Source organism: Novosphingobium gossypii (assembly GCF_050433305.1).
Classification (GTDB): Bacteria; Pseudomonadota; Alphaproteobacteria; order Sphingomonadales; family Sphingomonadaceae; genus Novosphingobium; species Novosphingobium gossypii.
On sequence record NZ_JBNPXM010000002.1, the window covers coordinates 402,230 to 459,900 of the forward strand.

General features: G+C 65.4%; 45 protein-coding genes and 1 riboswitch (2 of these 46 running past the window's edge). Of the genes, 30 read left to right on the forward strand and 15 right to left on the reverse strand.

What is annotated here, in order from left to right:
- From GGR40_RS07280 to pncB, 4 genes are all read left to right on the forward strand, one after another.
- Positions 1 to 224, forward strand: the final stretch of a protein-coding gene (locus GGR40_RS07280; RefSeq protein WP_429275545.1) for an OmpA family protein. Its footprint begins 484 nt before the window's first position; only the last 224 of its 708 coding nucleotides appear in the window; the start codon falls outside the window, past its left edge; its stop codon occupies positions 222 to 224.
- Between the two features lie 162 nt (positions 225 to 386).
- Positions 387 to 851 (forward strand): hypothetical protein, encoded by a 465-nt coding sequence (locus GGR40_RS07285; protein ID WP_429275546.1) that lies wholly within the window; start codon positions 387 to 389, stop codon positions 849 to 851.
- 35 nt (positions 852 to 886) lie between these two features.
- Positions 887 to 1,633 carry a TorF family putative porin gene (locus GGR40_RS07290; RefSeq protein WP_429275547.1) on the forward strand — a complete coding sequence of 249 codons (747 nt, stop codon included), beginning with the start codon at positions 887 to 889 and terminating at the stop codon, positions 1,631 to 1,633.
- A gap of 65 nt (positions 1,634 to 1,698) precedes the next feature.
- Positions 1,699 to 3,003 carry a nicotinate phosphoribosyltransferase gene (pncB, locus tag GGR40_RS07295; RefSeq protein WP_429275548.1) on the forward strand — a complete coding sequence of 435 codons (1,305 nt, stop codon included), beginning with the start codon at positions 1,699 to 1,701 and terminating at the stop codon, positions 3,001 to 3,003.
- A gap of 10 nt (positions 3,004 to 3,013) precedes the next feature.
- Here the strand turns inward: pncB and GGR40_RS07300 are convergent, their stop codons facing one another.
- On the reverse strand, positions 3,014 to 3,685 hold the full coding sequence (locus GGR40_RS07300) for a spermidine synthase (protein ID WP_429275549.1): 672 nt from the start codon (positions 3,683 to 3,685) through the stop codon (positions 3,014 to 3,016).
- Positions 3,686 to 4,012: 327 nt separating this feature from the next.
- Between GGR40_RS07300 and GGR40_RS07305 the strand changes: the two genes are divergently transcribed.
- The 4 genes from GGR40_RS07305 to GGR40_RS07320 all read left to right on the forward strand — a co-directional run bounded on the left by GGR40_RS07305 (position 4,013) and on the right by GGR40_RS07320 (position 11,221).
- Complete coding sequence (locus tag GGR40_RS07305) at positions 4,013 to 5,494, forward strand: ATPase domain-containing protein (protein WP_429275550.1); 1,482 nt, start codon at positions 4,013 to 4,015, stop codon at positions 5,492 to 5,494.
- The gene (locus GGR40_RS07310) at positions 5,484 to 8,108 is read left to right on the forward strand and encodes an ATP-binding protein (protein ID WP_429275551.1); all 2,625 of its coding nucleotides are present in this window, start codon (positions 5,484 to 5,486) and stop codon (positions 8,106 to 8,108) included. Before GGR40_RS07305 ends, GGR40_RS07310 begins: the two co-directional genes overlap by 11 nt.
- A 102-nt stretch (positions 8,109 to 8,210) precedes the next feature.
- Positions 8,211 to 10,490: an FdhF/YdeP family oxidoreductase gene (locus GGR40_RS07315; protein ID WP_429275552.1), complete on the forward strand. Its 2,280-nt coding sequence runs from the start codon at positions 8,211 to 8,213 to the stop codon at positions 10,488 to 10,490.
- A gap of 98 nt (positions 10,491 to 10,588) precedes the next feature.
- Positions 10,589 to 11,221 (forward strand): DUF4198 domain-containing protein, encoded by a 633-nt coding sequence (locus GGR40_RS07320; RefSeq protein ID WP_429275553.1) that lies wholly within the window; start codon positions 10,589 to 10,591, stop codon positions 11,219 to 11,221.
- A gap of 35 nt (positions 11,222 to 11,256) precedes the next feature.
- Here the strand turns inward: GGR40_RS07320 and GGR40_RS07325 are convergent, their stop codons facing one another.
- On the reverse strand, positions 11,257 to 11,589 hold the full coding sequence (locus GGR40_RS07325) for a DUF2322 family protein (RefSeq protein WP_429275554.1): 333 nt from the start codon (positions 11,587 to 11,589) through the stop codon (positions 11,257 to 11,259).
- 153 nt (positions 11,590 to 11,742) lie between these two features.
- Between GGR40_RS07325 and GGR40_RS07330 the strand changes: the two genes are divergently transcribed.
- Complete coding sequence (locus GGR40_RS07330; RefSeq protein ID WP_429275555.1) at positions 11,743 to 12,513, forward strand: DeoR/GlpR family DNA-binding transcription regulator; 771 nt, start codon at positions 11,743 to 11,745, stop codon at positions 12,511 to 12,513.
- Here the strand turns inward: GGR40_RS07330 and GGR40_RS07335 are convergent.
- From GGR40_RS07335 to GGR40_RS07350, 4 genes are all read right to left on the reverse strand, one after another.
- A complete protein-coding gene (locus GGR40_RS07335; RefSeq protein ID WP_429275556.1) occupies positions 12,510 to 13,904 on the reverse strand; it encodes a DUF1593 domain-containing protein in 1,395 nt (464 codons plus the stop codon). The genes GGR40_RS07330 and GGR40_RS07335 overlap by 4 nt on opposite strands.
- Positions 13,905 to 13,958: 54 nt before the next feature.
- On the reverse strand, positions 13,959 to 16,679 hold the full coding sequence (locus tag GGR40_RS07340) for a TonB-dependent receptor (protein WP_429275557.1): 2,721 nt from the start codon (positions 16,677 to 16,679) through the stop codon (positions 13,959 to 13,961).
- 144 nt (positions 16,680 to 16,823) lie between these two features.
- Entirely contained in the window at positions 16,824 to 18,110 is a 1,287-nt protein-coding gene (locus GGR40_RS07345) for an MFS transporter (protein ID WP_429275558.1), read from the reverse strand.
- Entirely contained in the window at positions 18,110 to 19,279 is a 1,170-nt protein-coding gene (locus GGR40_RS07350) for a mandelate racemase/muconate lactonizing enzyme family protein (protein WP_429275559.1), read from the reverse strand. Before GGR40_RS07350 ends, GGR40_RS07345 begins: the two co-directional genes overlap by 1 nt.
- A 149-nt stretch (positions 19,280 to 19,428) precedes the next feature.
- Here GGR40_RS07350 and GGR40_RS07355 point away from each other — a divergent pair, with 149 nt between their 5' ends.
- The gene (locus GGR40_RS07355) at positions 19,429 to 20,169 is read left to right on the forward strand and encodes a FadR/GntR family transcriptional regulator (RefSeq protein WP_429275560.1); all 741 of its coding nucleotides are present in this window, start codon (positions 19,429 to 19,431) and stop codon (positions 20,167 to 20,169) included.
- A 26-nt stretch (positions 20,170 to 20,195) separates the two neighbouring features.
- On the opposite strand, the gene GGR40_RS07360 is transcribed toward GGR40_RS07355, so the two are convergent.
- A complete protein-coding gene (locus GGR40_RS07360; protein ID WP_429275561.1) occupies positions 20,196 to 20,555 on the reverse strand; it encodes an L-rhamnose mutarotase in 360 nt (119 codons plus the stop codon).
- A gap of 73 nt (positions 20,556 to 20,628) precedes the next feature.
- On the opposite strand from GGR40_RS07360, the gene GGR40_RS07365 reads away from it, so the two are divergent.
- From GGR40_RS07365 to GGR40_RS07420, 12 genes are all read left to right on the forward strand, one after another.
- Positions 20,629 to 21,807, forward strand: coding sequence for an aldose 1-epimerase family protein (locus GGR40_RS07365; protein ID WP_429275562.1), 1,179 nt, complete (start codon positions 20,629 to 20,631; stop codon positions 21,805 to 21,807).
- A complete protein-coding gene (locus tag GGR40_RS07370; RefSeq protein ID WP_429275563.1) occupies positions 21,804 to 22,550 on the forward strand; it encodes an SDR family NAD(P)-dependent oxidoreductase in 747 nt (248 codons plus the stop codon). The genes GGR40_RS07365 and GGR40_RS07370 overlap by 4 nt, the downstream gene beginning before the upstream one ends.
- A 14-nt stretch (positions 22,551 to 22,564) precedes the next feature.
- Entirely contained in the window at positions 22,565 to 23,755 is a 1,191-nt protein-coding gene (locus GGR40_RS07375; RefSeq protein WP_429275564.1) for a CaiB/BaiF CoA transferase family protein, read from the forward strand.
- Positions 23,752 to 24,870 carry an extracellular solute-binding protein gene (locus tag GGR40_RS07380; protein ID WP_429275565.1) on the forward strand — a complete coding sequence of 373 codons (1,119 nt, stop codon included), beginning with the start codon at positions 23,752 to 23,754 and terminating at the stop codon, positions 24,868 to 24,870. The genes GGR40_RS07375 and GGR40_RS07380 overlap by 4 nt, the downstream gene beginning before the upstream one ends.
- Positions 24,867 to 25,637, forward strand: coding sequence for an enoyl-CoA hydratase/isomerase family protein (locus GGR40_RS07385; RefSeq protein ID WP_429275566.1), 771 nt, complete (start codon positions 24,867 to 24,869; stop codon positions 25,635 to 25,637). The genes GGR40_RS07380 and GGR40_RS07385 overlap by 4 nt, the downstream gene beginning before the upstream one ends.
- Before the next feature lie 62 nt (positions 25,638 to 25,699).
- Positions 25,700 to 26,656, forward strand: a complete 957-nt coding sequence (locus GGR40_RS07390) for a 2-hydroxyacid dehydrogenase (protein WP_429275567.1) — start codon at positions 25,700 to 25,702, stop codon at positions 26,654 to 26,656.
- Positions 26,640 to 27,449, forward strand: a complete 810-nt coding sequence (locus GGR40_RS07395; protein ID WP_429275568.1) for a kinase — start codon at positions 26,640 to 26,642, stop codon at positions 27,447 to 27,449. The genes GGR40_RS07390 and GGR40_RS07395 overlap by 17 nt, the downstream gene beginning before the upstream one ends.
- The gene (gene lldD, locus GGR40_RS07400) at positions 27,446 to 28,576 is read left to right on the forward strand and encodes an FMN-dependent L-lactate dehydrogenase LldD (protein ID WP_429275569.1); all 1,131 of its coding nucleotides are present in this window, start codon (positions 27,446 to 27,448) and stop codon (positions 28,574 to 28,576) included. The genes GGR40_RS07395 and lldD overlap by 4 nt, the downstream gene beginning before the upstream one ends.
- A 95-nt stretch (positions 28,577 to 28,671) precedes the next feature.
- Positions 28,672 to 30,297 carry a rhamnogalacturonidase gene (locus GGR40_RS07405; protein WP_429275570.1) on the forward strand — a complete coding sequence of 542 codons (1,626 nt, stop codon included), beginning with the start codon at positions 28,672 to 28,674 and terminating at the stop codon, positions 30,295 to 30,297.
- Positions 30,298 to 30,308: 11 nt separating this feature from the next.
- Positions 30,309 to 32,375 carry a glycoside hydrolase family 2 protein gene (locus GGR40_RS07410; RefSeq protein WP_429275571.1) on the forward strand — a complete coding sequence of 689 codons (2,067 nt, stop codon included), beginning with the start codon at positions 30,309 to 30,311 and terminating at the stop codon, positions 32,373 to 32,375.
- 692 nt (positions 32,376 to 33,067) lie between these two features.
- The gene (locus tag GGR40_RS07415) at positions 33,068 to 35,353 is read left to right on the forward strand and encodes a TonB-dependent receptor (protein ID WP_429275572.1); all 2,286 of its coding nucleotides are present in this window, start codon (positions 33,068 to 33,070) and stop codon (positions 35,351 to 35,353) included.
- 22 nt (positions 35,354 to 35,375) lie between these two features.
- Positions 35,376 to 37,973, forward strand: coding sequence for a M14 family metallopeptidase (locus tag GGR40_RS07420; protein ID WP_429275573.1), 2,598 nt, complete (start codon positions 35,376 to 35,378; stop codon positions 37,971 to 37,973).
- Positions 37,974 to 38,059: 86 nt separating this feature from the next.
- Here the strand turns inward: GGR40_RS07420 and GGR40_RS07425 are convergent, their stop codons facing one another.
- Entirely contained in the window at positions 38,060 to 38,767 is a 708-nt protein-coding gene (locus GGR40_RS07425) for a UTRA domain-containing protein (protein WP_429275611.1), read from the reverse strand.
- Positions 38,768 to 38,769: 2 nt separating this feature from the next.
- The gene (locus GGR40_RS07430; protein ID WP_429275574.1) at positions 38,770 to 40,149 is read right to left on the reverse strand and encodes a formimidoylglutamate deiminase; all 1,380 of its coding nucleotides are present in this window, start codon (positions 40,147 to 40,149) and stop codon (positions 38,770 to 38,772) included.
- 86 nt (positions 40,150 to 40,235) lie between these two features.
- Here GGR40_RS07430 and hutI point away from each other — a divergent pair, with 86 nt between their 5' ends.
- The 5 genes from hutI to GGR40_RS07455 all read left to right on the forward strand — a co-directional run bounded on the left by hutI (position 40,236) and on the right by GGR40_RS07455 (position 46,062).
- Entirely contained in the window at positions 40,236 to 41,432 is a 1,197-nt protein-coding gene (gene hutI, locus GGR40_RS07435) for an imidazolonepropionase (RefSeq protein WP_429275575.1), read from the forward strand.
- A complete protein-coding gene (gene hutH / locus GGR40_RS07440; RefSeq protein ID WP_429275576.1) occupies positions 41,429 to 42,958 on the forward strand; it encodes a histidine ammonia-lyase in 1,530 nt (509 codons plus the stop codon). The genes hutI and hutH overlap by 4 nt, the downstream gene beginning before the upstream one ends.
- Positions 42,955 to 43,767 carry an N-formylglutamate deformylase gene (gene hutG / locus GGR40_RS07445; RefSeq protein WP_429275577.1) on the forward strand — a complete coding sequence of 271 codons (813 nt, stop codon included), beginning with the start codon at positions 42,955 to 42,957 and terminating at the stop codon, positions 43,765 to 43,767. Before hutH ends, hutG begins: the two co-directional genes overlap by 4 nt.
- Position 43,768: 1 nt before the next feature.
- On the forward strand, positions 43,769 to 45,433 hold the full coding sequence (gene hutU / locus GGR40_RS07450) for a urocanate hydratase (RefSeq protein ID WP_429275578.1): 1,665 nt from the start codon (positions 43,769 to 43,771) through the stop codon (positions 45,431 to 45,433).
- 92 nt (positions 45,434 to 45,525) lie between these two features.
- Positions 45,526 to 46,062, forward strand: coding sequence for a HutD/Ves family protein (locus GGR40_RS07455; RefSeq protein ID WP_429275579.1), 537 nt, complete (start codon positions 45,526 to 45,528; stop codon positions 46,060 to 46,062).
- Positions 46,063 to 46,115: 53 nt separating this feature from the next.
- Here the strand turns inward: GGR40_RS07455 and GGR40_RS07460 are convergent, their stop codons facing one another.
- The 4 genes from GGR40_RS07460 to GGR40_RS07475 all read right to left on the reverse strand — a co-directional run bounded on the left by GGR40_RS07460 (position 46,116) and on the right by GGR40_RS07475 (position 50,755).
- The gene (locus tag GGR40_RS07460) at positions 46,116 to 46,853 is read right to left on the reverse strand and encodes a DUF4198 domain-containing protein (RefSeq protein WP_429275580.1); all 738 of its coding nucleotides are present in this window, start codon (positions 46,851 to 46,853) and stop codon (positions 46,116 to 46,118) included.
- 47 nt (positions 46,854 to 46,900) lie between these two features.
- The gene (locus tag GGR40_RS07465; protein ID WP_429275581.1) at positions 46,901 to 48,934 is read right to left on the reverse strand and encodes a TonB-dependent siderophore receptor; all 2,034 of its coding nucleotides are present in this window, start codon (positions 48,932 to 48,934) and stop codon (positions 46,901 to 46,903) included.
- 245 nt (positions 48,935 to 49,179) lie between these two features.
- Positions 49,180 to 49,433: riboswitch (cobalamin riboswitch) on the reverse strand.
- 170 nt (positions 49,434 to 49,603) lie between these two features.
- The gene (locus tag GGR40_RS07470) at positions 49,604 to 50,614 is read right to left on the reverse strand and encodes a YihY/virulence factor BrkB family protein (protein WP_429275582.1); all 1,011 of its coding nucleotides are present in this window, start codon (positions 50,612 to 50,614) and stop codon (positions 49,604 to 49,606) included.
- Positions 50,615 to 50,632: 18 nt separating this feature from the next.
- Complete coding sequence (locus tag GGR40_RS07475) at positions 50,633 to 50,755, reverse strand: hypothetical protein (RefSeq protein ID WP_429275583.1); 123 nt, start codon at positions 50,753 to 50,755, stop codon at positions 50,633 to 50,635.
- A gap of 83 nt (positions 50,756 to 50,838) precedes the next feature.
- On the opposite strand from GGR40_RS07475, the gene GGR40_RS07480 reads away from it, so the two are divergent.
- On the forward strand, positions 50,839 to 51,672 hold the full coding sequence (locus GGR40_RS07480; RefSeq protein ID WP_429275584.1) for a transporter: 834 nt from the start codon (positions 50,839 to 50,841) through the stop codon (positions 51,670 to 51,672).
- A 39-nt stretch (positions 51,673 to 51,711) separates the two neighbouring features.
- Here GGR40_RS07480 and GGR40_RS07485 read toward each other — a convergent pair whose 3' ends face one another.
- The gene (locus GGR40_RS07485; RefSeq protein ID WP_429275585.1) at positions 51,712 to 52,176 is read right to left on the reverse strand and encodes a DUF4126 domain-containing protein; all 465 of its coding nucleotides are present in this window, start codon (positions 52,174 to 52,176) and stop codon (positions 51,712 to 51,714) included.
- Positions 52,177 to 52,433: 257 nt separating this feature from the next.
- On the opposite strand from GGR40_RS07485, the gene xth reads away from it, so the two are divergent.
- Together xth and GGR40_RS07495 are read left to right on the forward strand one after the other, a co-directional pair.
- Positions 52,434 to 53,252, forward strand: a complete 819-nt coding sequence (gene xth, locus GGR40_RS07490; protein WP_429275612.1) for an exodeoxyribonuclease III — start codon at positions 52,434 to 52,436, stop codon at positions 53,250 to 53,252.
- Positions 53,253 to 53,430: 178 nt separating this feature from the next.
- Positions 53,431 to 54,423, forward strand: a complete 993-nt coding sequence (locus GGR40_RS07495; protein ID WP_429275586.1) for an SDR family oxidoreductase — start codon at positions 53,431 to 53,433, stop codon at positions 54,421 to 54,423.
- A gap of 62 nt (positions 54,424 to 54,485) precedes the next feature.
- Here GGR40_RS07495 and GGR40_RS07500 read toward each other — a convergent pair whose 3' ends face one another.
- Positions 54,486 to 57,671 carry the 3' portion of an alpha-L-rhamnosidase gene (locus tag GGR40_RS07500; RefSeq protein WP_429275587.1) on the reverse strand. Its footprint extends 12 nt past the window's final position, so 3,186 of the gene's 3,198 nt are visible here — the last part of the coding sequence; its start codon lies off the right edge, out of view; the stop codon is at positions 54,486 to 54,488.

Consider the following 57,671-nt stretch of genomic DNA (forward strand, 5'->3'; position numbering starts at 1 on the left):
TTGTCGAGAAGGGCGTTGCGCCCGGCCGGATCACCGTCATCGCCATGGGCGAGGGAAGCCCGGCAGTGCCCAACCGCAAGCCCGACGGGACCGAGGATCCTGAAGGACAGGCCAAAAACCGCCGGGTGGAAATCGCCGTGGCAGTGCCCGTGGCTCCCGCCGACCTACCTGCTCCCGCCGCCACGCGCCCGGCAAACGCTGGCGCTTCGGGCAAGCCGCAGTAACGGCCCCCGACGCCACAGGTTGGGATTGCGCCGGCGATCCCGCCATTGGGCATAGATTTTCACATGACGGATGCAAATGAGAAACATGCGCTTCCTACTTCGGTTTGCATAATTATTGTGCAATTCTGCCTAAAATATAGGCAAACTTTTTAGGGAGACGTTATGACGCTGCTCGCCCCCACTGCCGCCCTTGCCGCTGCTCTGCCCGCGCTGATGGGTACTGCCGGCGTTGCCGTAGCTTCCGTTTCGCCGGTCCATTCGGTGCAGGTGGACCATCGTGGCAATACCTACAAAGTCGATTACCGCGCCAAAGTCACCACCAGCAGCCGCACGATCGGCATTGCGCCGTCCACGCGCACCAGCAGCCAGCGCTGCATCATGACTGCTCGCGTGTCGGTGGAGCGTGCGATTGCCGATGGCGGACATGAACTGGCTGCAGCGCTTCCCGGTGAAGAAAAATTCACTCGCAGCCTGCCCGGCGACTGTAGCAACCGCGGCGACCAGATTGCCCGACTGGTAGAGGACAAGGCACCCGCCATCGGCGACCATCTGGCGCAGACGGCAGCGGCTGACCGCTCGCAGGCGCTGGCCGCGATCGACGCCGCGCACCATTTTGCCGCGAACTGAGCGACATAGATCGAAATGATCGCTAAGCGGTACTGATGCGCTATCCTTTCCGTATGGCCGCCGCGATTTGTGGCGGCCTTTTCGCCTTCGATGCCTGTGCCCAGCCCGTTGCCGGGCCCCAGATCACGCTGGAGGCCGAGACAGACCACCGCGAACGCGGCCTGAGCTGGAGCGATGGCAAGGCGACCGTCGGCGCCTCCGCCGATATGCCGCTGACTTACGACCTTGCGCTGGGCGTCGATGCCCTCGCCCTGCGTGACAGCGCCCGGCATGGCGGCGCTGAAGCGCTGCTACGGATGGCCCCACGCTACACCGTGCGGAGCAATGGCTGGGATTTCACCGCCGGGTTGCGGGGCAATGTGTTCCTAGGCCGATCCGGCACCAGTTACGGTGAAATCACCGGCGACGTATCGCGCACGCTGGGCCCCGCGCAACTGACCGTGGGCATTGCCTATGCGCCGCCGCAGGACGCCATTGGCGGCAGCAATCTCTATGTCGACGCATCGCTTTCGGCGAGTGTTCCGGGAACTCCGGTGACGCTATATGGCGGCCTGGGTCATAGCAGCGGCTCCACCCGGAACGACCCGCGCGCGGCCCGTCTGCGCCCCGGCGGCGATTACCTCGATCATCACTTTGGCGCTGAATACGCGAAGGATCGGCTGGCAGTCGGCGTGCGTTACTCGGGAACCTCCATCGGCAGAAGCGAGCTGGATCCACTGTCGCCGTGGACGGACCGGCATGTCGGTGCGCGTGTGATGGGGTACGTGCGCTTCACGCCTTGACGAATGCGGGAATGGCGCAAGGTTCGCCATTCCCTTCACCGCGCGAATGCGTAAGGATGGCCGCCATGGCCGTCACCGATATCGCGAAACGCACTTACGACCACAATTTCCGGCTCGATCCGATCGTGCGCAGTCTGCTCGACACGGATTTCTACAAGCTGCTGATGTTGCAGATGATCCGGCACGTCCATCCCGATGTTCAGGCCACCTTCTCGCTCATCAACCGCACCCGCACGGTTCGCCTTGCCGAGGTGATCGACGAGGACGAACTGCGCGCGCAGCTGGACCATGCGCGCACGGTGCGCTTCACAAAGAAGGAGCTGATCTGGCTGGCGGGCAACACGTTCTATGGCCGGCGCCAGATGTTCGAGCCGGAGTTCATCGCCTGGCTGGCCGACTTCTCGCTGCCCGAATACGATCTGCGCAAGGTGGATGGCCAGTACGAACTGCGCTTCGCCGGGCCGTGGAGCCACACCACCATGTGGGAAATCCCCGCCCTTGCCATCATCAACGAACTGCGTTCGCGCGCGGCGCTGAGGGACCGGGGCAAGTTCGCGCTCGACGTCCTCTATGCCCGCGCCAAGGCCAAGCTGTGGGAAAAGGTGGAGCGGCTGCGCGACCTGCCTGACCTTGCGGTGTCAGACTTCGGCACTCGGCGGCGACACGGCTTCCTGTGGCAGCGCTGGTGCGTGGATGCCCTGAAGGAAGGGCTTGGCAGCCGCTTCATCGGTACATCCAACGTGCTGCTGGCGATGGACGCCGATCTTGAGGCGATCGGCACCAACGCGCACGAACTGCCGATGGTTGCCGCCGCACTGGCCGACGATGACGAGGCGCTGCGGCGCGCGCCTTATCAGGTGCTTGAGGACTGGCGCGCGCATTACAACGGCAACCTGCTGATCGCCCTGCCCGATGCGTTTGGGACCACGGCGTTCCTGCGCGATGCCCCCGACTGGGTGGCCGGATGGACCGGTTTCCGCCCCGACAGCGCGCCGCCGATCGAGGGCGGGGAGCAGATCATCCGCTGGTGGCAGGAGCGCGGCGTCGATCCGCGCAGCAAGCTGCTGATCTTTTCCGACGGCATGGACGTCGACACGATCGAGCAGACGTATCGCCACTTCCACGGGCGTGTGCGCATGAGCTTCGGCTGGGGCACCAACCTGACCAACGATTTTCGCGGCTGCGACCCGGACCGGGGTGATGGGCTGGAGCCGATCTCGCTGGTCTGCAAGGTAGTGGACGCCGATGGCCGCCCCGCCGTGAAGCTGTCGGACAATCCGGGCAAGGCCACCGGCGACCCGGCGGAGATCGCCCGCTACCTGCGTGTGTTCGGCTCTGCCGGGCGGGTGGAATCTGCCGTCTTCGTCTGACCGGGCGGTTTTACGGCTTGCGGGCGAACCAGATGAGGTGACGGAATCCCTTCTGGTTGTCCCGTGCGCGTACCACGGTTTCGGTCACTTCGTACCCGGCCTGTTGCAGCCGGACCGTGAACTCGGGATCGGTATAGGCGGACCAGATCGCCAGGATGCCGCCGGGACGCAGGGCAGCCATCGCGCTGTCCAGCCCCGCCTGCGAATAGAGCCCGTCGTTGAGCCGCCGGGTCAGCCCCTCCGGCCCGTTATCCACGTCCAGGAGGATAGCGTCATAGGCGTCGCAGGCAGCGTCGATCAGCATCGCCACGTCCCCTTCGACGACGACGACGCGGGGATCGTCGAGACAGCCCGCAGTGACGTGCTGCATGGGCCCGCGCGCCCACGCGATGATTTCGGGGACGATCTCGGCAACGACGATGCCGGCATCGTCGCCGAATGCGCCCAGCGCCGCGCGAAGGGTGAAGCCCATGCCATAGCCGCCGATCAGGATCTGCGGCGCGGGACGCTCGCCCAGCATCTCGCTTGTCATGCGGGCCAGCGCTTCTTCCGAGGCGCGGGCCTGCGTGCTCATCAGGTCGGTGTCTTCCAGCAGGATGGTGAAGCCATCGCCGTGCTGGACAAGCCGTATCTCCACACCGTCCGGGACGTGCGCAATTCCCAGAAGTTCGTCTTCGACCATGATTGCTCCCGGCTCCGCTCGCGCGAAAGGCGAAGTCGGATCGTATTTGGAAAAAAGGGATGTCGGCTGGTGGACGGGGAAGCAGCGCGCCATTGGAAGTAACTGGCGATCGGCATTGCGGTACGAGCGTTCGTACCTCTTTACCAGCCCCGACCGCGCGGAGTGCACCTTGCGCCGCTGCCGGAGCAACAATTTTCCCCATACGGGAGCGAAGCAGCGGATCGCGCATTTCAACAGCCGGATCGCAGCCGGTGGATATTGCTGGTTGCATTGCCTGAATCCCGGTAACACCGCAGGCAGTTGAAGCGAAAGGCGACAGGGCACAGGATGATCTCTACCGGCAACATCGGCCTCGATCTGGTTCTCAGGGGTGGGCTGCCGGCCAACCGGCTCTATCTGCTCGAAGGGGCGCCCGGTTCGGGCAAGACCACGCTGGCACTGCAGTTCCTTCGCGAAGGGGCGCGGCTGGGCGAGCGGGTACTCTACATCACCCTGTCGGAATCGCGCGAGGAACTGCGCGTCGTCGCCGCCTCGCACGGCTGGGATCTGGAAGGGTGCGACGTCTTCGAGCTGGAATCCGCCGAAAGCATCTTCGGCGACCGGCGCGAACAGTCGATCATCCATCCCTGGGAAATGGAACTGGGCGAAACTGTCCGGCTCATCCAGGATGAGGTGGAACGCGTGCGGCCCACCCGCATCGTGTTCGACAGCCTGTCCGAAATGCGCCTGCTGGCTCAGGACCCGCTGCGTTACCGGCGGCAGGTGCTGGGCCTCAAGCAGTTCTTCACGGGCCGCGATTCCACCGTCATTCTGGTGGACGACATGACCGGCACCGGCGAAGCGCGCGATGCGCACCTCCACAGCCTGTGCCACGGCGTCATCACGCTGGAACGGCTGACGCTGGACTTTGGCGCGGCACGCCGCCGGATGCAGGTGCAGAAGCTGCGCGGCGTGGACTTCGTCGCCGGCTATCACGACATGGTGATCCGCAAGGGCGGCGTGGAAATCTTCCCGCGCCTCGTGGCTTCCACACATCAGGGCGACTTCATCGAGGACGTGGTCCCCAGCGGGGTGGAGGAACTGGACAACCTGCTGGGCGGCGGACCGTTGCGGGGCACCAGCATCCTTGTCACCGGTCCGGCGGGGTCGGGAAAGACCACCATCGCGCTGCAATACCTCAACGCCGCCTGCGAACGGGGCGAGCCTTGCACCGTGTTCCAGTTCGACGAAAGGATCGCCACGCTTACGCGGCGGGCCAAGGCGTTCAACCTCGATCTCGACCGGCATCTGGAACAGGGTTGCCTGGTCATTCAGCAGAACGATCCCGCCGAGATTTCGCCGGGCGAATTCGCCGCCCGCGTCCGGTACGAGGTGGAGCAGCGCGGCGCGCAGATGATCGTGATCGATAGCCTCAACGGCTATATGGCCGCGATGCCGCAGGAACAGCAGCTGGTGCTGCAGATGCACGAACTGCTGTCCTATCTGGCGCAGAAGGGCGTGGTCACTTTCCTCATTAATCCCCAACACGGGCTGGTCGGCACGATGACCACCAGCCTGAACGTGTCCTATGTCGCTGACACCGTGATGCTGCTGCGCTTCTTCGAGGCGGGGGGGCGCATCCGCAAGGCCATTTCGGTGCTCAAAAATCGCGGCGGCATGCACGAAGATGCCATCCGCGAGTTCCGCATCGATCGCGAAGGCGTGCGGGTCGGCGAGCCGTTGCGGGCGTTCAAGGGCATCCTTACCGGGACGCCCGAATACACCGGTTCTTCAGCACCGCTGATGGAAGACCGCACCGATGGCATCTGAACCGGCGGCCGAGGGCCACCGCGTTCTCATCTGCGCGCCGTTCGGGCGGGACGCGGAAAGCGTGGCGCATCTGCTGCAGCAGGCTGGATACGACGCGCAGATCTGCGCCACCATCCGCGCTGTCGCCGCGATGCTGGACGAAAGCGTCGGCACCGTCCTTGTCACTGAAGAGGCGCTGAACACCGATCTGGGCGATCTGCGCGCCGCGTTGGCCGGTCAGCCGGAATGGTCCGACGTGCCGTTCGTGCTGCTGAAGGCGCAGCATAGCGGAAGGTCCGGCGTACCTGCCCATGCCCGACTGCTTGATCTGGCGAGCAATACCGTGGTGCTTGAACGCCCGCTCGGCATCGCGTCGCTCACCAGCGCGATCGCGTCCGCCCTGCGTGCCCGACGCCGCCAGTTCGAGATGCGCGACCGGCTTAGCGAACTTGCCAACAGCGAAAGCCGCCTGCGCCTTGCGACCGCCGCCGCCAACATCGGGACGTGGGACTTTGATCCGGTCGGCAATGTTCTGCGCTGGGACGATCGCTGCAAGGCGATGTTCGGCCTGAGCCCGATTGCTGAAGTGAGCTATGAAACGGCGTTCCTCGCCGGGCTTCATCCCGACGACCGGTATGCTGCCGACGCTGCCGTTCGCGCCGCGCTGAATCCGCAAGGGAACGGCGCATACGACATCGAGTACCGCACCGTCGGCCTTGAGGACGGGGTGGAGCGCTACATCTCCGCACGCGGCGGCGCGGTGTTCGAGAACGGGCGGGCGATCCGCTTCATCGGCACTGTCATCGACATTTCCGCGCGCAAGGCGGCGGAAGCGGCGCTTGCCGCGTCCGAGGCGGCCCTGCGCGAAGAAAGCCGGGCACTGGAAACGCTGAACCGCACCGGCGAACGGGTCGCCGCCGAGCTTGACCTCGACACGCTGGTGCAGGCGGTGGTGGACGCCGGGCGTGAACTGACCGGTGCCGGGATCGGCGCGTTCTTCTACAACAACGTCAGCGACGAGGGAGAGGCGTATCTACTCTACAGCCTGTCCGGCGTCCCGATGGAGGAGTTCGCGAAATTTCCGATGCCGCGCAACACCGCGGTTTTCGGGCCGACCTTCGCAGGTGACGGCCCGGTCCGTTCGCCTGACATCACGAAGGATGCCCGCTATGGCAAGAGCAGCCCGTATCACGGCATGCCCAAGGGGCACCTGAAGGTCGTCAGCTATCTGGCAGTGCCGGTGTCGTCCCGCTCGGGCGAAGTCATCGGCGGGCTGTTCTTCGGCCATGAGGAGCCTGACCGTTTCGACGCCCGCGCAGAGCGGCTGGCGCTGGGCCTTGCGGCGCAAGCCGCCATTGCCATCGACAACGCCCGCCTGATCGCCTCCACCCGCCGGGCGAACCAGACGCTGGAGCAGAAGGTGGCCGAACGGACCGCCGAACTCGAAGCTGAAATGGCAAGCCGCGAACAGGCCGAGGCCGCCTTGCGCCAGAGCCAGAAGATGGAAGCCGTCGGCCAGCTGACCGGCGGCATCGCGCATGATTTCAACAACATGCTGACCGGCGTGATCGGCAGCCTTGACCTGATGAAGCGTCGCCTGGAAAGCGGCAAGACTGAGAACCTCGTGCGGTACATGGACGCCGCTTCCACGTCGGCGCAGCGGGCGGCGGCGCTGACCGCACGGCTTCTGGCATTCTCGCGCCGCCAGTCGCTTGACCCCCGACCCGTCGACATCAACCGCCTGACCGGCTCGCTCGATACCTTGCTGGCGCGCTCCATCAATGAGAACATCCGGCTCAGCATTGTGCCTGCCGCAGGGTCGCCCTGTGCCATGGTGGATGCCAACCAGCTGGAAAGCGCCCTGCTCAATCTGGCGATCAATGCGCGCGATGCCATGCCCAATGGCGGCACCCTGACGGTGGAAGTCGACACCGTGGACCTCGACGCCGCGCAAGTCGCCGCCAAGCCCGACATGGCGCCCGGAGCCTACGTGGTCATCGCCGTATCCGATACGGGCGTGGGGATGTCGCCTGAAGTCATCGAAAAGGTGTTCGAGCCGTTCTTCACCACCAAGCCCATCGGCCAGGGCACCGGGCTGGGGTTGTCGATGGTCTATGGCTTCGTGCGCCAGTCCGGCGGGCAGGTGCGGATCCACAGCCAGCCGGGTCAGGGTACGTGCGTCAAGATTCTGCTGCCCGTGGCCGACGCCGCCGACATGCCGGTTGCGGCTTCGGACGCGCCGGTACGCGAAGGCCGCGGGCAGACCGTCCTCGTCGTTGAGGATGACCCATCCGTCCGCCTGCTGGTGCGCGAAGTGCTCGAGGAACTGGGCTACGTCACGCTGGAGGCGGGAGACGCCACACAGGCGCTTCCGATCCTGCGCTCCGAACAGGCGCTGGACCTGATGGTGTCGGATGTGGGGCTGCCCGGCATGAACGGGCGCCAGCTGGCCGAGATCGCGCGCGCGCATCGCCCGGACCTTCCGATCCTCTTCGTCACCGGCTATGCCGAGAACGCCGCGATCCGCGCGGGCTTTCTGGGTACGAACATGGGCATGATAACCAAGCCCTTCGCGCTGGATGCCCTTGCCGCCAAGATCGACCAGATGGTGCGGAAGGAACCGGAACAGGCCTGATCCGGGCATGAGCGGCCCGCGCCCGCCTTATCATGGATCAAGTTTCCGCTACGGTCCCGGCGTCCCTGCGTTCCCTTGGCATTCAGGTCAGCGGGACGCACAATGAGCGACGACGAAGAAGGGACCGTGCATTACGACGGCACGGAAGGTGGTTGGGGATCGCTGCGGGGCATAGCCGAAATCGGCCTGCAGGAACGCCCCACCCCCGCCGCGCTGAATACGCTCCGGCGGCAGAACAAGGTCAAGGGCTTCATGTGCGTGTCCTGCGCGTGGACCAAGCCGGCCAAGCCGCACACCGTGGAATTCTGCGAGAACGGGGCGAAGGCGACGTTCTGGGAACTCACCACCAAGCGGTGCACGCCCGAATTCTTCGCTCGCCATACCGTGACGGAGCTGCGGTCGTGGAAGGACCACGATCTGGAAAAGCAGGGCCGCCTGACCCATCCCATGCGCTACGATCGCAGTACCGACCGCTACGTTCCCTGTTCGTGGGAAGAGGCCTTCAATGCCATCGGCGGCGAGTTGCGCGCGATCGATCCCAAATCCGCCGTCTTCTACGCATCGGGTCGGGCGAGCCTGGAAACCAGCTATCTCTATGCCCTGTTCGCGCGGCTTTACGGCCATAACAACCTGCCCGACAGTTCCAACATGTGCCACGAAACGACATCGGTCGCGCTCAAGAAGCTGATCGGCTCGCCGGTGGGCACTTGCGTGCTTTCGGATTTCGACACCTGTGATGCGATCTTCTTCTTCGGACAGAACACCGGATCGAACAGCCCCCGCCTGCTGCACCCGCTGCAGGAAGCGTTGAAGCGCGGGGTCAAGATCGTCACCTTCAACCCGATCCGGGAAAAGGGGCTGGAAGTCTTCAAGAACCCGCAAAGCCCGGTTGAAATGCTGACCCCCAACAGCACGCCGATCTCCACGCTGTACCTGCAGGTGAAGGCGGGCGGGGACATTGCAGCCATTACCGGCATGATAAAGCACGTCCTCGCCGCCGATGAAGCCGCCCGCAGCGAGGGCGGTCGGGATGTGCTAGACCGGGATTTCATCACCCGGCACACCAGCGGCTTCGACGCCATGAAGGCCGCGGTGGATGCCATATCCTGGGACGAGATCGAGCAGGAAAGCGGCCTGTTCCGCGCCGACCTGGAGGCGGCGGCGCAAATCTACCTCGAAGCGCCGCGCGCCATCGCGATGTACGGCATGGGGCTGACCCAGCACGTCCACGGCTTCGACAATCTGGCTGCGTTGACCAACTTGTGGCTGCTGCGCGGGAACGTGGGCCGCGAAGGCGCCGGGATTTCGCCGGTTCGGGGCCATTCCAACGTGCAGGGCCAGCGTACCGTCGGAATTTCCGAAAAACCCGAACTCGTCCCGTTGGATGTGCTGGCGCAGCAGTTCGGGTTCGATCCCCCGCGTGACGAGGGGCTGAATACGGTCGCAGCGTGCAAGGGTATCCTGTCGGGCGAGGTAAAGGCATTCATCGGGCTGGGCGGCAATTTCGTGCGCGCCATCCCCGAGCAGGGGCAGATGGAAAAGGCCTGGACCCGAATGCGCCTGACGGTGCAGATCGCCACCAAGCTGAACCGCAGCCACCTGGTCAACGGCGAAGTCGCCTATCTTCTGCCCTGCCTTGGCCGCTCGGAGGAAGACCTGCAGTCCACCGGCGCGCAGGCGGTGACGATGGAGGATTCGCTATCCTGCATCCACGGGTCGGTCGGTCGCAACACGCCCGCGTCGGAGCATCTGCGTTCCGAGGTGGCCATCGTTGCGGGCATGGCCAAGGCCACGCTTTCGCCCAACCCGGCTGTGCGGTGGGACGAATGGACCGGCAATTATGCCCTGATCCGCGACTGCATCGAACGAACCTATCCCGATCAGTTCGCAGACTTCAACGCGCGCGTATTCACGCCCGGCGGGTTCTATCGCGGCAACCCGGCGCGCGAACGGGAATGGAAGACCCAAAGCGGCAAGGCCGAGTTTACCCCGCCCGCTCGCCTGCGCTCCATCGGGTTCGACGATGCGCCCGGACGCTACCGGCTGATGACCCTGCGCTCCAACGACCAGTTCAACACGACGATCTACGGCTATTCCGATCGCCTGCGCGGGATCGAGGGCACGCGCGACGTCCTGCTGATGCACCCCGACGACATTGCGGCGGCGGGGCTTGCGAAGGGGCAGGTCGTCAGCCTGGTCAGCGACGCGGGCGACGGGGTCCATCGGCAGGTAGATGGGCTTGCCATCACGCCGTTCCTGCTTCCGCCCGGCTGCATCGGTGCCTATTATCCGGAGATGAACCCGCTGATGCCGCTGTGGTATCATGACGAACAGTCGCACACGCCTGCCGCGAAAGGCCTGCCGGTTCGCATCGTGACCTGAGGCATTTTCATTGCGCTTGAGAGTCGTTAGCGATTATGTCGTTCTGTCCGGGGGCGCTGGAGGGCGCGTGTCCTTGCCCGGCAACAGAGGATACCGAAATGAAAATCAGACATCTTGCCCCGTTGCTCTTCGCGATCGCCGCCCCCGCTGCGCAGGCGCACGAAGTCTGGATCGAAAGGGACGGCATCGGCCCCGCGCGCATCTATCTGGGCGAACCGGCGGAGGTACTGCCCGAAGGGGGCGATCCGGAATTCGGCAACCTCAAAGCCCCTCGCCTGCTGTCGTCCGCAACGGCGGCGCAGGTTCGCAAGGCCGGGTATATCGAAGTGGCCGTGCCGCCGGGCGACGTCCGCGCGCATGACGATGCCGTCTTCGCGCCGTGGGGGCCGGACGATCGCAAGGAAGGTATCGCCTACTTCGCCCGTGCCGGACGCAGCGAAGCCCGCTCTGCCCTGCCGTTCGAGATCGCGCCCGTTTCGCCCGGCGGCGACCGCTTCGTCCTCGTGCGCGATGGCAAGCCGGTGGCGAACGCGGAAGTGACCGCGATCTCGCCTGACAAGTGGACCAAAGCCCTCAAGACCGACGCGCAGGGAACCTTCGCCGTGCCGGTGCGGGGCAAGGGCCGCTACATCCTGACCGCGTCGCACAAGGACGATGCGGGCGGCACCACCAGCCTCGGCAAGGTCGCGGTGCTGCACCGCATCGCCACCACGACCTTCACCGCAGACTGAATGGGCGGCCGGGGCGCCGATGGCGGCGCCCCCCGTCAGCGGATCGAGATCGAAAGCGGAGCGGCGCCCTCGGCAATCGCCAGCAGGCGATCGACATTCGGGTGAGCGCCGGGGCGTTCACGCGCATCGGCCACATGCTCCGCAAAGACCTCCAGCCCATGCGCGGCGGCCTGCGCATCCAGCGTACCGAACGCCTGATGAAGATACTGATAGACCGCGACAGAGCCCTTCTTTCCGGGCTGGTTTTCGATGCTGGCAAGGACGGTGCCCTCATCGTCCAGCAAATCAACCTGCCCAACCCCGTCAATCGGCGGCAGCAGTTGCAGGTTGTCCTTGAACGAAGTGCCGGGGATGATCTTGGTCAGCATGGGTGCTCCTGAAACGATGCCTATATGCGGCCGGGCCTCTAACATCGCGCGCATACGTCTGCTACCGCGTTATCGCTCCCTCCATGATCGATAATGATGGATTTCGATCATACATAGGTCCATAGCAGGCCATGCAAGCCCCTGAGGAATCCCATGCATTCGACCGAGCGTGAACGGTACATACTTGAAGCGGTGAACGCGACCGGTTTCGTCACTTACCGCGCGCTGGAGGCGCAGCTGGACGCCTCGCCCGCCACGATCCGCCGCGACCTGACGCGTCTGGAGGAAGCCGGGCACATCCAGCGCGTCCACGGAGGGGCCCGGCTGGCCGAAGGACAGCGCGGTCAGCCGGAACTGGTGGGCACCCCGTTCGCGCAGTCGATCACGCTGAACCTTCCGGCCAAGCAGGCGATCGGCCGCGCCGCTGCTGCCCTGTGCCACCCCGGCGAAGGCATCATGATCGACGGCGGCACGACCACGCTGCAGATGTGCCCGCATCTTTCGGGGCTGGACTGTCAGGTGCTGACCAATTCGCTCCACATCGTGGACGCGCTGCTGCAGCAGCCCGGCACACGGGTGCTGCTGCCGTCCGGCACCGTGTTTCGGGAACAGAACATCATCCTGGCCCCCGCCGGAGAAGAATCGATGCCGCGCTTCCACGCGCCCAAGCTGTTCATGGGCGCAGCGGCCGTGGGCCCGCAGGGGGTGATGCAGCAGGACGTGATCCTCGTCGCCGCCGAACGCCGCTTCATGGACCGGGCAGAGGAAGTGATCCTGCTGGTCGACAGTTCCAAGTTCACGTCATCGTCGGGCGCTATCGTCTGCGGGCTCGACGAAGTGGACACGATCGTGACCGACGCTGGAATACCCGCCGAAACCGCCGATCAGCTGCGCGCGCGCGGGGTGCGGGTCGTCATCGCCTAAGGCTGGACGGATACGATAGCGCGGCGATAGCGCGTTAACGCAGGGGTGCCGCCGTCCCGCGCTTCCAGGATGATATGGAACCGCGTCGGCTCCTCCACCGCGGGCACCACGAAGCGCGTTTCCAGCGGATCGCCGCGCTGCAGTTCCACGCGCGGGCTCCGATTGACCGCTTCGGATTCGCGGTACTGCCACCAGCTGTAATCCACCGCATCCCCATCCGGATCGCGCGATCCTGTCGCCGAAAGCCGCACCGTTTCGCCGGGGCGCGCGGCGATCTCCACAGGGGCAGTGCCGCCGACACCGTTCAGCATCGGCACGGGCGCATGGTTGGCGCCCTTGTAGCTTGCCTGCAAGGTCCACTGGATACGGGCGGCGAAGTCGTTCTGGAACGCCTCACGCCAACGCCAGATGGTGGCCTTGTTGGTCTGGTGGGTGTTCCCGTCCTTGCCGGTGACGAGGTCGCTGGTGTCGGTCCAGATGCCATCCCATTCCGACACCTTGCCATAGCGCCCGCCCCAGCTGCCATAATCCGGATGTTCCGGCGCGCCGAGGCCGTTGGGAACCAGGTACAGGAAGCTGGGCGTATCGCCCTCCATGATGAATTCATAGTTGGGATAGAGCGCGCCCAGCGGACCGATCTGGACATTCTCGCGCAGCCATTCCTTCGACACCGTAGTGAAGTCCGGCCCGTCGAAATAGTACATCCGGTCCCCCGAGATGCCACCCCAGGTCGACAGGTTGTAATGCCGGTGCGCCGTCAGGCTGACGATCCAGAAGATGTCGGGGAACTGTCTGCGCACCCAGGGGCCTGCGTTGTCCTGATCCGAAATCGAATAGACCCGCAGCTTGGCCGCCAGACGGGCCACATCCGCAGCAGGGCGCGTTTCACGCAGGGACCACAGCGCCTGCGCCAGGTCCACCGCCCCGCCCCACACGCAGATCCAAAGCGGCCGCGGATCGGGGCTATCAAGCGCGGCGATGATGGCCCGCGATCCCTCGGTGTCCTTGCCCGCCCCTACCCCGGCCATGCCGTACTCGGGCCGTCCGGGTTTGACCCGCGCGCGCAATTGTGCGGCGGATGGCCACCCCTGAGCATGGGCGCGCAAGTTGGGCAGTACCTGTTCGTAAGCGTCGATACGCTTCAGGATCTGTTCTGGATGAACGGAATCCTTCAGGTGCCGTGATGTAGAAGGCACCAGAGCTTCGACTTCCAACTCATTGGTATAAAGCAGGAACCGTACCATCGATTCCATGTCATCAGGGTCGGACCCCACGTCGGTCAGCACGATGACGCGCGACTTCGGCTCTGCTGGGCCCGCAGGCGCTGCCATTGCCGTGGCAACTGGCATGGCGGCCGCCAGCAGGACAGCCGCAAGACGCTTCATCATCATGTGCCCTCTTCAACAGTGAAGGGCCGGGACCATGCCCCGGCCCTTCATCTTCCCTTAGAACCGGACCCTGACGCCGCCGGACAGACGACGACCGGTCTTGCGGTATTCCTTGGTGCGGTCCTCGTTGACGGAGTAGATGAACTCCTTAGCGCTATTGAGGTTGATCGCATCGAAGAACACCGTGAACTGCGGCGTCACCTCATAGGAAATGCCCGCGTCCAGCTGGCCGTAGGCGTCGAAATATTCCGGCTCGCCATTGCGGCCCGATGCCACCTGCAGGAAGTTGTCGCGCCAGGTATAAGCAACACGCGCCTGGATGCCGTACTTTTCATAGAACCCGACCAGGCTGTACGAGGTCTTGGACAGCCCCTCCAGCCCGTAGGACACGCCCGCCACCTGGTTGGTATAGTTCGCGTTCGACTTGGTGTAGTTGAAGCTGGTCTGCACGCCAAGGCCATCGAGCGGCGAAGGCAGCCCGGTGAAGGCCTGCCGGTAACCCAGTTCGAACCCCTTCACCGTCGCGCCCTTGCCGTTGTCAGGCACGGTGACCTGGAAGGTGACCTGATCGACAAGCTGCGGCGTCGTCACCAGCGTCACGAACGAGTCGATCTTCTTGTAGAACGCGGCCGCCGACAGCAGCGAGCTGGGGTTGAAGTACCATTCCACGCCCGCCTCGATCTGCTTGGCGCGGAAAGGCTGCAGGTCCGGGTTGCCGCGGCTGATCGTCTCGTTGCCGGGGTTGGTCTGGATCGACTGGCGGGGCGACAGGTCGGTCAGCGTCGGCCGGGTCATGACCTTGGACGCGGCAAGGCGCAGGATCAAGTCCTGGGTCGGCTCCAGCTTGATGTTCACCGAGGGGAGCCAGTCGTGGTACTTGCCCCTGAAGCCCACCGGCACCACCGGCGAGACGACGATGAGGTTCTGCCCCTGCCCGTTGGGCTGCGCGCTGATGACGGTGCGCGACGCGCCGGTGGAGGTATACGTTGTCCCCTCGTAGCGCAGGCCGGCGTTGATCGTCAGCGGCATGGAGCCCAGCGAAGTGCGGAAGTTGGCCATGACATAGCCGATCTTCACCTTCTCATCGACCACCGACGAGGCCGAGGGCGAGAACACCGCCGGGTTGAACGCCCTGCCGTCCTGCGCCGCGAACTGATCGATCACGCCGACCAGTTGCTGCGGGCTGTATATCACCCAGTCGCGGATGATGTTGCCAGGCCCTTCGCCCTGGAAGAAGTTGCGGTTGGTGGGCTGGAACAGCGAGCCGGGCAGCACACGGTCGGACCCGCAATAGGCGCACTGCTCGCCAAACGGCATCTCGTCCCCGGTCAGCGTTTTGGTGCGACGCGAATACATGCCGCCTGCGAAGAACGTCAGGTTGGATGTCGCTTCCCATTCGGTGTCGGCGCGGTATTCCTCGATCTTGTCATCGACATCGGTGCCGCCGCCCCAGATGTAATAGTGGGCGGTGATGCCGTCCGGGCTAGTCGCAGCATTCGGATAGATGGGGCTGTTGAAGCCGTATTCGTAGATCGGGCTACCCGAGCGCCGATCGTAGAACAAGTCGAGGTTCTTGCGGCGGATCGTTGTAAAGAGGTTGTTTTCCTTGCCGCGACGCTCGGCCTTCGACCGCGAAGCATCAAGCCGCACCTTGAACGTCTCGACCGGCTTCCACTCGATGTTGGCGCCAAACTGGTTGGTCATGACGTTGCGCTGGTCGTACTGGATGATCTGGTCGACGAACCCGCCCTGGATCCGCTGGTACGCCACTTCGCCGCCAGTCTGCACGCCGTTGACGATGCTGCCGCCCTCGACGATCTGTTCCACCACGCGCCCGCCCGAAAAGTCGTAGGCAAGGCCGGTCTGTTGTTCGGTGAACTTGGCCTTGGAATACAGCCCGTCGAGCGAGATCGTCAGCGTGTCCGTAGGGCGGAACTGAAGCGATCCTGAGAAACCGTAGCGCTTCAGGTTACGCTCGAAGAAGAACGGCGAGAGGTTGGACGGCATGTCGACTTGCGTGAATGGCGTCACGCCGGGGCCAACACGGCCGAAGAAATACTCGTTAGACGGACGTCCTGCCGCCACGTCCCGCGCCAGGCTGCCGCGCTTGACGTGGCCTGCGCCGATGGTGAACTCATCGTTGCGGGTCTGGCGCTCGGTGTAGACGCCCGAGAGCGAGATGCCGATGGTCTTGTCCGCGTTGCGCCATGACGCAACGCCAGACACTTCCGGATTGAACTTGTCGGCCAACTCGGCCCACATCTGCCCGGCGGACCCGGCAAAGGCGAACTGGTCTTTCTGGTCGATGGCGCGCAGGGTCTTCACATCCACCGTAGCGCCGATCGAAGCGCCGTTGATGTTGGCTTGGGGAGACTTGTAGACGTCGGCACCGGCAATGATCTCCGACGGCATGACGTCGAACGAGAACTCTCGGCCGTTATTGTCCGTCGCCAGCGTGCGGCCATTGACGGTGACCGCGTTGAACTTCGGCCCGAAGCCACGCACGGTGATGTAGCGCCCCTCGCCCCGGTTGCGTTCGATGGTGACGCCGGCGATGCGCTGCAGCGATTCCGCCACGTTCTGGTCGGGCAGCTTGCCGAGGTCTTCAGCAACGATGGAGTCCACGACAGCGATGGATTCACGCTTGATGTCGATGGAGGCCTTCTGGCTGGCGCGGATGCCCGCGACGATGATGACGTTTTCGGCATCGACCGCCTCCGATGCGCCTTCTACCGCTGCGGCATCCTGCGCATGGGCCGCCGTTGCCAGCGCTAGCATCGATGCTGCTGAAAAAAGCAGTGCCACTTGGGCTGCACTGCGAAGGTTTCCCTCACTCGACATTTCGACTCTCCCTCGAAATTCTTTGCGGGCGTTATGCCTCGCTAAAGATGCTACGTCAAATTACATCATACGTAATATGAATTACCGAACCGACCGTATCGGCAACACGCAAAGCGCCGAGCCGAAGACGAACACCACGGCCGCGATGAAGATCGCGCGATAGTCGCCGCCAGACAGGCTCAGCAGGACTGCAGCCATTACCGGGCTGATGATCTGCGGGATGTTGACCGCGGTGGTCAGCACGCCCAGATCCTTGCCCGCATCGCCGCCTTCGTCGTCGGAAGCGGGCGGCGGCAGCACTTGCGTCATCAGGGCCATGTCGATGGACATGAACATGCCGTAGCCCACGCCGATCACGGCGGCGTACACCCACATCCCGGCCATGGACGGCGCTACCAGCGGGGCCACCATCGCCGCGCCCATGATGAGGCTGCCGCCGATGACGAAGGGCTTGCGGCGCTGCATCCGGTCAGACAGCCAGCCCGAGGCCAATGAAGACACCACAAGGCACACCAGCGTCACCATCGCCATCTGCGCGATGGCGACGTTGGATGCGCCGTCTCCCAGCCCCACATAGTCGCGCAGGATGTACAGCAGGTATGCCGCGACGGCCTGATACCCCATGTAGATCGTGAAGCGGCTGGCAAAGGCCCAGGCGAAGTCCGGGTGCGCGCGCGGGCTTATCCAGAAGCTTTTGAGGAACGTGCCCCAGTGAACGGCGCGGCGCGGTTGCGCCGCGCTGGACGGTTCGCGGTTGAGCACCACGAAGGCGACGCACGATGCCGCGATCGCAGCTGCAAACAGGCCGTAGGCCAGCATCCTCTGCGACGCCAGATAGCCTGCAACCACCGTACCTGCGGTAAGCCCGGCGGTCATTCCGGCGCCCACGATCCCGGACACCGCACCGCGTGTTTCCGGCGCGAAGCGATCGGCGATCAGCGTCGTCATGGCGGGTTGCATCGAGTTGTAGGCTACCGCCGCCATCACCCACAGCACCATCAGCGACCAGAATCCGGTGGTCCACGAAACCCCGAACAGGCAGGCCGAGCCGATCAGCGATCCGATCGCGATCCACGGTGACCGGCGACCCCAGCGGCTGCGCGTGCGGTCCGACAGGGCGCCCGCGATCGGGGTCGCTAGCGTAGAAAAGATCGAGGTGATCGCGAACAGCAGCGCGAGGTTGTTCTCCTTCGAGGCGGGCGAAAGCTCGGCGATCTGGTTGGGCAGCAAGACCCCCAGAACGCCGCTGTAAAGCGCCATCAGCAGGAAGAAATTGATCATCAGCGACACTTGCAGCCGCCGCCGCGCCGTGCCCGCAACCCACGTCGGGATGGCGCGGGATGCAGTGTCGGGACCGACGCCGTGCATCAGCTAGAAACTTTCGAGGTTTCACGCGGAGAAGCCTCCGGCACCAGCCGTAGCCCCGCGCTGGCGGGCCGCCGATGGGGGCCGCCGCGTTCGCCCCATCCGTTGGAGCTAATCGCACGGGCAACTGCGGCTTCGTCGATGACGATGCCAAGGCCGGGCCGGTCGCCAAGAATGATGCCGCCATCCGCGATCTGCTGATCGACGGTGAAGCCTGTGGGAAACGCGAAATCCTGCACTTCGATGCCGATCATGTTCGGCACCGCCGCCGCGGCATGGGCCACTGGGTTCGCGTTGTAGGCGACGGGCGATACCGGCAGTCCACGCGCATGGGCTGCCATTGCGACGCGCATGAAGTGAGTAATGCCCCAGACGCTGCCCGCCTGCACAATGTCGACGCCTTGTGCATCGAACAGCGGGGCGTACTGCTCCAGTCCAGTCAGGTTCTCGCCGGTCGCCACCGCCGTGCGCGCCGCACTGGATATGCGGGCAAGGCCGCTGGCGTCCCAGCGTCGCACCGGTTCCTCTATCCAGGTCAGGTCCACGCGCTTTTCGATTTCGGTCAGATGGCGGATCGCCTGCTTGACGTTCCACGCCTCGTTGACGTCCAGCATAAGCGCGGGGCGGACGGTATTGCGGGATAGGATGGCGCGCGCCGTTTCCAGCCGGGCAATGTCACGGTCCAGGTCGCGTCCGCCCTTGATCTTGGCGGCAGTGAAGCCCCGATCCGCCCACTGTTCGTAGTGAGCGGCGAAAGCCGCGTCATCAAGGCCGTAGCACAGCCCGGAGGCATAACCGGGAACGAACCGGTCACCCCCGCCCAGCGTACGCCACAGCGGTTCTTCCGCCATCTTCGCCTTCAGATCCCACAGCGCCATGTCGATCGCGGCGATCGTGCCGAAAGTGGCGCCTGCATGCCCACTCTTGAAAACGTGCGAGAGCATCGCATCGTAAAGTGTTGATACGGAACGCGGATCAGCGCCATCGACAGCGGGAAACAGCCGGTCGATTTCCCCATGAGAACCCAGCCCGATGCCGGTCAGGCCGCCGTCGGTTTCCAGCAGCAGCACGGGCACTTCGGTGATCCCTGATTCGACCACGCCATTGACGTCGCCGACCGGTCGTTGCCAGTCGTGAAACGCGGTAAGGCTGCGGTAGCCTGTGATCTTCATCCCGAATCCCTCTACCCCAAGCCTGCTGACAATTCGTATTATGTATTATCTATGTCGTTAGACAAGTCTTGACGTGCCTCGTCAAGTGGGTTCAGCGTGAATGTGGCGCAGATGATGTGCGTCCCCATGATTCAAGGTCGGAAAAAAGCATGCAGGATAGGGTTGTCGGGCTGGGAGCCCCCGCAAAGACGCGGCGGCGTCCACGGCTTGCCGAAGCGGTGGTTGAGGAGCTGGTCAACGCCATCGTCACCGAGGTCTACCCTGCCGGAAGCGCCCTGCCGCCAGAGAACATGCTGTGCGATCATTTCGGCGTCAGCCGCACCGTCGTGCGCGAAGCGACGACCGCGCTGACCGAGAAGGGCCTCGTCACCTCGATGCAGGGGCGCGGCACCATCGTGCGGGAACAGAACGACTGGAACCTGCTGGACCCGATGATCCTGGCGGCGCTGTTCCGACGTGAGGATGGCCTGGCTTATCTGGACAACCTTTCGGAAATCCGCTCCTCGCTGGAAGCCTCGATGGCGGCCAAGGCGGCGCTGCGGGCCACCGCGCAGACCCGCGCCGAACTGCAGGCCCAGATCGAGAAGCTGGAAGGCCTTGTGGAGACGCCTGCCGCCTACGTCCACGAGGACGTCAACTTTCACGACGTCATCATGCGCATGTCAGGCGACCGGCTGAGCAAGGCGATTATCGACGGCATCCAGTCGCGCGCGCTGAACACGCATGGCTATTCGGGCACGCTGAACGTCGAGCATGTGCGCAACACGCATGCTGCGCACCGCAAGGTCTATCAGGCCATCGTCGACGGCGATGCCGAAGGCGCGGCGCGGGCCATGCGCGAGCACATCGAATCGTCCTGGGCGCGCAGGCGAGCCAACGGGCCGCAATAAGGCTTCAGCCTCGCCTCATGTGAATGTTACGGCTGTTCGGCCAGCGTGTAGATCCGCTCCATCTCCACCCACGTCGTTTCGGGGGCAAAGGGTAGCGGACGCTGGAACGTGCGCATGAGCGCATCCCACGCCGCCACTTCGGGATCGGCCGTGTCGCGCGCGGCTTCGCCCAAAGCATCGGATGCCTTTTCAGCGTCCTGCTCCATGATCATGAACAGCCGGTCCGCCACGATCCAGATCTGGAGGTCGCGCACACCGTCCGCCCGGATTGCGCGGGCGACGGCGGCGGGCGGGCCGCCGGGCGAGTGCCACGCGCGATAGCGGGCGATCATTTCCGGCTGATCGACAAGGTCCACGGCAAAGCACCGTCGCAAGATTTCGGTCATCTACACTCTCCCGTTGACGCCTGCTGCCTCTTTACGTATTCATCATACGTCTTACAAGATGGAGGGGGCAGGCATGGCCTTGCTGTATGGCGCGACGATGTCGAAAAGGCACGTCGCCGAACGAAGCGGCTCGCTGTCGCAGTTCGCCGGCGTGCGGCTGATGACGCTGGGCGACGGGGTGGAGCGCGGCGTGCGGATGCTGGAATTTCGCACCGGGTCGGGCCTGCGCTTCACCGTGCTGGTGGACCGCGCGATGGACATTGCCGAGTGCGACCATGCAGGGCGCGCGGTGGGATGGCATTCGCCGTCCGGCTTTCGCAATCCGGCCCTTCACGATTACGAGGGCGAAGGAGGGCTAGGGTGGTTTCGCTCCATGTCCGGGCTGAACATCACCTGCGGCCTCGACCATATCCTTTTCATGCATGACGATCCCGCCGGGCATTACCACTATGGCCCGCGCAAGGCGGTGTCGTCCTCGCTCCATGGCCGCGTCGGCACTATTCCCGCGCAGCTGACTGGATACGGCGAGCAATGGGACGGCGATGCCTGCACGTTCTGGGCCGAGGGGGTGGTACGCCAGTCCACCGTCTTCGGCGAAGACCTGCACCTGATCCGCCGGATCGAGGCGGACCTTGGCGGCGATGAAATCCGCATGACCGACCGGGTGGTGAACCACGGGTTCTACACCACGCCGCACATGTTCTGCTACCACATCAACGTCGGCCACCCGGTCGTTGCCGAGGGCGCGCGCTATGTCGCGCCGGTGCGCGAGGTGCTGTGGGCTGCCCACGCCGGGGACTATCGCGCGCAGGGCGTGGGGTATCGCACCCTGCCCGCCCCCATCGTCAACTTCCACGAACAGGTCTGGCAGCACGACATGGCCCCCGATCCGCAGGGCCGGGTCGAAGTGGCGCTGGTGAACGAGGCGCTGGGCTTCGGGTTTTCGGTGACCACCCGCAAGGACCAGTTTCCGTGCATGTTCGAATGGCAGAACCTGCACGCGGGCCACTATGCCGTCGGGATCGAGCCGGCGACCAACCATGTTCTGGGCAAGGATTTCGCGCGCGAACGGGGCGAACTGATCCTCCTCGACCACGGGGAGGAGCGGCGCTACGACACCGTGCTGCGCGTGCTGCCGGATGCCGCCGCCGTCTCTGCCGCCGTTGGCCGGATAGAGGGCATCGCGTTGCAGCCGCAGGACGAATACCCCGCCCCCTCAGACAACTTCCCGCCCATCGCGGGTGCCGCATGAAGGGGCGCACGGTCCTTTACACCGGCGCGGCGGGCGGGCTCGGCCTCGACACCACGCTGCTGCTGATGGAGCGCGGCGCGCATGTCATCGCGCTGGACAACGACGAAGCGAAGATCGAGCGCCTTACCCATGCTGCGCAGGGGAAAGGCCCCGGCACCCTCACCGTATCGCGCACCGATCTGGCCGACCTCGCGGGCTTGCGCGCCACCGTTGATGCGCTGGCGGCAGAGCACGGCGGCATCGACGTCGTCATCAACAACGCGGCCGTCTACCCCTCGAAACCGTTCGAGGACTACACCGTGGAGGAGCACCAGTTCGTCCAGCGCATCAACGTCGATGCCGGGATCGTTGCCGTGCAGGCTGCGTTGCCGGGAATGCGTGCGAAGGGCTTCGGGCGGATCGTCAACGTCTCCAGCATCACCGTTTCGGGCGGATGGGTCAACCTGTCGCCCTATGTCGCGTCCAAGGCGGCGCTGATCGGCCTGACGCGGGCGTGGGCGCGCGAGTTCGGGGCCTGGGGCGTCACCGTCAACGCCATCGCGCCGGGCGCCTTTCCAACCGACGCGGAGAAGATCCACCCCGATCCCGAGGGCTACGAGCGCATGGTCCTTGACGCGCAGGCGATCAAGCGGCGCGGCACCGCGTCCGACATCGCCCACGCCATCGCATTTTTCGCCGCCGAAGAGGCGGGTTTCATCACCGGACAGACGCTGCACGTCAACGGCGGCTGGACCATGTCCTGAAGGACCATGTTCGCATGACTATTCTCAACGGTATCCGCGTGCTCGACTGCTCCATCGCGATGGCCGGGCCGTTCGCCGCCCAGCGCCTTGGCGACATGGGGGCGGACGTCATCAAGGTCGAGCCTACCGGCGGCGAGTGGCAGCGCCACGCCTCTGCCGGCGGAGCGACGGGCAACCGCATCAACGTCTCGTTCCTGTCGCTCAACCGCAACAAGCGCTCGCTGGCGATCGACCTCAAAGCGCCGGAGGGCAAGGCGGTGCTGCTGGACATGGTGAAGGACGCCGACGTCTTCCTGCAGAACTACCGCCCCGGCGTGGCCGAGCGGCTGGGCGTGGATTACGCCACGCTTAGCGCCATCAACCCGCGGCTGATCTACATCTCCATGTCGGGCTATGGAGAGGATGGGCCCTATCGCAATCTGCCGGGGCAGGATCTGCTGCTTCAGGGCATGTCCGGCGCGATGCTGTCCGCCGGCAGCGAGGGCGCGCCGCCCTCCCCGGCGGGCCAGTACCTGGTCGATGCGATCGCCGCCTATAACGCGTTCGAGGGCGCGCTGGCTGCACTGTTCCACCGCGAACGGACCGGCGAAGGCCAGCTGGTGCAGGTCAACATGCTGGATGCGATCACCACCATCCAGATGCAGGAACTGTCGGTCTTCACCGTCGGCAACAAGCCGCAGGCCCGCTCTGCCGAGCCGCACGCGCACAGCTACATCCGTGCGCCTTACGGCGTGTTCGAGACGGCGGACGGGTACATGACACTGGCGATGGCCCGGTTCGAGGCGCTGGCGCGCGAACTGGACGATCCGTTCTTCGCCGGGCTGGAGGAAGAGCGCGACGGCTGGACCCAGCGCGATGCCATCTTCGCGCGGCTTCGCGAACACCTGCTGCGCCAGCCCACCGCCCACTGGCTGGAACGGTTCCGCGCCGCAGACATCTGGTGCGGTCCGGTCTACGGCTATGCCGATCTGGTCGACGACCCGCAGATCCGCCACAACGGCACGTTCGTGGAGTACGACCACCCGACCGAGGGCCGCGTGAAGGTGCCGGGCTTCCCGATCCGCTTTTCCCGCACCCCCAGCGCCATCAGGCGCGGCGCTCCGCTGGTGGGCGAACACAGCGAAGATGTGCTGCGCGAGATCGGCCGCAGCGACGACGACATCGCCCGGCTGGTCGAATCCGGCGTGGTGCGCCAGCACGCATGAGGGCGCCTTCGTTTCGCGGCCTCACCTGGGACCACCCGCGCGGATACCGTGCGCTGGAGGCTGCCGCCGCCACCGTCGCCCCGGCGCAGGGTCTGTCCATCGCGTGGGACCGCCATCCGCTGGAAGGGTTCGAGGCGCATCCCATCGCCGACCTTGCCGCGCGATACGATCTCATCGTCCTCGACCATCCGCATGTCGGGGAAGCGGTGGCCCACGACTGCCTCGTCCCGATGGAGGAGGTCATCGGCGCCGATGCACTGGCCGCATTGCAGGACGCGGCAATCGGCCCGTCACTGGCCAGCTATCGCTATGCGGGAAAGCACTGGGCGCTGCCGCTCGATGCCGCAAGTCAGGTCATGGCGCATGACCCTGCGCGGGTGCCGACGCCGCCCCGTACCTGGGACGAGGTCGTCGCGCTGGCCCGGGCCGTGCCCGTGGCGCTGTCCCTCTCCGGTCCCCATGCGGCGCTGACGTTCCAGTCCATCGCGGCGTCGCTGGCGCGCGGCAGGCCGCAGGACACCTTCGTCGATCCCGAAATCGGCGCGCGGGCTTACGACCTGATGGCACGCCTGATGACCGATGCCACCCGCGCCCGGATCGGGCAGAACCCCATCGCCCTGCTCGAAGCGATCGCGCAAGGGCAGGATCTGGCACTGGTGCCGCTGGTCTACGGCTATGTGAACTATGCCCGGCGCGGCGTCGCCTTTGCCGATGCGCCGCGCGGGGACGCGGGCATCGGCTCCATCCTTGGCGGCACCGGGATTGCCGTATCACGCCGCTGCACGGTAACCGACGAACTGCGCGCGCACCTGCTGTGGCTGATGGGCGAGGACGCGCAGCGGCGCTTCATCCCTGCGCATGACGGCCAGCCGGCCCTGCGCAGCGCCTGGGCCGACCCGGAGGTGGACCGGGCATGGGACGGCTTCTATTCCGCCACCTGCGCCACGCTAGAAGGCGCGTCGCTGCGCCCGCGGCACGACGGCGCCATCGCCTTCCAGACCGAGGCTTCCGCCCTTCTGCGCGAGGGGCTGCTGGCTGAGGAAGCCGCCGCGCCGGTCCTCGCCCGCATAGAGGCCGCATTCGCCCGCCATCACATCAGGGGAACCGAGACATGAGCGCCAACCTGCGCTTCGACATTGCCGCCCATATCGCCACCATCGTGCTTGATCGCCCGGACAAGCTGAACGCGATGACACCGGACATGGCCGCCGCGCTGGTGGATGCCATCGCCACCTGCAACACCTCCGACGACGTGCGCGTGGTGATCGTGACGGGCGCAGGCGAACGCGCCTTCAGTGCGGGGTCAGACATCTCGACGCTCGATACCTACGCTACCGCGTGGGACTTTCGCAACCGGCAGGATTACTGCGATGCGCTGCGGGGCTGCCGCAAGCCGGTGATCGCTGCGATCAACGGCTATGCGCTTGGCGGCGGGCTGGAGACGGCGATGGCCTGCGACATCCGCATCGCCTCCACCAGCGCCCGCTTCGCCGCGCCCGAGATCAAGCTGGGCTGGATCGGCGGCGGCGGCATGGCAGTGGGGCTGGCCCATAGCGTAGGCATGTCGAACGCCGCGCTGATGCTCTACACCGGCGAGATGATCGAGGCGGACCGGGCGCTGGCCTGGGGCCTCGTCAGCGAAGTCACCGCGCCCGATGCCCTGCTGCCCCGCGTGCGCGAGATTGCCGGCCAGATCGCGGCGCGCGCGCCGATCGCGGCGGAAACGGCGAAGCTGAACCTACGCGCCGCTCACCAGATGCCCTTCGACAAGGCGATCGAATACGAGCGCGACCTTCAGGCCATCTGCTTCGCCACCGCCGACGCCGCCGAGGGCCGTGCCGCTTTCGCGCAGCGTCGCGCACCTGTATTCCGGCGGCGTTGAGGTTTGACCTGGGCGGCGCAGTCCGCTTACTTCTAACCGCCTCGTTCCCTGCGGAAAGATCAATGACCAAGCCGAAGATACTGCTGACCCGTCGCTGGCCCGAAGCGGTCGAGGCACGGCTTGCCGCCGCCTATGACGTGACCTTGAACGAAAGCGACACACCGCTGGACGAAGCCGCGCTGGCGCAGGCGATGCGCGATCACGATGCCCTGTGCCCCACGGTGACCGACCGGGTGACGCGCGCTGTGCTTGATGTCGAGGGACGCCGGGCACGGATCGTCGGCAATTACGGCGCCGGGTTCGAGCACATCGACCTTGCCGCCGCGCGTGACCTTGGCATAGCGGTCACCAACACGCCCGACGTCCTTACCGAAGCCACGGCAGACATCGCCATGACGCTGCTGCTGATGGCCACTCGGCGCGCCGGCGAAGGCGAGCGCGAGCTGCGCGCTGGCGGATGGACCGGCTGGCGGCCCACGCACCTTGTCGGCCAGTCGCTGTCGGGCAAGCTGCTGGGGCTGGTCGGCTTTGGGCGGATCGCGCGCGCCACGGCAAAGCGGGCCGAGGCGTTCGGAATGCGCATCGCCTACCACAGCCGCCGCCCGGCGCCGGACATGCCCGCACACGCCTATTTCGCGGACCTTGGCGAGTTGGCCGAACGCGCGGACGTGCTGTCCCTCCACGCGCCGGGCGGGGCGGAGACGCGCCACATGGTGGATGCCGCCCTGCTGGCGCGCATGCCCGCTCACGCCGTGCTGGTGAACACCGGGAGGGGCACCCTGATCGACGAGGCGGCTTTGGCAGAAGCACTTGCCGCACGCCGGATCGCTGCGGCGGGGCTGGACGTCTACGAGGCGGAGCCGAACGTGCACCCCGCCCTGCTGAACCTGCCCAACGTGGTGCTTCTGCCCCATCTTGGCAGCGCCACGATCGAGGCGCGCACCGCGATGGGGATGAAAGTGGCCGACAACCTCGACCGCTTCTTTGCCGGAGAGCCATTGCTTGACCCCGTCGGCTGAGCGGCTCTGCGCCGCGACGCGGGCCTGGCTGGACGAACCCCGAAGCGGCCCGCTGGTGCTTGGCCTGTGCGGATCGCAGGGCTCGGGCAAGTCCACGCTGGCGCAGGCGATAGTAACGCAGATGGAGGCGGACGGGCGGCGCGCAGCGGTGTTGTCGCTGGACGACCTTTATCTTGGTCGCGCCGAGCGGGCGCAACTGGCGGAGGCGGTCCACCCCCTCTTCGCCACGCGCGGCGTGCCCGGTACGCACGATGCCGCAGCGGGCATCGCCCTGCTCGATGCGGTGCGCGCCGGGAAGGCCACGACCCTGCCGCGCTTCGACAAGGCACGGGACGAACCTGCAGAGCAAGGCACGGCGGTTCCGCCGAACCTCGACCTGCTGATCTTCGAGGGCTGGTGCGTGGGCGCTCGGCCTCAATCGCTTGCCGAACTGGCCGTGCCCGTCAATGCGCTGGAACGCGATGAGGACGCAGGCGGCGTCTGGCGCGGCCATGCCAACGCGCAGCTTGGCGACATCTATGCCCTGCTTTTCGCGCGGATCGACCGGCTGGTGCTGCTTGCCGCGCCGGGGTTCGAGGTGGTGCGCGGCTGGCGTGGCCAGCAGGAGCACGCCCTGCGCACCAGCATTGCGCGCGGAGAAGCCGAAGGCACGCGGGTGATGGATGAAGCCGCGCTCGACCGGTTCGTGCAGCATTACGAGCGGATCACCCGCCATATCCTTATCGAAATGCCGCCGCGCGCGGACCTTGTGCTGGCGCTGGCGCCGGATCGCAGTATCAGGGAGTTGTCATGATCGTCTCGTCCCCGCTCGACTTCCGCGAAGCCGCGCGCCGCCGGTTGCCGCCATTCCTGTTCCACTATGTCGATGGCGGCGCGTTCTCGGAAGAGACGATGGACGCCAACCGCACGGCGCTCAAAGCCATCCGGCCGCGCCAGCGCGTGTTGCGAGACGTGTCCGCGCTCAGCCTTGCCACGCAGGTCCTGGGCGAGACGATGGACATGCCGGTCCTGCTTGCCCCGATCGGGCTGGGCGGGATGATGCGGCGGCGCGGCGAATTGCAGGTGGCCCGCGCGGCGCGGGCGGCGAACGTGCCCTACATCCTGTCCACCGTCAGCGTGTGCCCGCTGGCCGACGTGATCGCCGCCAGCGGTGCGCCGATCTGGTTCCAGCTCTACGTCCTGAAGGATCGCGGCTTCATGCGCCACGCGCTGGAGCGGGCGCAGGCGATGGGGGTGACCAAGCTGGTCTTCACCGTCGACATGCCCCTGCCCGGCGCGCGCTATCGCGATGCCCACTCTGGCATGAGCGGCCCCGCCGCGCCGATGCGGCGGATGCTTCAGGCGGTGACGCATCCCCGCTGGGCCTGGGACGTGGGGTTGCTGGGCCGCCCGCACGATCTGGGCAACGTCTCCGACTATCGGGGCAGGCCGACCGACCTTGCCGACTACATCGGCTGGCTGGGCGCAAACTTCGACCCGTCCATCACCTGGTCCGACCTCGAATGGATTCGCGATTTCTGGAAAGGAGAGATGATCGTCAAGGGCGTGCTGGACCCCGGCGACGCGCGCGACGCGGTGCGGCTTGGGGCGGACGGAGTGATCGTCTCCAACCATGGCGGGCGGCAACTGGACGGCGCGCTGTCCACCGCAGAGGCCCTGCCCGCCATCGCCGACGCGGTAGGCGATGAACTCACGGTTCTGGTGGACGGCGGCGTGCGCACCGGCCTTGACGTGGTGCGGATGCTGGCGCTGGGCGCGCGCGGCGTACTGCTGGGCCGCGCCTACATCTATGCACTGGCGGCCGGTGGCGAAGCGGGCGTAGCCCGGCTGCTGGACCTCATCGCGCAAGGCATGAAGCTGACGATGGCGCTCAGCGGCGTGCGGTCCATCGACGAGATCGGCAGCGACATGCTGGTTTGAACGCAAGCCCGGATCAGGTTCGGGACGACGATAACCCCTTGGCACCTTACTGCCTGTATGTAATACGTCATACAAATAGAGCTAAGGGAGCCGGGATGAGCCGCGTAATCGAAAGGGCGGAATTCAGCCGCCGCGCCATGACGCTGGGCATGGGCGCCGTCTTTGCGCTGAGCACCGCGCCGGTGCGGGCGGCAGGCGCGCTGTCGGGGTTTCATGACGTGCGCGATCATGGCGTGAAGGGCGATGGCATCGCGCTGGATTCCGACGCCTTCAACCGTGCCATCGCGGCGGCGAGCGAGGCTGGCGGCGGCACCGTGGTGGTGCCGCCCGGGCATTACCTGTGCTTCACCATCCGCCTGCGCAGCCATGTGACGCTGCTGCTGATGCCCGGCAGCGTGATCGAAGCCGCCGACCCGCGCCGCCACAAGGGCCGCTACGACCTGCCCGAAGGCGTCTACGAGGAACAGTACGTCGATTATGGCGTCGCCCATTTCCGCAATGCGCTGATATCGGGGATCGACCTGACCGATGTTGCGGTGATCGGGCGTGGGCTGATCCATGGCCTGGGCCTTGATCGCGAAGGTCCGGCACCACGCTGGCACGGGATCGAGGGCTGGAAATCGCCGCGCGAACAGGGCCTCTCCCCCGACGCCGCCCGCCGCGCCATCCCGCGCGAGATGGCCTACGAAGGGCGCGGCAACAAGGCCATCGCGCTCAAGCGCTGCCGCAACGTCCTGCTGCGCGACTTCACGATCCTTCAGGGCGGCCACTTCGCCTGCTACGTGCTGGGATCGCAGAACGTCACGATCGACAACCTGACGGTGGATACCGACCGCGATGGCATCGACATCGACTGCTGCCGCGACGTGCGCGTCACCGGATGCACCGTCAATGCCCCCAAGGACGACGCCATCGTGCTCAAGAGCAGCTATGCGCTGAACGAGCCGGTGTTCTGCGAAGGTGTGTCCGTAATCGGCTGCCGGACCAGCGGCTTTGATCTGGGCGCGCTGGTGGATGGCAGCTATCGCCCGTCCACCTATCGGTCCGTGGACGACGTGGGCGTGCTGGGCCGCATCAAGCTGGGCACCGACAGCGCCACGGGTTTCCGCAACATTCTGATCGCCGACTGCACCTGCGACAACACGCGCGGGCTGCAGCTGGGCGCGATCGACGGCGGCGTGCTGGAGGACGTGACCTTCCGCGACATCAACTTGCGTAACCCCGTGAACCATCCGATCTTCGTGCGCCTTGCCGCACGCAACCGGGCGCCGCTTGGCAGTGGCCCGTCGCGGGTCAGGCGCGTGCGGTTTTCCGGCATCAACGTGTCGGGCGCGCCTGGACCATACGCTTGCGGCGTCGTGGGCAATCCCGGTGCGCCGGTGGAGGATGTGACGTTTTCCGACGTGCACGTCAGTTCGGCGGGCGGCGGCACCGTGGAGCAGGCAGGCCGCGCGATCCCGGAGCGGCCCGCGTCCAGCCTGGAACCCAGCTTCATGGGCGCATTCCCGGCCCACGGCCTCTACGTGCGCCATGCCCGAAACGTGGTGCTGCACAACGTCACCTTCGACGTCGCCGCCGCCGATGCCCGCCCGGCGGTGGTGTTCGACGACGTCGCAGGCGCGCTGGTGGACGGGCTGCGATCCACCCGCGAACGGGCCGACGCGGTGCGCTTCACTGCCAGCAGCAAGATCGCCATCGGCGACGTAAGCAAACTTTCGTGAAGGGCCCGACGATGATTCAAACCACCCTCTCCCGGTCGCTGATCAGCGTCCTGCTTGCAGGCGCGCCGCTTCCGGTGCTGGCCGCGACCGAGCGTCCGCTCACCGAAGGCTGGCACTTCGTGAAGTCCGATGTCGCCGGGGCAGAGGCGCCCGGTTTCGACGACCGAGCATGGCAGGTGGTGTCTGTGCCGCACACCTATAACGCCGCCGATTCCGGCATAGGCGGTGCCAAGGCGCGCGGGGAGCCGGAGGGAGCCTACTACCGCGGCCCGGCCTGGTACCGGCTGACATTCACTGCCAGCCCCAATGCCGGCAAGCGTACCCTGCTGGACTTTTCGGGCGTGTCCCTGAAGGCGGAAGTCTGGCTGAACGGCAGGCGGCTGGGCCTGCACAAAGGCGGCTACGGCGCCTTCCGGTTCGATGCCACCGACGCGCTGCGAGGCGGCGACAACGTACTGGCGGTGCGGGTGGACAATGCGCGCGACACCACGATCGCGCCGCTCAACGGCGATTTCAACGTGTTCGGCGGGCTGGCGCGTCCGGTGGCGCTGATCGAGCAGGATGGCCTTGCCTTCGACCGCCTTGCCCACGCCGGACCGGGCGTCGAGGCGCGCACCACCGCGCTGGCCGGGCGCACCGCCACCATCGGCCTGAAAGTGGCGCTGCGCAACGACCGCGATGCTGCGGCGCGCTTCTCCCTCTCCACCCGCGTGCTGGATGCGCAGGGCCGTACGGTCGCCCGCGCCGTGCGCACAGAGACGCTCGGTGCGGGGGCGAAAGTGAGCCTTGACCAGTCGCTGAAGCTGGCGAACGCCCGGCTGTGGCAGGGGGTAAAGGCGCCCTACCTCTATCGCGTCGTCACCGAGATCGCCGAAGCCGGGCGTGTGGTGGACAGCCAGACGGTGCCGCTCGGCGTCAGGACCGTGGCGGTGAAGAAGGACGGCACGTTCCTGCTCAACGGGGCGGCCTATCCGCTGCACGGCGTCAACCTGCAGCTGCCGACCCGGTTCGGGCGCGGCCCGGTGGTGAGCGATGCCGAGATCGACGAAGACCTTGCCCTGTTCGCGCAGATGGGCGCAACGGGCCTGCGGCTTGCCCATATGCAGCACCCCCGGCGGGTCTACGAACGCGCCGATCAACTGGGCCTGCTGGTGCTGACCGAAGTGCCGCTGATCGACGATCACGATTCGTCCGACGCCTTCCGCGAGAACCTGGTCGAGCAGATGCGCGAACTGATCGCGCAGACCGGCAACCATCCCTCGGTTGCGCTGTGGGGCATCGGCAACGAAATCCGCAAGTCCGATGCCGCCTCCAACCGCATCCTCGCCGAATTGCAGGCGACGGCCAAAGCGCTGGACCCCACGCGCCCGACGACTTACGCGCACTGCTGCCTGGCCGACGACGATCCCATCGCGCAGCACAGCGATACGGTATCGTACAACCGGTACTTCGGATGGTATTGGACCAAGTCGGAAGACATCGGTCCGTGGGCAGACGAACTTCACGCCAAAATGCCCGACCGTCCCTTCGGCGTCAGCGAATACGGCGCGGGCGCCAGTGTGCTCCATCAGGAGGATCCGGTGGTGAAGCGCCCGGAATCGAACGGCTACTGGCACCCCGAACAGTACCAGACCGATTTCCATATCAAGCACTGGCGCGAAATGAAGAAGCGCCCGTTCCTGTGGTCCAGCTTCATATGGGTGGGGATCGACTTCCCCTCGTTCAAGCGCAACGAAGGGGACCGCCCCGCGATCAACGACAAGGGCCTCGTCACCGAAGACCGAAAGCTGCGCAAGGATGCGTGGTACTGGTATCAGGCGAACTGGTCCGACCGGCCGATGCTGCACCTCGCCAGTCGCCGCGACGTGCAAAAGCGCACGCAGCGCGTGGTCGCGCAGGCGTTCACCAACCACGCGGAGGTGGAGATGCGCCTCAATGGCGGTGCCTGGACCAAAGTCCCGGTGCAGGACCACATCGCCGCCTGGACCATCGACCTTGCCCCCGGGGCAAACCGGGTGGAGGCACGGACTGGCGGGCTGACCGACGCAGTGGAATGGCGCTGGCAAACGCGGCCCTGAACATCCACCAGTGATCGGCATCATTCAATTCACGCCGCTCCAAGGCCATGAAACGGGCGGCAGCCTTTCGCCGTGATGCCTTGGCGACGGCTAGGAACATAGAGGTGATAACGGAGCAAGGGTTCGCGCCAGCCTTCCATCACCTGGACCAGCAGCCCGCGCACTACAAAAGGCACTACCTGATCCTCGGGGAAGATAAGGGCAGACGCCGCCCTTCCAGAGCCGGATGCCATCGTAGGCCGATCTGGTCGAACACTAGCCGCCCTTCGATCCCGACGTTGACCTCATGGCCGCCTCATCGCAGCGTTCCTGCTGCGTGCTGCGCTTGAGACCTTGCGCTAAAAGACCGTAGCAGTGCGCGTTCAACCTTTTTTCGTGCTGGACGCAACAAACAGCGGCAGCGTCCTTATCGGATGCCCCAAAAATTTCTCAATTGCCTCCATGACCAACATCGCTGTAGCTGCCGCCCGCACAGCAGATGGGGGCTCCGTTCGCCGTGAACAAAGCAGATGGCTGTCCAAGGGGTGCGTTTTGCCTAAAAATTGAGCATGCTGCGTAACGCAATGAGCAAATAATAAGCAATAATATTTCTTGTATATACATTAATGGCGGGCCACTATGCGACTCGCCAACAGGGTTGAAGCAAGGCCGAACGAAGCCGTCTTCGCCGCATTGAGGGAACAGATCATCAGATGACTACGTCCACCACGTTTCGTCGCGCCGCCTTGAACTGCGGGGCAGCATCCATAGTGCTCGCGTTTGCCGCCCTGCCGGCTATCGCTCAGGCGCAGACCGCCCCTGCCGACAGCGCCGAAGTGGGCAGCGACATCGTCGTCACCGCCCTGCGTCGTGATACCACCGTCCAGACCACGCCCATCGCGATCACCGCCCTGACCGGCGAGACACTGACCAAGGCTGGCGTCACCAACATCGCAGACTACGCCAAATTCGTTCCCTCGCTGCGTATCCAGGACAATGGTCCGGGCCAGCGCCGCGTGTCACTGCGTGGCGTCCAGGCTTCAGGCGAGGCGACCGTGGGGGTCTACTACGACGATACCCCCGTGACAGGCTCGGTGGGCGTATCGAGCGACGCGGCGGGTCGCACCGCCGATTTCACCCTGTTCGACGTCAACCGCATCGAAGTGCTGCGCGGCCCGCAGGGCACGCTCTACGGTGCCAGCTCGATGGGCGGCGCGATCCGCGTGATCCTCAACAAGCCCAGCGACGAGTACGAGGGCACCGTGGAAGCGCAGGCGATGACCACCAGGGGCGGCGGCTTTGGCTACTTCGTCAATGGCATGGTCAATGTGCCGCTGGTGAAGGACGTGCTGGCTGCCCGCGCGGTTCTGTTCCGCCGCGACAACGACGGCTACATCGACAACACGTTCCTGGGCCGCAAGAACGTGAACGACTATACCGCCACCGGCGGCCGCCTGATGCTGCGCTTTACGCCCACGTCCAACTTCACGCTCGACGCTACCGCCTCATTCGAGAACACCGATGCCGTTTCCGCCACCTGGAACCCTGCCGTGGGCGACTACAAGTCCGCCGCACAGGTGAACCTGCCCTACACAGATAAGTCGCAGCTTTACAGCCTGACCGCGAACTGGGACGTGGGCTTTGCCAACTTCACCTCGATCACCAGCTACCAGCACCGCAAGTCGGCCTATGCGGCGGACGACAGCTACTACATCGGCACCTACCGCACGGCGGCGCGCTGCGCCTCCTACGTCAATGCGGGCGGCGCGTGCTCGGCCGATCAGCTGTCCAGCTACTACGGCTATATCGATAGCCTGAGCCCGGCGGCGATCTACTATCCCGGTTCGACCAAGGATTTCACGCAGGAAGTCCGCCTCAGCTCGACCGGCGACAACGCCTTCGACTGGACGGTGGGAGCGTTCTTCCAGAACCGCAGGAACGACGTCACTTCCTCCGATGCCCGCGCCGACGATGCTACCGGCGAGATCATCTTCCCCGTCCAGCTGTTCTACCGCCGCGAAATCTTCGACAAGCTGAAGCAGGTCGCGGCCTTTGCCGAGGGCACCTACCACGTCACGTCCGCGCTCAGCCTGACCGCCGGCATCCGCTACTACGATTACGACAAGACGGTATCGGGCTTCACCGACATCGGCTGGTCGCTGATCGGCGCGCCGGTCCGTCCGGTCAACACGGTGGACTCGTCGGAAAACGGCACGCTGCTGAAGTTCAATGCATCGTGGCAGGCCAATCCCGACATGCTGTTCTACGCCACCGCATCGCAGGGCTTCCGACCCGGCGGCGCCAATCAGGTCATCGGCCTGTCTGCGGACCTGACCCCGTATCAGGCTGACAAGCTGTGGAACTACGAAGTGGGCAGCAAGTTCACCCTGCTGGGCCGCGCCCTCACGCTGAACCTGGCCGCGTTCCAGATCGACTGGGACAACATGCAGGTCAGCGGGCGCACCACCAACGGCGCGTTCTCGTTCCTGTCGAACGCTGGTGCGGCGCGCATCCGCGGGCTTGAGGCGGAAGCCTTCATCCGCCCGGTGCAGGGCCTCACCTTCAACATCGCGGGCAACTACCTGGACGCCAAGCTGACGCAGGACCAGATCAGCGACGCCGTCGTGGCCGCAGGCCGCGCAGGGGATCGCATTCCCTACATTCCGCACTTCACCGGCTCGGTGGGTGCGGAATACCGCACGCCGGTAAGCGACAGCGTGGAATTCTTCGCCCGCGCCGATTTCAATTATGTCGGCGCGTCCTACTCGGAGTTCCGCCCCACCAACGTCTATCGCGTGAAGATGGACGAATACGCGCTGGCGAACCTGCGCGTCGGCTTCGAGCTGCCGGAGAGCGACACCGGCGTCTACCTGTTCGTCAACAACCTGTTCGACGCGGTGGCGATCAACCGCGCATCGATGTCGTCCACGCCCAACAGCTATGCCGCCACTTCGGCCGCGCCGCGCACCATCGGCGTGAACGTGCGTCGCCACTTCTGACCTGACAACGGAGCCCCAGCACATGAAAACGCACACGTCGACGCGCCTCGCGCGCGTCCTGATGGCCGCCTCGGCGCTGGGGCTCTGCACCCCGGCAATGGCACAGAGCGTCCCCAGCCCCAAGGCCGTGCTCGGCTACGACGTCGGCGAGGACTATTACCTCGCCAACTACGAGGACGCGGTCCGCTATTTCCAGGCGCTCGCCAAAAGCTCTGACCGCATCAAGCTGTTCGAAAGCGGCAAGAGTACGCACGGCAGGACTTTCGTCTATGCGGTGATCTCCACCCCCGAGAACATCGCCAATTTCGACAAATACAAGGCGATCTCCAAGCGCCTTGGCGACGCGCGCGGCCTGACTGACGCCGAAGCGAAGAAGCTCGCCGCCGAAAGCCCGATCATCGTCCACATCGACGGCGGCATGCACGCCAGCGAAGTGGCCGACCACCAGCTGCCGCTGGCTCTGGCGCACAAGCTGGTTTCGGCGAAGAACGACGCCGAAGTAAACGCGATCCTCAAGAACGTGGTGCTGGTACTATGGCCCACCCTGAACCCGGACGGGCAGGACATGGTGGTCGACTGGTATCGCAAGCAGCGCGGCACGAAGTGGGAGACCAGCCGCACGCCCTGGCTCTATCAGGAGTACGTCGGCCACGACAACAACCGCGACGGCTACATGCTCAACATGAAGGAAAGCCAGGTCGTCAACGCGCAGGAGCAGGAATACGCTCCGGTGATCTGGTACAGCCAGCATCAGGTCGCGCCGTTCCCCGCGCGCATCTGGGTGCCGCCTTTCGCCGACCCGGTGTCGTCCAACATCAACCCGCTGATGCGCATCTGGACCAATGCCATCGGCACCAACATCATGACCCGCATGGAAACCGAGGGCAAGCCGGGCGCGGTGGCGCAGGCGCGTTTCGACAACTGGTTCCCGGGCTTCCTCGATTACATCCACGTCTTCCGCAACACGATCTCGTTCTTCACCGAGACCGCGCACGACAGCGCCACGCCCAAGACCTGGAAGGTCGAGGACTTCCCCAAGTCCGCGCAGGATCTGAAGGCGCAGATCATGTACCCGCACCCGTGGAAGGGCGGCGAATGGCATCTGAAGGACTCGGTCGACTACATGCTGACCGCGTCGATGTCGGTGCTGGAAACCGCGCAGAAGTATCGCGAAACGCTGTTGTTCAACCGCTATCAGGCAGGCCGTGACACCATCGCCGCCGCCAAGGACGGTCCCTCGGCATACGTGATTCCGTCCGGTCAGGCCGACGCGCCCGAAGCCGCCGCGCTGGCACAGATCATGGTCAACCATGGCCTCGACGTGATGCAGACCTCCGCTGCTACCACGATCGGCGGGCAGAGCTATCCGGCGGGCAGCTGGGTGGTGCCGATGGACCAGCCCTTCGCCGGTCTGGCGCGCGAACTGTTCGACAGCCAGAAGTACCCCGACGCGATCCTGGGTGGCGACGGCAACCCCGCCGATCTGCCCTACGACGTCACCGGCTGGACGCTGCCGATGCAGATGGGCGTGCGCGTGGACAAGATCGAGCAGCCGCTCGATGCGGCGGCGCGCGCGGGCTTCACCAGGGTGGCGGCGGCCACCGCGCCGGCGGGCGGCGTCAGCGGATCGGGTACGAACTACCTTCTCGATCGCCGCGTGAACAACAGCTACCGCGCGCTTAACGCCGCGCTGGCGGCAGGCGGCAAGGCGAGCTGGACTGACAGCCAGATCGCGCTGTCCGGCCTCTCACCCCAGGCAATGGGCAAGATCGCCGCGCAATACAGCGTCACCGTTACCGCCGGGGCCGAAGCGCCCGCCGGCGAAGCCGTGAACAAGGGTCGCGTCGCGCTTTACCGACCGTGGGGTTCGAACATCGACGAGGGCTGGACGCGCTGGCTGCTGGAACAGTACGGCTTCGGCGCGAAGACCGTCTACAACGCCGACGTGAAGGCGGGTCTTGCCGGCAAGGTCGACACCATCGTCCTGCCCGACCTTTCGGCCCCATCGAAGTCCCGCCCCGGCGACACCGCGCCCGCCGCCGACTTCGAATCCCGGTACAAGGGCCCGCTCGCTTCGCTAATGGACGGGTTCAGTCCCAACCAGATGCCCGCCCCCTATGCCGGCGGCATCGGCGAGGACGGTGCGAAGAAGCTCAAGGACTTCGTGCGCGATGGCGGCACGCTGGTGGCGCTGAACAATGCCTCGGACGCGGTGATCGACCTGTTCGATCTGCCCGTGACCAACATCCTGAAGGACGCCAGGAGCGAGTTCTTCTTCTGCTCGGGCGCACTGCTGCAGGTCCAGCTGACCCCCGGCACCAGCATCGCCGCCGGGATGCCGCTGGACCCCATCGTGATGTTCGAGCGCGGCCCCGCCTTCGAGCCCAAGGCCGGCTTCAAGGGCGAGGTGCTGGCCTCCTACGCTTCCACCGGCAACCCCCTGCGCAGCGGCGTGCTGCTGCATCCCGAAGCGATCCAGGGCAAGGCTGCGGCGGTCATGGTCGAATACGGCAAGGGCAAGGTCTACCTCTACGGCTTCCGCCCGCAATGGCGCGGCCAGTCGCACGGGGCATACAAGCTGTTCTTCAACGCGCTGTACCCGGACCGTGCGGGCAAGTGATCCACCCTCGGGGCGCCGTGAAAGCGGCGCCCCGCTTTTTCCAGGATGGGCTTTATGGGCGAGGACGCGATCGTCGCGACCGCCCCTTATCGCGCCGAAGCCCCCGGCCCGAACCGCGCCACCATGTCATAGGCATCGCCAAGGAACAGCTGCCGCACATAAGTGATCCGTTCCGAGCCGCGCCACGTCCGGCGTTCGACACACAGGCACGGTGTTCCGGCAGCGACGCCCAGCCATTCCGCCTCCTCGCCCAGCGCGGCGACGGCGGATATTCGCGTTTCTGCCTCGGTCCAGGGCACATGCTGCAACAGCCAAGTGCCGGGCGGCACGCTGTCGAGGTCGGCACCGACGATCTCCGGCACCGCCGTCGCACTCACCAGACGGAATTCCACGCCTAGCGGTGCGCCATCCACCAGATGCAGCCCGTCGATCTGCACCAGCGAACCGCCGCCCGCCAGCAGCGTTTCCTCCTCGTCGTCACCGGCAGGCCGCACCCGGCGCTTGAGCGGCTGAAAGGCATAATCCTGCGCCCGCTCGCGCACCTGCGCCGCGATGTCCGGCACGTCGAGCACCATCGAATGGACCTTTGGTCGCGCCACGAAGGTGCCCGCGCGCTTGCGCCGGTCGATCAGCCCCGCCGCGACAAGTGCGGACAGTGCCTTGTTCACCGTCATGCGCGAGCAGCCGTATTCCCGCATCAGTTCCTGCTCGATGGGCAGGCGGTCTCCGGGAGCCAGTTCGCCGCCGAGGATGCGTCCCTCGAAATCCGATCGAATGCGTTCGTGCAGGGGCATTCTCACGCGATCAGTTTCTCCAGTACCTTGGCATAGTCGCGGACCACGCGGTCGCGGGCGTGGTGGCGTCCTTCGCTCACAAGCTTGTCGCCATGGCGCCACACGCAGTCAATGGCCGAGCGCCCCGCAGCAAAGACGAAGCTGTCGGTTATCGCATCGCCCTGCCGGTGCAGCATGGCCGGATGATCGAGGTTCAGGCTGACGATGTCGGCCGGCCTCCCCGCAGCGATCCCGCCTGCCACGCCCAGCGCCGCCGCGCCGCCGGCAACTGCGCCCGCATACAGCGCGGTCCCGGTGGATTCCCCCGCCCCCCGCGCCATGACGTTGCGGGCACGGCGGGTCAGGCGCTGCCCGTATTCCAGCAGCCGCAGTTCCTCCGCGCAGTCGATCAGCACGTTGGAGTCGCTGCCGATGCCATAGACGCCACCGGCATCGAGGAACGTCTCGACCGGGAAAAGCCCGTCGCCAAGGTTGGCCTCGGTGATCGGGCACAGCCCTGCCACCGCCCCGCTTGCCGCGACCGTTCGCGTCTCCGCATCTGTCATGTGCGTGGCGTGGACAAGGCACCATGCGGCGTTCATCCCTACGCGGTCGGCCAGCCATTCGACCGGGCGCTGACCGCTCCACGCCAGGCAATCGTCCACTTCCTTCACCTGCTCGGCGATATGAATGTGAACCGGACGCCCTTGCAGAAGCGGCGCGATATCGCGCAGCTGTTCGGGCGCTACCGCGCGCAGGCTGTGCGGCGTGACGCCCACCACCGCATCCGGCAGGGACCGGGCATGCTGTTCGGCGCCTTCAAGCAGGCGCGCGTAATGCTTCAGGTCGTTGACAAACCGGCGCTGTCCCGGCTGCGGCGGCTGCGCTCCGAACCCGGCGTAGCTGTAAAGTACCGGCAGCAGCGTCATGCCGATCCCCGCCTCACCCGAAGCCGCCAGCACCGCCGCGCTCATCTCCGCAATATCGCCGAAGCGCTGCCCGTCGCGATCATGGTGAAGGTAATGAAACTCGCCAACGCGCGTAAATCCGCCCTCCAGCATCTCGACATATGCCAGCGCGGCAATGGCCCGCACATCGTCCGGCGTCATGCGATCGACGAAACGGTACATGATCTCGCGCCAGGTCCAGAAACTGTCGTTCGAGGGGCCGCGTCGCTCCGCCAGACCGGCCATCGCGCGCTGGAAGGCATGGCTGTGCAGGTTGGGCATTCCCGGAAGGGCGCAGGCATGACGCGCGTCCTCAGCGCAAGGCTGCGCGCCGACTTCCACCGCCGCGATCCGGCCGCCTTCCAGCGTGACACGAACGTCCCGCGCCCAGCCATCAGGGAGCAGACAATGCTCGAAAAACAATGACCTGGGCAACGCCTCGGATCCTTCCAACATGAATCTGCTCCTCGCTCTGTTTTTTGTCTATACATTAATTCGGAACGATGCAATCACTTGGGGGAGGCAAACGAGGGGCCGGAATCATGCAGTGCGATACCGTCTGGAAAGGGGCTCGGCTCGCCACGATGGCAGGCGCGGGAATCGGTGCGGTAGAGGATGGCGTGATCGCAGTGAAGGATGGCCTGATCGTCTACGCCGGCCCCGCCGCCGAAGCGCCCGCTTTCGATGCGGCGCGGGTCGTCGACTGCGAAGGCCGCTGGATCACGCCCGGCCTGATCGACTGCCACACTCACCTGATCCACGGCGGCCACCGCGCAGCCGAGTTCGAAATGCGGCTCGACGGTGCCTCTTACGAGGAGATCGCGCGGGCTGGCGGCGGCATCGTCTCCACCATGCGCGCCACTCGCGCTGCCAGCGAGGACGATCTGGTCGCCAGCGCCCTGCCCCGGCTGGACGCGCTGATCGCGGAAGGGGCGACGACGGTAGAGGTAAAGTCGGGCTACGGGCTGGACCGCGAGACTGAAGTCCGCATGCTGCGCGCCGGTCGTCGTCTGGGCACCGAGCGTGCTGTCTGCATCACCACGACCTACCTCGGCGCTCATGCCCTGCCGCCCGAGTACGCCGATGATGCAGACGCTTACATCGCCATGCTGTGCGACGAAGCCCTGCCCGAGGTCACCGCGCTGGGCCTCGCCGACGCGGTGGACGCCTTCTGCGAAGGCATCGGCTTCACTATCGAGCAGACCGAGCGGGTGTTCGCCGCCGCCGCCCGTCACGGCCTGCCGGTGAAACTTCATGCCGAACAGCTTTCGAACCTCCACGGCGCCGCCCTCGCCGCCCGCCACGGCGCGCTGTCGGCCGACCATCTGGAACATCTCGACGATGCCGGCATCGCCGCAATGGCCGTTTCCGGAACCGTCGCAACGCTGCTACCGGGCGCCTACTACTTCGTGCGTGAGACGAAGCTGCCCCCAATCGATGCACTGCGCGCCGCCGGGGTGCCGATCGCGCTGGCGACCGACTGCAATCCCGGCACTTCGCCGCTCACCTCGCTGCTGCTGACGATGAACATGGGGGCCACCCTGTTCCGCCTTACCGTGTCCGAATGCCTTGCGGGCGTCACCCGTAACGCCGCGCGCGCCTTGGGGTTTGCCGATCGCGGCACGCTGGAAGCCGGCAAGCGCTGCGACCTCGCCATCTGGGACGTCGAGCGTCCCGCCGAACTTGTCTATCGCATGGGGTTCAACCCGCTCCATGCCCGCATCTGGAGTGGTCAATGAATCCTGTCCTGCTCATCCCCGGCAACGTTCCGCTGGACGAGTGGCGCGCGGTCTATCGCGGCGCGCCGGTCACGCTGGATCCGGCCTGCGCACCGCGCGTGGCGGAAAGCGCCGCCGCCGTCGCCCGCATTCTGGCCAAGGGCGCGCCGGTCTACGGCATCAATACGGGCTTCGGAAAACTCGCCAGCGTGCGCATCGGCGACGAGGATCTGGCAACGCTCCAGCGCAACATCGTCCTCAGCCATGCGGCAGGCACGGGTGCGCCTTCGCCGGTCCCGGTGATCCGGCTGATGATGGCGCTCAAGCTTGCCAGCCTGGCACAGGGCGCGTCCGGCGTTCGGCCCGAAACAGTCGAACTGCTGGCCGCGATGCTGGAAAGGGGCCTGACGCCGGTGGTGCCGAGCCAGGGCTCGGTGGGTGCGAGCGGCGACCTTGCCCCTCTCTCCCACATGGCCGCGACGATGATCGGCGTTGGAGAGATCTTCCACGAAGGCGAACGTCTCCTCGCCCTCGAAGCGCTCCGCAAGGCGGGTCTTGAACCCACCGAACTCGGCCCCAAGGAGGGTCTGGCGCTACTCAACGGCACCCAGTTCTCCACCGCCAATGCGCTGGCCGGGCTGTTCGAGGCCGAACTGCTTTTCCGCTCCGCCCTCGTCACCGGCGCGCTGTCTACAGAGGCGGCAAAGGGCTCCGACACGCCATTCGACCCGCGCATCCACACGCTGAGGCGTCATCGCGGGCAGATCGAGGTGGCCGATGCCCTGCGCGCGCTCATGACCGGCAGCGCCATCCGCGCCAGCCATCTGGATAACGATGCGCGCGTTCAGGATCCCTATTGCCTGCGCTGCCAGCCACAGGTTATGGGCGCCGCGCTGGACATCCTGCGCCAGGCCGCGACCACGCTGGAGATCGAGGCCAACGGCGTGTCCGACAACCCGCTGATCTTTCCGGACACGGACGAGGCGCTGTCAGGCGGCAACTTCCATGCCGAGCCTGTCGCTTTCGCCGCCGACATGATCGCCATGGCCATCTGCGAGATCGGCTCCATCGCCGAGCGCCGCATCGCCATGCTGGTGGACCCGGCGCTGTCCGGCCTGCCTGCGTTCCTGACGCCGCGCCCCGGCCTCAATTCCGGCTTCATGATCCCGCAGGTCACTGCCGCCGCGCTCGTCAGCGAGAACAAGCAGCGCGCCTATCCCGCCAGCGTTGATTCCATCCCCACTTCGGCCAATCAGGAAGACCACGTCTCGATGGCCGCGCACGGCGCACGCCGCCTGCTCGACATGGCCGAGAACGCCACCGCAGTGTTGGGCATCGAACTGCTTGCCGCGGCGCAGGGGGTGGATTTCCATGCCCCGCTGGCCTCCAGTGCCGCGCTGGAGGCCGCCCGCACGACCCTGCGCGAACGGGTGCCCGCGCTAGAGGACGACCGCCACTTCCACCCGGACATGGAGGCGGCCAACCTGCTCATCCGCTCGGGCGCGCTGCTCGCTTCGGCGGGTGACACGCTGCCGGGTGTGGCATGAGCGACTGGCTGACTGTCAGCGAAGGCGATGCTCCCCTCGTGGTCGCATTCCCCCATGTCGGCACCCAGCTTGCCGACGTGGGGAGCCAATTCCGATCCGAGTGGCTGGCGCGGCGCGATGCCGACTGGTGGGTGGACGAACTCTACGCCTTTGCCGCAGAGATGCGCGCTACGCTGGTTTCCACGCGCATTTCGCGCAGCGTGATCGACGTTAACCGCGATCCCTCCGGTGCATCGCTCTATCCGGGGCAGGCGACGACCGAGCTGTGCCCGACGACCACGTTCGACGGTGAACCGCTCTACGCCGGTGAAGTGCCTGACGAGGCCGAAGCCACTCGCCGCCGGACTCTGTGGTTCGATCCGTACCACGCCGCGCTTCAGGCTCAGATAGACCGGCTGCGCACAGCCCACGGCCGCGTGGTGCTCTACGATGCGCACTCGATCCGCAGCCATGTGCCGCGCCTGTTCGACGGCGAACTGCCGCAGTTCAACATCGGCACTAACGGTGGAGTGACCTGCGACCCGGCACTGGCCAGTGCTGTCGAAGCCATATGCATCGCCTCTGGCGAAAGCCATGTCCTCGACGGCCGGTTCCGGGGCGGCTGGACCACTCGGCATTACGGCCAGCCGGAAAAAGGCGTCCACGCCATCCAGATGGAACTTGCCATCCGGGGCTACATGGATGAGCCCGAGACGCCCAGCGAGGCCAACTGGCCGCCTGCTGTTGATCCCGCGCGTGCGTTCGCGATCACCCAAACCCTTTCCCAGATCATGAAGGCAGCTCGCGCCTTCGCCCTTCAGGAAGCTTGAAATGTCCCGTATCGACAACACCCGCGTCATCAAGCCCGCCACCGGCACACAGCTTTCGGCGAAGTCGTGGCTCACCGAAGCGCCCTTGCGGATGCTGATGAACAACCTGCACCCCGATGTTGCTGAACGGCCGGAGGAACTTGTCGTCTACGGAGGCATCGGTCGCGCCGCGCGCGACTGGGAAAGCTACGACCGGATCGTCGAGACGCTCCAGCGCCTTGAGGACAACGAGACGCTGCTGGTCCAGTCGGGCAAGCCGGTCGGCGTGTTCCGCACCCATGCAGATGCGCCGCGCGTGCTGATCGCCAATTCCAACCTTGTCCCCCACTGGGCGAACTGGGAGCATTTCAACGAACTCGATAGGCGCGGCCTTGCCATGTACGGGCAGATGACCGCCGGTTCGTGGATCTACATCGGCACGCAGGGGATCGTTCAGGGCACCTACGAAACGTTTGTGGAGATGGGGCGCCAGCACCACGGCGGCGACCTTTCGGGCAAGTGGCTCCTGACGGCGGGCCTTGGCGGCATGGGCGGCGCGCAGCCGCTCGCAGCGGTCATGGCGGGTGCATCGTGCCTTGCCATCGAATGCCAGCCCAGCCGTATCGAGATGCGCCTTCGCACCGGTTACCTCGACAAGTCCGCCACCACCATCGAAGAAGCCATGGCGATGATCGAGCAGGCGAAGGCGGACGGCAGGCCAGTCTCGGTGGGCCTTCTGGGCAACGCCGCCGAACTGCTGCCCGAGATCTACGCGCGCGGCATCCGCCCGGACCTGCTGACCGACCAGACAAGCGCGCACGACCCGATCAACGGCTACCTTCCCGTGGGCTGGACCGTCGCCGAATGGATCGAGCGGCGCGAGCGTGAACCCGAAGCAGTGGCCAAGGCCGCCAAGGCATCGATGGCGCAGCATGTTCGCGCCATGCTCGATTTCCAGTCGGCGGGCGTTCCGACCACCGACTACGGCAACAACATCCGCCAAGTCGCGCTGGACGAGGGCGTTGAGCACGCCTTCGACTTCCCCGGCTTCGTCCCTGCCTACATCCGCCCGCTGTTCTGCCGCGGCGTCGGGCCGTTCCGCTGGGCCGCGCTTTCGGGCGATCCCGAGGACATCTACAAGACCGACGCCAAGGTGAAGGAACTGCTGCCGGACAACGCGCACCTGCACAACTGGCTCGACATGGCGCGAGAGAAGATCCACTTCCAGGGACTGCCCGCGCGTATCTGCTGGGTGGGTCTGGGTGATCGCCACCGCCTTGGCCTCGCCTTCAACGAGATGGTTGCCAACGGCGAACTCAAGGCCCCGGTCGTGATCGGCCGCGACCACCTCGACAGCGGTTCGGTCGCCTCGCCCAATCGCGAGACCGAGGCGATGCAGGATGGTTCGGATGCCGTTTCCGACTGGCCGCTGCTCAACGCCCTGCTCAACACCGCCAGCGGCGCGACGTGGGTGTCGCTGCACCATGGCGGGGGCGTTGGCATGGGCTATTCGCAACATGCCGGAATGGTCATCGTGGCCGATGGGACAGCAGAAGCGGCTGCGCGTCTTGAGCGCGTCCTGTGGAACGATCCCGCGACCGGCGTCATGCGCCATGCCGATGCGGGCTATGCCATCGCGCGCGAGTGCGCGGTGGAAAAGGGGTTAGACCTTCCAGGTATTCTCTGATTCCCGCCATCAGTGGATTGATCCTGCACTGCTGGCCACCGGACATCCCCGGCGGCCAGCAGACAACGACGAGACAGGTCGGTGAAGGTTCCATGAGCATCGCACAGATCATTCCCGCTGCCAGTTACGCGAACGTCCGGTGGAAAAACGGCGGTGGCACCACAAGCGAGATCGCCGTTTTTCCGCCGGGTGCCGGGATGGAAGACTTTCTCTGGCGCCTCAGCATGGCGCAGGTCGAGACGCCCGGGCCCTTTTCAGCGTTCCACGGCGTCGATCGGACGCTGGCGGTGATCGAAGGAGCGCTGACCTTGGCCGGGCCGGATTTCGAAGTGACGCTCGATGATACCTCCGCGCCATTCCGGTTCGACGGACATGCCTGCGTACACGGGCACCCTCTCGGCGGATCGGTGCGCGATCTGAACGCAATGGTCCGGCGCGGCGCCTACAGCGCCTCCATGGCCTGGCTAAGGCCCGGGGACCTGGCAATGTGCACAGGAACCGGCTTCATCATCGCGGCCGAAGCGCAGACCTGCGCCATCCATCGTCTGGGAAAACTTGACTGCGCCCTGATCGATGCACCCGTGCGGATAACAGGGCGGGCGCTGTTCGTGGATTTCACCACAGCGTAAGTTCGGGGTACGAAAGCGCCCGACCATAGCAGCCGGGCGGTACAGCGAAGATGTTACTCCGGCTTGTGCTCCAGCGTGAAGCTGAGCGTCGCGGTGTGTTCCACGTTGCGGTATTTCGCGGGATTGTCGCTTGGGCCGTCGTAGACGGCGTGGATGACATTGAGCCCCTGATTGCGCAACGGCATAATGGCGATCCCGTCGGCGCCGGTCACGATTTCCTTCGCGTCCGGGTCGTTGACGAAGTCATTGATCAAGCGGGCGCCCGCGACAGGCTGTTCCTTGAATAGAACCTTGTACTTCAGCTTCTGCCCAAGCAGCTTCGGGATCGGCCCGACAGGTACGATCTGCAGGGTCTGCCCGGAAAGCAGGGGAACCGGGCCTGCGAGTGCGCCCTGAACACGAACGGCGTACTTGATGTTGTTCGTGGAGACTTCCGCGCCGGGCATCTCGTCGAGCCCCTTCTTCTCGTACTCGCCGCCCTTCATGCGCGACCATACGCCATTTTGCAGGACGGCAGAGACAAACGCCGGACTGGATTCGGCTTCGACGAGCATGGCCAGACCCGAGAGCCGATGCTCGGCCTTGATCGGCGTGCCTTCAGCATCATAAGCAGTCACCGCGTCGATCAGCGGCTCGCGCTTGACCATGTCGAGATCGTCCGCGCCTTCGCCATAGACGAGCACGATCTGCTTCGAACGTTCGGTGAAGTAAATGCCGTGCGCCTGTACTTGGAAAACAGGCAGTATCAGCAGCGAGGTGGCGATCGCGGCGTTCATCACGGTCTTCATCATGCGCATCCCTGTTTGAGTCGATCGGGGGAAAGGGGTTCTGGCGCGCATCACAGGCCGACCGTGATGCTGGCTATCGCGGCAAGCGGCGCGCCGGGGTAGAGATTGCTGCCGAAGCCCCGCTCGGCGTACTTCTTGTCGAGCAGATTGTTTACGTTCACCTGCAGTTTCACCCCCTCCGCCAGCGGATAGTAGGCGAGCAGGTTCACCGTGGCATAAGGCCGGATATACGGCGCAGTCGCAGCAGTCCCGGCAATCCGCCCACCGACGTAGGCGACACCCGCACCTGCACCCAGGCCCCGGAACGTACCGTTCTGGAACTCATAGACATTGAGCAGGCTCGCCGAATGACGCGGGGCATTGGGCAACCGCTGGCCTACCCGCAGGCGGTTGTCCCTGGTCACTTCGGCGTCGGCAAAGACGTAGCCGCCGACGACACGCCATGCCTTCGTCAGATTGCCCGTGACCGAGATGTCGATGCCCCGGCTGCGCACTTCGCCCGCGGCGATGCTGTAATCGAGATTGTCCGGATCGGCAGTCGCGACGTTCTGCTTGATGGTGTGGAAAAGCGCGGCGGTAGCACTGAGCCTGCCGCCCAGCCCCTCGAACTTCACGCCCGCTTCGTAGCTGGTGCCGCGTTCCGGAGCGATGACATTGCCGTTCACGTCCGCTGCCGTGTTCGGCTTGTTGGAGCGTGCATAGCTACCGTAGATCGATACCTGTGGGCTGATCACGAAGACGGTGCCTACGCGCGGGGTGAACACGGTCTGCTTGAACGCCGACGTCACGCCATTGCGCAGATTGAGATTGTCGCTCTCGAAACGTTCGAGGCGGCCGCCAATCAGCAGCCTGAACCAGGGCAGCAGCGAAACCTGATCCTGCGCGTAACCGGCGAACGTGCGCGTCTGGGTGCGGATGCTGGTGAACGTCCCGTTCAGCGGCGGGATTGCCGATCCATACACCGGCGCAAAGATGTCTAGGGTGAAAGGCGACAGCGTCGGACTGGAATTGCGGATCACCTCGGTATAGTGGAAAGCCTCGAATTCCGCCCCCAGCAGGACTTCATGCTCGACGCTGCCGGTGGCGAACTTGCCTGTGAGATTGGTCTGCGCATCCAAGTCACGCCAGCGCAGCGTACGTTCGCTGTACGTACGTACCAGGGATCGCCCATCTGCACGCACGCTGGACGCCTGTATGCCGGGGCCGCCCAACTCGCCGTTGTAGTACTGGATGCCTGCACGCAGCTTCCAGTCCTGACCGATCCTGTAGTCCGCCACGATGCTGCCAAGGCCATTGCGCACTCGCCACCGATCGACCGACGGCTCGCCGAAGAAGCGCGAAGCGGGTATGGCGATCGCAAGCTGGTTGCCGAAAGCCGGGATGCCGCGATCGAGGGGCGTCTTCACCTGCACGAATTCGCTGCTGAAGGTGAATGTCAGATCGGCTGAAGCATCCCAGGCGATGGCAGGGGCGACCACGACCCGGTCGGACCGGACATGATCGCGGAACGTCTCTCCACCTTCCACCGCCGCGCCCAGACGGTAGCGGATGGTTCTGCCCTTATCGATGGGCCCGGTGGCATCGACAGTGCCGCGCCAGCCGCCGAAGCTGTCGATCCGACCACTGACGCTCTGGGCCATCCTGTCGGCAGGCATCCGCGATACGATGTTGAACGTGCCGCCCGGATCGCCGCGCCCATAAAGCAGCGCTGCTGGACCGCGCAGGACATCCACCCGCTCCACCGCGATGGAATCCGGTGCCGGTGGGTAACCCCGGTTCATCGGAAAACCGTTGCGGAAGTACTCGGAAGAGGTGAAGCCGCGCAGGTTGTAGTCGCTGAGTCCGGTGCCGCCGAAGTTGTTGCCGCGCGTGATGCCACCGGCATAGGCGAGCACATCCTCGACACGGTTGGCCTGCAGATCCTCTACCACCTGGCGCGTCAGCACGGTGACAGACTGCGGCACCTCCAGCAACGGCGTGTCCGTGCGGGTGGCGCTGCTGGATCGGGTGACGTTGTAAGCGCCCGACTTGCCGGTCACGACGATCGCGTCTTCGGCATTTTCGGCATCAGCGGCTTTCGCCATCCCGGACCCCGCAACAAATGCGAAAGTACCGGTGAGCAGCGTGATCCTGGAAATCCGTTTCAATTCATTCCCCCTCAGGACGTCGAGCAACATCAGGCAGGAGGCGTCCGCGCGAACGGTCGGCACGCGCGGCAGCCGGACGCCCCAGAGGCAACCGACGCGCGACACCGATGCGGCCTCCGCCGCATTCTCGTCGCTCAGACGGAGAAGATTGACCGTGCCGAGACCACCCCCTGGGTCAGGCAAGAGCGACCGGTGCGACGGCAGGTCTCCTGGCTTGCGGGTCATGGCTTGATGCACGGCCTTCCCAGGCCTCGCATGAATTAGCGTCCGGCCCAGTGGCTGGCGGCTCGGGCACTCCCCGTCCGCACATGTGCATCGCGCTCGCCGCTCACAGTTGCAGGGACAGCCCCGGATTCGCAAAGGCCCGAAGATCGGACCTTTCGCACCGTGTTCCCTTTTAAGCCTTTTTCAAGGCACCGACGCGATCAGCCCGGGAGCCGAAGCACCCGGCATAGCCGGCGTTATCCGCGATGATGTCAGTTCGCAATAGCATAATTCTACCAACCGCTCTGGGCCGGTGCTGCCTTTCGCGTGCTGACCTGCAGGAACGTCCCAACCGGCGAGAACCAAACCTTTGTGCGCCCGCGACATTGTCTTGGCACGTGGCTAGCCGATATGAGCTACCGTGTCGGCGGCGTAGGCGCCTCGTTCACCGAGCGGCTGCTCATCACCGGTGGTTGTGTCACGCGCGGTCTGACGTTCTATTTCGCAATTCAGTTCGGCACCGAGCAAGAGGACATAGGCGGAAAGATACAGCCACGTCAGCAGGACCATCGCCGCGCCGAGGGAGCCATATGTGGCGTCGTAGTTGCCGAAATTGGCGACGTACAAACCGAAACCGAAGGTCATGATCATCCATGACAGTGCTGCGAAAACAGACCCTGGCGTCAACCAGCGCCATTTCGCCTGCGCCCTGTCAGGCCCGAACCGGTAAACGGTCGCCGCCAGTGCGGTGCCAACGGCCCCCACCAGCAGGTAGGAAAGGATCGTCAGCAGCACGGCCACGAAGCCGGGTGCCGATGAAGAAAGGGCCGACAGTGCCGAGAGGCCAGCGATCGCGGTCATCGCCAGGATCGCAACGACAACGCTTCCCGCAGCGACTGCGAAAGCGATCAGGTTGAGGCGCATGAAGCTGCGGCTTTCCTCTTCATCATACGCGATGTTGAGCGCCACGATCAGCGCCGACGCGCCCTTCATCACGCCATACAAGGCAATAGCCAGCGCGATGAGCAGCCCTACGCCCTTCTTTCCATCAGAAGTCTGCACCACGTTGCCAAGCTGCTCCCCGATCAGGCGCGCCGCTTCGTCCGGCATCATCGCCGTAAGGGACGCGATATTGGAAGCCACGGTTTCGGGGGTGGCCACCAGACCGTATGTCAGGACGATGGCCCCCAACGTAGGAACCATCGCCAGAACGGCACAGAATGCTACCCCCGATGCGATGAGCCCAAGGTTGTCGGCACTGGCTTCGCGCCAGGCCCGACTAACGATCTGTTTCCAGCCGGAAGGCGGGATCGCAAGCGGTGTGGTCGCCTTGAGACCGCCCGCGGCATCTCCATTCGTTCTGGACACACTGTTCCTCCTGTTGCGATAACCGAACAAGCCGGGGAACGACACGTTGCGTGAAAGCGGAATTTACCGCGTGAAATTTGCGGCATAGAAATCCAGCGCCTTCATTCCATCGCTGACGACGGCGATGAAGATGATGGCGGCCACCGCCGGATCGGACCACCTCCAGCCAAGTGCCAGCCTTGTCATGAGTCGCGCTCATTGGCCTTGGTTCTAAGGAACGGACGAGGGTTTGTGTTGTTTCGTCAACAGAACGATACAACAGGGACATTATGTGGAAACTATATGCGGGGCTCAGTCTGCTTCTTGTCACGGCAGCGGGGCCGGGCTTCGGGCAGGAAGGCAGCGGGCAAGCTCCAGCGGCCTTGCGTGAACTGTGTACGGAGCGCCCGGGCCTTACCACGGCTGCATGTACCGTCGATCCTGGTCATCTCCAGATGGAAATAGGCATTGCCGACTGGGAAAGGGATAAAGACAGCGAAGAAAGGCAGGACCAGATCAAACTAGGCGACGTGCAGTTGCGCTATGGTCTGGCTGCGCGAAGCGAGCTTCAACTGTCCTGGCCCGCTTATGTTCATACGGTGACGCGCGACTATCGGGCAGGCGCCGTTGAGCGATCCCATGGCGTCGGAGATGTCACCATTGGGCTGAAACAGAACCTGAGGCATCCGCAGGAAAAAGCGAAAGGTCTTGCCCTGAGCATCCTGCCTTACCTCAGCTTGCCGACAGGTACGCATGGCGGCGGCGATGGTGACTGGAGCGCCGGCGCGGTGGTTCCGCTAAGCTACAAGTTTAGCGACCTGATAACCCTTGCGGTGTCGCCACGGATAGAGGCTGCAGTCGATGAGGACCGCTCTGGCCGCCATCTCGCGTTTGGGACCGCAGCGGGTTTGCAACTTGCCATCTGCGACGGGGTCAGGCTTTCGCCAGAAGTGGAGATCATGCGCGACCGCGATCCGGTACAGCCGGCAACCACGGCAAGCGCCGCCATGTCCGTGGCGTGGAAAGTTGCCAACATGACCCAACTGGACGTCCAGGGTATAGCTGGCCTCAATGCCGCTACGCCCGGCGTCCGGCTAGCCCTGGGTGTAAGTCACAAGTTCTGACGGGCCGCCTGAGTTCGCTGCCGCCATCGTCCGCGAAGATCATCTGCGGCGCGAGAGGACACCGGGGTTGGCGACGGCGATCCCGGCACCCAGGGCCAGCGCATCTTCAACAAATCCGGTCGCGGTCTGACCGTATCGCTGCATGGCGGCGCAGCGCATGCGCCAGCCGACATAGGAAGAAATCATCGCAGAACCCACCGCCATGAGCGCGCTCTGTGTGCGTTGACCCTTGGGCGCCAGCGCCGCACCGGCATAAGCAGCGGTAATCGCCCTGACTGCAAGGCCCACCGGCACTATCCGGTCCGGCGCGGTCTTCATCTTGTCGCCGGCCATTTCGGCGGCTGCCAGGGCTGCCGTGCCCAAAGCGATTGCAGGACTTTGCAGGAGAGACTGCAAGGGAAGCTGCGCTGGCACGGCCTCTCGCCTCGTCGCCAGAGCGATCGAGGCCAGCGGAGCAATGCCGCGCTGGCCTGCAACGAGGCCTATGAGAAAAGACCGTATCATGCGTTCTCGCTCCAGGTGCTAGCTATCCAATACACGAAGGCTCCCGTTCGATCCCGGTGACCGTCATCTCCACAAAGGAACGACTTCCCGGCTACGGCGCTATGTCGTCAGAAGCATGTCGAGCGGCGAACAATGGCAAGAGCAGCGACACCCCCCGCATACCCCGCCACACAGTGGGTCAGCGCAACGCGCGAGCTGCGACCTTTTGCGGCGGTGTCATGCACACCGGCGCTGTCACACCGGGTTCGTGGGGATCGATGAAGATCGCCACCTACAACGTGAACGGCGTCAACGCTCGCCTCCCCGTTTTGCTGCGATGGCTTGAACTGGCGCAGCCCGATGTGGTGTGCCTGCAGGAACTGAAGGCGCGCGACGAAAGGTTTCCGGAGCAAGCCTTCCACGATCTTGGCTACGATGCGGTCTGGAACGGCCAGAAAAGCTGGAACGGTGTTGCGATCCTCAGCCGGGTGGGCGAAATTCACGAAACCCGGCGGGGTCTTCCTGCAGATCCGGACCGAACGCAGAGCCGCTACATCGAGGCGGCAGTGCAAGGCGTTCTCATCGCGTGCCTTTACCTGCCCAATGGCAATCCACGGCCGGGCCCCAGGTTCGAATACAAGCTGCGCTGGTTCGAACGTCTGGAAGCGCATCTTGGCACCCTCGTCTCGCTCGACGCGCCGGTGGTGATCGCTGGAGATTTCAATGTCATGCCGACCGACATCGACGTCTATGTGCCTGATCGCTGGCGGGACGACGCCCTGTTTGCACCCGAGGTGAGGGCCGCATACGCGCGCCTTCTGAAGCAGGGCTGGATCGATGCCCTGCGTGAACTTCACCCCGGACAGCACATATACACCTTCTGGAAATACTGGCGCCGCTCGTTCGAGAGGGACGCCGGGCTACGGATCGATCACCTTCTCCTCAACCCCCTGGCGGCCAGGCGCCTGAAAGCTGCCGAAGTCGACCGGCGCCCGCGCGGATGGGACAAGACAAGCGATCATGCGCCGGTGTGGATAGAGCTTTCCGACAAGCCCGTTCGCGCCAGGACAAGGAAAGACGCCTCTTCGCACCGGTGAAAAATGCGTGACTTGGGCTGATCCGGCGCTGCGGCGTGGCAGCAACGGCCCCGGCCCGATGCTGGGGAGGCGGCATGATGCCGCCACGGATTCGATAAACCCAAGGCAGAATCTACGCCCGCGATGCGAACAAACTTTGTCGTTCGGACGTTGCCGGGCAAACTCAGGAGATCAGGGCATGAACGACTTTCCCGCATCGCGCCGCACCGTCCTTGGCGGCGCCGCACTGGGCCTCATGGCGAGCGGGGCTTCGACCCCGGCGGCGGCGCAAGTAGGCGCAGCTACCGCACCCATGCTTCGCGATCCGCGTTCCAAATATCGCCGTGAACCGTTTCCCGAACAGCGCCAGCCCTGGCCTGCGCTGGCCGGCAAGATGGATCCACGCCCCGATCACGGCGAAACCAGCTACAGGGGTTCTGGCAGGCTGGTGGGCCGCAAGGCGCTGGTCACGGGCGGCGACAGCGGCATCGGGCGCGCTGCGGCCATCGCCTTTGCGCGCGAAGGTGCCGACGTCGCCATCAATTACCACCCCTCCGAAGAACCGGACGCGCGCGAAGTGGTTGACCTGATCCGGCAGGCCGGGCGCAAGGCGGTGGCGGTGCCCGCCGACATCCGCAGCCGGGCCGCCTGCGAACAGACGGTGCGCAAGGCCATTGCCGAGCTTGGCGGGCTGGACATCCTCGTCAACAACGCCGCCTACCAGCAGAGCAAGGCGGACATCATGGACATTTCCGACGAGCAGTTCGTGCGCACGTACGAAACCAACGTCTATCACGTCTTCCGCTTCAGCAAGGCTGCGATCCCCAGCCTGCCGCCGGGCGCGGTGATCATCAACACGATCTCGGTCAACGCCTACGACCCCGGAGAAGAACTCATCGATTATGCCTCTACCAAGGCGGCGATCCTCAACCTTACCAAAGGCATGGCCAAGCAGCTGGCGAAGAAGGGCATCCGCGTGAACGCCGTCTCTCCCGGCCCGATCTGGACGCCGCTGCAGGTGGCCGGCGGGCAGCTTCCCGGCAAGATGGGGGAGTTCGGGCAGGACACGCCGCTGGGACGCGCAGGACAGCCTGCAGAGCTGGGGTCGCTGTTCGTCGCGCTGGCGTCGGACGAGGCGAGCTTCTCCACCGGCACCGCAGTCGGCGCCCATGGCGGCAAGGGCAACCCCTGATGTGACGACGCATGGCGGGGTGGCGCGGGTCGTTGCGATGCGCCACCCCGCTTTGCGATGGGTCAGGCCACAGTGAAGCGGTAATCGCCCGATCCCACCTCCACCACGAACTTCTGGCCGCGCAGGCCGATCACCTTTACGTCCGGCGCATCGGCCACGGCCTTGCCCCCTTCCCGTACAGCATCGGCTGAGCGGGCCGGCAGGCATACTTCCGCGCGGGAATTTGCCGGCACCGTGATCCGCGCCTCGAACCGGCCCGATTTGTACGTCCAGTCGGTGACGATCCGGCCCACCACGCTGTCGTAAGTCGCCCCGCCCCGGTTCAGGCGCGGGTCCAGCACCGGATCGAAGCGCCACTTTAGGAAGCCCGCCTCCAACGGGTCGATCCCGGCGATGCGGCGGAACACGAAGCCTGCCACCGCCCCCAGCGCATAGTGGTTGTACGAATTCATCGACGCATCGGCCATGTCGGCGTTCCAGCGCTCCCAGATCGTCGTCGCACCCTTGGCGATCATGTAGCCCCATGACGGGAACGCCGTGCGCAGCAGCAGGTCGTAGACCAGCGCATGCTGCCCCTGATCGGCCAGCGCATCGAGGCTGAACGGCGTACCCAGGAACCCGGTGGACAGTAGCGTGCCGCGCCGCCCGATGTCCGCTGCCAGCTTCTGCGTGGCCGCGGCCTGCAGCGTAGCGGGCACCAGTCCGAACCGCAGCGCCAGGATATAGCCGCATTGCGATCCGTTGCCGACGCTGCCGTCAGGGCGGACGAACGCTGCGGCGAATGCGGCGGCAATGTCGTTCGACAGCTGCGCATAGCGTTCGGCTTCGGGCTGGCGTCTGGCACCCGTGGCCATCTGCGCCATGGCATCGGCGGAGCGCTTCCACATGGCGGTGGCGATGAGATCCTTGGGCGTCGTTTCGTCGCCGGGCTCCTTGGCGTCCAGCGCCACCCAGTCGCCATAGTCGTAGCCGCGCAGGTTGCGCCAGACGTGGTCGGGGTTGTGCTGCGCGATGAAGCGCATGTAGCGGGTCATCGCTGCCCAATTACGCTCGACGATGGCGGTGTCGCCATAGCGCTGCCAGACCGTCCACGGCAGGATGACGCCCGCGTCCGCCCAGCCCGGCGAAGCGCCCAGCAACTGGTCGCGCCAGCCCGACGGCGCGTAGTCGGGAAACTCTCCGCGTGGTCCCTGCGCATCGCGCATGTCGCCCATGAAGCGGCGGGTGAAGGGGCCGACGTCCATGGTGAAGGCGGCGGCGTCCCAGAACACGTTGGCGTCGCCGGTCCAGCCCAGCCGCTCGTCGCGCTGCGGGCAGTCGGTGGGCACGCCGAAGAAGTTGGAGCGCTGGCTCCAGCGGCTGTTCTGCCACAGGCCCTGGACGATGCGGTTTTCCACCAGCGGCCTGCCGGTTTCGGGCAAGGCGCTGGACACGACGATGCCGGTCACCTCGTCCGCCGTTGGCGCGCGGCCCAGCCCGCTGACTTCGACGTAGCGGAACCCGAAGTAGGTGAAGTGCGGCTGATAAGTCTCGCCCGCCGGATCGCCGCGCAGGGTATAGAGGCAGGCGCAACGGGCCGAGCGCAGGTTCGCCTGATCAACCCGGCCATCGGTGCCCAGAATCTCCGCGAATTTCAGCGAAATCTGCTGACCGGACGCGCCCTTCGCTTTCAGTTCCACCCAGCCTGCGAAGTTCTGGCCGAAGTCGATGACGTGCCGGTCGCCTTCGAAACTGGTGATCGTACGCGGCGTCATCCGCTCTATCGCCTGCAACGGCGGCGCAACGTGAGAGACGAGCGCGCAGGGCGGCGTCGCGCCGATGTGGGCAGGCACCCAGCCCGGTGCATTGAACCCCGGCTGCGACCAGCCCGGCTGTTCAAGGCGTGCGTCGTAGTCCTCTCCGTAGTAGATTTCGGCCTGCGTCACCGGGCTTTCGGGGCGCAGCTGCCAGTCCTTGTCGGTGGCGATCAGGGTGCGGGTGCCGTCGGTGTGCTCCACCTCCAGCTGCGCAAAAAGGCGCAGCGGCGGGTCACCGAAGGCGTACCGGCCCGCAGGCGCGTGATAGCTGCCGTACCAGCCCTCTCCCAGCATAGCGCCGATGGCATTCGCGCCCGCGCGAAGCAACCGGGTAACGTCGTAAGTGCGATAGAGCGCGGTGAAGCGGAAATCGCTGCTTTCCGGGGCCAGTCGCGCTTCTCCCACGGGCTGGCCGTTGATCTGCGCCACGTATGCCCCCAGCGCAGTCATCCGCAAGCGCGCCTGCCGGACCGGCTTCGCCAGCCGGAATTCACGCCGCAGCATATAGGCACCGACGCGCGGCCAGGCCTGGGGCTGGTTGGCAGAGCGTGCGGCCTTGTCCCAACCCGCATCGTCGAAAGCGACGGTGGACCATCCGTCACCGGCATGTAGCGCGGTTCGCATCGCCTCGCTGGTGATACGCCGGTCGCCCACACGGATCATCGCCGTGGCGGCGATTTCATGGATCTTCGGCCCGTTGAAGCCGCGCGGATTTTCCACCCGAAATCCCAGAACGTGGCGCCCGGCAGGCAGATTGCGCACCGTCACCGCCACTGGATCGATGCCGAAGCGCTTGAAGCCCACCGGCACCTGCACCTGCTCTCCATCCAGCCACAGGGTGGACTTGAAATTGGCGGCGGTGAACAGTGTGGCCTCTCCCGCATGGTCGAGGTCGAAGGCCAGCCGGAAGAAGCGCGGGCTTTCATCTGTCGTGCGATCGCCGCGCATCCATACCAGCCCGGCGGCGCGATCGGCGCGTTCGAGGTCGGTCTGCGCTTCGATCCACTGCGCGGTCCAGTCAGCCTTGTCGAGGAGGCCCATCTCGAACGTGGCGACCGGGCTGGTCGCCTTCACCCCGGCGTCGTCGCGCACCAGCACACGCCAGTAGACCTTCTGCCGGGACTTCAGCGGCGCGCCCAGCCAGCCCATGTCCATGCTGCGCCGGGTCAGGACTTCGCCCGCGTGCCAAAGGTCGGGCGTGCCTGCTTCCAGCAGCGCGCGGGTGCAGGCGGCCTGCACTTCGCAGCGCACCTGCGTCACGCCGCGCCGTTCACTTTCCAGCCGCCAGGACAGGCGCACGTCTTGCTGATCGAGGCCGATGGGATCGACCAGCCCCTCGGTCTTGAGATCGACGATGCGCAGGGACTGGCGTTCCTGCCCCAGCGCCGTTTGCAGCGGCACACCGGCGGCTGCGCCCAGCACTCCTGCGCCTTTCAGCAGCGCGCGGCGGTC

Excerpts from the sequence above, each read along its gene's own strand:
- GGR40_RS07415 (WP_429275572.1), top strand. The coding sequence starts at position 33,068 with ATGACTACGTCCACCACGTTTCGTCGCGCCGCCTTGAACTGCGGGGCA.
- GGR40_RS07285 (WP_429275546.1), top strand. The coding sequence starts at position 387 with ATGACGCTGCTCGCCCCCACTGCCGCCCTTGCCGCTGCTCTGCCCGCG.
- GGR40_RS07495 (WP_429275586.1), top strand. The coding sequence starts at position 53,431 with ATGAACGACTTTCCCGCATCGCGCCGCACCGTCCTTGGCGGCGCCGCA.
- GGR40_RS07330 (WP_429275555.1), top strand. The coding sequence starts at position 11,743 with ATGCATTCGACCGAGCGTGAACGGTACATACTTGAAGCGGTGAACGCG.
- GGR40_RS07350 (WP_429275559.1), bottom strand. The coding sequence starts at position 19,279 with ATGAAGATCACAGGCTACCGCAGCCTTACCGCGTTTCACGACTGGCAA.
- GGR40_RS07385 (WP_429275566.1), top strand. The coding sequence starts at position 24,867 with ATGAGCGCCAACCTGCGCTTCGACATTGCCGCCCATATCGCCACCATC.
- GGR40_RS07305 (WP_429275550.1), top strand. The coding sequence starts at position 4,013 with ATGATCTCTACCGGCAACATCGGCCTCGATCTGGTTCTCAGGGGTGGG.
- GGR40_RS07390 (WP_429275567.1), top strand. The coding sequence starts at position 25,700 with ATGACCAAGCCGAAGATACTGCTGACCCGTCGCTGGCCCGAAGCGGTC.
- GGR40_RS07475 (WP_429275583.1), bottom strand. The coding sequence starts at position 50,755 with ATGACAAGGCTGGCACTTGGCTGGAGGTGGTCCGATCCGGCGGTGGCC.
- GGR40_RS07325 (WP_429275554.1), bottom strand. The coding sequence starts at position 11,589 with ATGCTGACCAAGATCATCCCCGGCACTTCGTTCAAGGACAACCTGCAA.
- hutG (WP_429275577.1), top strand. The coding sequence starts at position 42,955 with ATGAGCGACTGGCTGACTGTCAGCGAAGGCGATGCTCCCCTCGTGGTC.
- GGR40_RS07375 (WP_429275564.1), top strand. The coding sequence starts at position 22,565 with ATGACTATTCTCAACGGTATCCGCGTGCTCGACTGCTCCATCGCGATG.
- GGR40_RS07485 (WP_429275585.1), bottom strand. The coding sequence starts at position 52,176 with ATGATACGGTCTTTTCTCATAGGCCTCGTTGCAGGCCAGCGCGGCATT.
- GGR40_RS07405 (WP_429275570.1), top strand. The coding sequence starts at position 28,672 with ATGAGCCGCGTAATCGAAAGGGCGGAATTCAGCCGCCGCGCCATGACG.
- GGR40_RS07370 (WP_429275563.1), top strand. The coding sequence starts at position 21,804 with ATGAAGGGGCGCACGGTCCTTTACACCGGCGCGGCGGGCGGGCTCGGC.
- GGR40_RS07460 (WP_429275580.1), bottom strand. The coding sequence starts at position 46,853 with ATGATGAAGACCGTGATGAACGCCGCGATCGCCACCTCGCTGCTGATA.
- GGR40_RS07345 (WP_429275558.1), bottom strand. The coding sequence starts at position 18,110 with ATGCACGGCGTCGGTCCCGACACTGCATCCCGCGCCATCCCGACGTGG.
- GGR40_RS07430 (WP_429275574.1), bottom strand. The coding sequence starts at position 40,149 with ATGTTGGAAGGATCCGAGGCGTTGCCCAGGTCATTGTTTTTCGAGCAT.
- GGR40_RS07290 (WP_429275547.1), top strand. The coding sequence starts at position 887 with ATGCGCTATCCTTTCCGTATGGCCGCCGCGATTTGTGGCGGCCTTTTC.
- GGR40_RS07360 (WP_429275561.1), bottom strand. The coding sequence starts at position 20,555 with ATGACCGAAATCTTGCGACGGTGCTTTGCCGTGGACCTTGTCGATCAG.
- GGR40_RS07455 (WP_429275579.1), top strand. The coding sequence starts at position 45,526 with ATGAGCATCGCACAGATCATTCCCGCTGCCAGTTACGCGAACGTCCGG.
- GGR40_RS07310 (WP_429275551.1), top strand. The coding sequence starts at position 5,484 with ATGGCATCTGAACCGGCGGCCGAGGGCCACCGCGTTCTCATCTGCGCG.
- GGR40_RS07320 (WP_429275553.1), top strand. The coding sequence starts at position 10,589 with ATGAAAATCAGACATCTTGCCCCGTTGCTCTTCGCGATCGCCGCCCCC.
- pncB (WP_429275548.1), top strand. The coding sequence starts at position 1,699 with ATGGCCGTCACCGATATCGCGAAACGCACTTACGACCACAATTTCCGG.
- GGR40_RS07420 (WP_429275573.1), top strand. The coding sequence starts at position 35,376 with ATGAAAACGCACACGTCGACGCGCCTCGCGCGCGTCCTGATGGCCGCC.
- GGR40_RS07300 (WP_429275549.1), bottom strand. The coding sequence starts at position 3,685 with ATGGTCGAAGACGAACTTCTGGGAATTGCGCACGTCCCGGACGGTGTG.
- hutU (WP_429275578.1), top strand. The coding sequence starts at position 43,769 with ATGTCCCGTATCGACAACACCCGCGTCATCAAGCCCGCCACCGGCACA.
- GGR40_RS07410 (WP_429275571.1), top strand. The coding sequence starts at position 30,309 with ATGATTCAAACCACCCTCTCCCGGTCGCTGATCAGCGTCCTGCTTGCA.
- GGR40_RS07315 (WP_429275552.1), top strand. The coding sequence starts at position 8,211 with ATGAGCGACGACGAAGAAGGGACCGTGCATTACGACGGCACGGAAGGT.
- GGR40_RS07425 (WP_429275611.1), bottom strand. The coding sequence starts at position 38,767 with ATGCCCCTGCACGAACGCATTCGATCGGATTTCGAGGGACGCATCCTC.
- GGR40_RS07380 (WP_429275565.1), top strand. The coding sequence starts at position 23,752 with ATGAGGGCGCCTTCGTTTCGCGGCCTCACCTGGGACCACCCGCGCGGA.
- GGR40_RS07335 (WP_429275556.1), bottom strand. The coding sequence starts at position 13,904 with ATGATGATGAAGCGTCTTGCGGCTGTCCTGCTGGCGGCCGCCATGCCA.
- GGR40_RS07355 (WP_429275560.1), top strand. The coding sequence starts at position 19,429 with ATGCAGGATAGGGTTGTCGGGCTGGGAGCCCCCGCAAAGACGCGGCGG.
- hutI (WP_429275575.1), top strand. The coding sequence starts at position 40,236 with ATGCAGTGCGATACCGTCTGGAAAGGGGCTCGGCTCGCCACGATGGCA.
- GGR40_RS07340 (WP_429275557.1), bottom strand. The coding sequence starts at position 16,679 with ATGCTAGCGCTGGCAACGGCGGCCCATGCGCAGGATGCCGCAGCGGTA.
- GGR40_RS07365 (WP_429275562.1), top strand. The coding sequence starts at position 20,629 with ATGGCCTTGCTGTATGGCGCGACGATGTCGAAAAGGCACGTCGCCGAA.
- GGR40_RS07465 (WP_429275581.1), bottom strand. The coding sequence starts at position 48,934 with ATGGCGAAAGCCGCTGATGCCGAAAATGCCGAAGACGCGATCGTCGTG.
- xth (WP_429275612.1), top strand. The coding sequence starts at position 52,434 with ATGAAGATCGCCACCTACAACGTGAACGGCGTCAACGCTCGCCTCCCC.
- lldD (WP_429275569.1), top strand. The coding sequence starts at position 27,446 with ATGATCGTCTCGTCCCCGCTCGACTTCCGCGAAGCCGCGCGCCGCCGG.
- hutH (WP_429275576.1), top strand. The coding sequence starts at position 41,429 with ATGAATCCTGTCCTGCTCATCCCCGGCAACGTTCCGCTGGACGAGTGG.
- GGR40_RS07480 (WP_429275584.1), top strand. The coding sequence starts at position 50,839 with ATGTGGAAACTATATGCGGGGCTCAGTCTGCTTCTTGTCACGGCAGCG.